This window comes from Caulobacter radicis, from assembly GCF_003094615.1.
Lineage (GTDB): Bacteria > Pseudomonadota > Alphaproteobacteria > Caulobacterales > Caulobacteraceae > Caulobacter > Caulobacter radicis.
In genome coordinates, this window is sequence record NZ_QDKO01000040.1 from 64,971 (window position 1) to 121,157 (window position 56,187).

52 protein-coding genes (1 of these 52 cut by a window edge) are annotated in these 56,187 nt (G+C 68.9%); 25 read left to right on the plus strand and 27 right to left on the minus strand.

All coding sequences use genetic code 11. The features are described 5' to 3' along the window. The first annotated feature begins 231 nt into the window (after positions 1-231). From dnaK to DDF62_RS20910, 5 genes are all read left to right on the plus strand, one after another. Entirely contained in the window at positions 232-2,139 is a 1,908-nt protein-coding gene (gene dnaK / locus DDF62_RS20890) for a molecular chaperone DnaK (protein WP_116490887.1), read from the plus strand. A gap of 158 nt (positions 2,140-2,297) precedes the next feature. Then, the gene (gene dnaJ, locus DDF62_RS20895) at positions 2,298-3,452 is read left to right on the plus strand and encodes a molecular chaperone DnaJ (protein WP_116490888.1); all 1,155 of its coding nucleotides are present in this window, start codon (positions 2,298-2,300) and stop codon (positions 3,450-3,452) included. 125 nt (positions 3,453-3,577) lie between these two features. Then, positions 3,578-4,633 carry a RhuM family protein gene (gene rhuM / locus DDF62_RS20900; protein WP_244286897.1) on the plus strand — a complete coding sequence of 352 codons (1,056 nt, stop codon included), beginning with the start codon at positions 3,578-3,580 and terminating at the stop codon, positions 4,631-4,633. A gap of 33 nt (positions 4,634-4,666) precedes the next feature. Beyond that, positions 4,667-7,369, plus strand: a complete 2,703-nt coding sequence (mutS, locus tag DDF62_RS20905; protein WP_116490890.1) for a DNA mismatch repair protein MutS — start codon at positions 4,667-4,669, stop codon at positions 7,367-7,369. 78 nt (positions 7,370-7,447) lie between these two features. After that, on the plus strand, positions 7,448-10,270 hold the full coding sequence (locus DDF62_RS20910; protein WP_116490891.1) for a [protein-PII] uridylyltransferase: 2,823 nt from the start codon (positions 7,448-7,450) through the stop codon (positions 10,268-10,270). Positions 10,271-10,518: 248 nt separating this feature from the next. On the opposite strand, the gene DDF62_RS20915 is transcribed toward DDF62_RS20910, so the two are convergent. From DDF62_RS20915 to DDF62_RS20940, 6 genes are all read right to left on the minus strand, one after another. Beyond that, positions 10,519-11,421: a ParB/RepB/Spo0J family partition protein gene (locus DDF62_RS20915; RefSeq protein WP_116490892.1), complete on the minus strand. Its 903-nt coding sequence runs from the start codon at positions 11,419-11,421 to the stop codon at positions 10,519-10,521. A gap of 101 nt (positions 11,422-11,522) precedes the next feature. Continuing rightward, positions 11,523-12,329, minus strand: a complete 807-nt coding sequence (locus tag DDF62_RS20920) for a ParA family protein (protein ID WP_116490893.1) — start codon at positions 12,327-12,329, stop codon at positions 11,523-11,525. After that, positions 12,313-12,978, minus strand: a complete 666-nt coding sequence (gene rsmG / locus DDF62_RS20925) for a 16S rRNA (guanine(527)-N(7))-methyltransferase RsmG (RefSeq protein WP_116490894.1) — start codon at positions 12,976-12,978, stop codon at positions 12,313-12,315. Before rsmG ends, DDF62_RS20920 begins: the two co-directional genes overlap by 17 nt. Continuing rightward, entirely contained in the window at positions 12,978-14,846 is a 1,869-nt protein-coding gene (mnmG, locus tag DDF62_RS20930; RefSeq protein ID WP_165832325.1) for a tRNA uridine-5-carboxymethylaminomethyl(34) synthesis enzyme MnmG, read from the minus strand. The genes rsmG and mnmG overlap by 1 nt, the downstream gene beginning before the upstream one ends. Before the next feature lie 172 nt (positions 14,847-15,018). Further along, positions 15,019-16,356 carry a tRNA uridine-5-carboxymethylaminomethyl(34) synthesis GTPase MnmE gene (gene mnmE, locus DDF62_RS20935; RefSeq protein ID WP_116490896.1) on the minus strand — a complete coding sequence of 446 codons (1,338 nt, stop codon included), beginning with the start codon at positions 16,354-16,356 and terminating at the stop codon, positions 15,019-15,021. Between the two features lie 4 nt (positions 16,357-16,360). Beyond that, positions 16,361-16,606 carry a DUF6489 family protein gene (locus DDF62_RS20940; protein ID WP_058347082.1) on the minus strand — a complete coding sequence of 82 codons (246 nt, stop codon included), beginning with the start codon at positions 16,604-16,606 and terminating at the stop codon, positions 16,361-16,363. 115 nt (positions 16,607-16,721) lie between these two features. Between DDF62_RS20940 and DDF62_RS20945 the strand changes: the two genes are divergently transcribed. Continuing rightward, complete coding sequence (locus DDF62_RS20945) at positions 16,722-17,414, plus strand: dienelactone hydrolase family protein (RefSeq protein ID WP_116490897.1); 693 nt, start codon at positions 16,722-16,724, stop codon at positions 17,412-17,414. Then, positions 17,414-18,379 (plus strand): quinone oxidoreductase family protein, encoded by a 966-nt coding sequence (locus DDF62_RS20950; RefSeq protein ID WP_116490898.1) that lies wholly within the window; start codon positions 17,414-17,416, stop codon positions 18,377-18,379. The genes DDF62_RS20945 and DDF62_RS20950 overlap by 1 nt, the downstream gene beginning before the upstream one ends. 213 nt (positions 18,380-18,592) lie before the next feature. Here the strand turns inward: DDF62_RS20950 and rho are convergent, their stop codons facing one another. From rho to hemE, 4 genes are all read right to left on the minus strand, one after another. Next, positions 18,593-20,038 (minus strand): transcription termination factor Rho, encoded by a 1,446-nt coding sequence (gene rho / locus DDF62_RS20955; protein WP_116490899.1) that lies wholly within the window; start codon positions 20,036-20,038, stop codon positions 18,593-18,595. Positions 20,039-20,346: 308 nt separating this feature from the next. Continuing rightward, on the minus strand, positions 20,347-20,859 hold the full coding sequence (locus DDF62_RS20960; RefSeq protein ID WP_279629674.1) for a CopD family protein: 513 nt from the start codon (positions 20,857-20,859) through the stop codon (positions 20,347-20,349). Then, positions 20,808-21,872, minus strand: coding sequence for a ferrochelatase (gene hemH, locus DDF62_RS20965; protein ID WP_425267069.1), 1,065 nt, complete (start codon positions 21,870-21,872; stop codon positions 20,808-20,810). Before hemH ends, DDF62_RS20960 begins: the two co-directional genes overlap by 52 nt. Next, a complete protein-coding gene (gene hemE / locus DDF62_RS20970; protein WP_116490901.1) occupies positions 21,869-22,897 on the minus strand; it encodes a uroporphyrinogen decarboxylase in 1,029 nt (342 codons plus the stop codon). The genes hemH and hemE overlap by 4 nt, the downstream gene beginning before the upstream one ends. Positions 22,898-23,344: 447 nt before the next feature. On the opposite strand from hemE, the gene DDF62_RS20975 reads away from it, so the two are divergent. Genes DDF62_RS20975 through dnaQ form a run of 5 tightly spaced genes read left to right on the plus strand, consistent with a single transcriptional unit; the run spans position 23,345 to position 27,059 of the window. Then, positions 23,345-24,247, plus strand: a complete 903-nt coding sequence (locus tag DDF62_RS20975; RefSeq protein WP_101720414.1) for a pyruvate, water dikinase regulatory protein — start codon at positions 23,345-23,347, stop codon at positions 24,245-24,247. Beyond that, on the plus strand, positions 24,244-24,849 hold the full coding sequence (locus DDF62_RS20980; protein ID WP_116490902.1) for a Maf family protein: 606 nt from the start codon (positions 24,244-24,246) through the stop codon (positions 24,847-24,849). The genes DDF62_RS20975 and DDF62_RS20980 overlap by 4 nt, the downstream gene beginning before the upstream one ends. Next, complete coding sequence (gene aroE, locus DDF62_RS20985; RefSeq protein WP_116490903.1) at positions 24,846-25,709, plus strand: shikimate dehydrogenase; 864 nt, start codon at positions 24,846-24,848, stop codon at positions 25,707-25,709. The genes DDF62_RS20980 and aroE overlap by 4 nt, the downstream gene beginning before the upstream one ends. After that, positions 25,706-26,305: a dephospho-CoA kinase gene (gene coaE / locus DDF62_RS20990; protein ID WP_116490904.1), complete on the plus strand. Its 600-nt coding sequence runs from the start codon at positions 25,706-25,708 to the stop codon at positions 26,303-26,305. The genes aroE and coaE overlap by 4 nt, the downstream gene beginning before the upstream one ends. Positions 26,306-26,336: 31 nt before the next feature. Further along, positions 26,337-27,059 carry a DNA polymerase III subunit epsilon gene (gene dnaQ / locus DDF62_RS20995; RefSeq protein WP_116490905.1) on the plus strand — a complete coding sequence of 241 codons (723 nt, stop codon included), beginning with the start codon at positions 26,337-26,339 and terminating at the stop codon, positions 27,057-27,059. Between the two features lie 183 nt (positions 27,060-27,242). Here dnaQ and DDF62_RS21000 read toward each other — a convergent pair whose 3' ends face one another. The 5 genes from DDF62_RS21000 to ftsY form a co-directional block, all read right to left on the minus strand. Beyond that, positions 27,243-28,049, minus strand: a complete 807-nt coding sequence (locus DDF62_RS21000; RefSeq protein WP_116490906.1) for an exodeoxyribonuclease III — start codon at positions 28,047-28,049, stop codon at positions 27,243-27,245. 251 nt (positions 28,050-28,300) lie between these two features. Continuing rightward, positions 28,301-28,951 carry an outer-membrane lipoprotein carrier protein LolA gene (locus DDF62_RS21005; RefSeq protein ID WP_116490907.1) on the minus strand — a complete coding sequence of 217 codons (651 nt, stop codon included), beginning with the start codon at positions 28,949-28,951 and terminating at the stop codon, positions 28,301-28,303. A 149-nt stretch (positions 28,952-29,100) separates the two neighbouring features. After that, positions 29,101-29,670 (minus strand): MarR family winged helix-turn-helix transcriptional regulator, encoded by a 570-nt coding sequence (locus DDF62_RS21010; RefSeq protein WP_116490908.1) that lies wholly within the window; start codon positions 29,668-29,670, stop codon positions 29,101-29,103. A gap of 139 nt (positions 29,671-29,809) precedes the next feature. After that, positions 29,810-30,418, minus strand: coding sequence for an inner membrane-spanning protein YciB (locus DDF62_RS21015; protein ID WP_165829009.1), 609 nt, complete (start codon positions 30,416-30,418; stop codon positions 29,810-29,812). Between the two features lie 4 nt (positions 30,419-30,422). After that, the gene (gene ftsY, locus DDF62_RS21020) at positions 30,423-31,364 is read right to left on the minus strand and encodes a signal recognition particle-docking protein FtsY (RefSeq protein WP_116490909.1); all 942 of its coding nucleotides are present in this window, start codon (positions 31,362-31,364) and stop codon (positions 30,423-30,425) included. A gap of 114 nt (positions 31,365-31,478) precedes the next feature. On the opposite strand from ftsY, the gene DDF62_RS21025 reads away from it, so the two are divergent. After that, positions 31,479-32,105 (plus strand): trimeric intracellular cation channel family protein, encoded by a 627-nt coding sequence (locus tag DDF62_RS21025; RefSeq protein WP_116490910.1) that lies wholly within the window; start codon positions 31,479-31,481, stop codon positions 32,103-32,105. Positions 32,106-32,139: 34 nt separating this feature from the next. On the opposite strand, the gene DDF62_RS21030 is transcribed toward DDF62_RS21025, so the two are convergent. Continuing rightward, positions 32,140-32,574 carry a GFA family protein gene (locus DDF62_RS21030; protein WP_116490911.1) on the minus strand — a complete coding sequence of 145 codons (435 nt, stop codon included), beginning with the start codon at positions 32,572-32,574 and terminating at the stop codon, positions 32,140-32,142. A 167-nt stretch (positions 32,575-32,741) separates the two neighbouring features. Here DDF62_RS21030 and DDF62_RS21035 point away from each other — a divergent pair, with 167 nt between their 5' ends. Beyond that, positions 32,742-33,152 (plus strand): thermonuclease family protein, encoded by a 411-nt coding sequence (locus DDF62_RS21035; protein ID WP_116490912.1) that lies wholly within the window; start codon positions 32,742-32,744, stop codon positions 33,150-33,152. On the opposite strand, the gene DDF62_RS21040 is transcribed toward DDF62_RS21035, so the two are convergent. The 4 genes from DDF62_RS21040 to dapF are packed head-to-tail and all read right to left on the minus strand — an operon-like array spanning position 33,149 to position 37,123. Next, on the minus strand, positions 33,149-34,120 hold the full coding sequence (locus DDF62_RS21040) for an endonuclease/exonuclease/phosphatase family protein (RefSeq protein WP_244286898.1): 972 nt from the start codon (positions 34,118-34,120) through the stop codon (positions 33,149-33,151). The two genes, DDF62_RS21035 and DDF62_RS21040, sit on opposite strands and share 4 nt — an antisense overlap. Continuing rightward, positions 34,117-35,448: a tRNA (N(6)-L-threonylcarbamoyladenosine(37)-C(2))-methylthiotransferase MtaB gene (gene mtaB / locus DDF62_RS21045; RefSeq protein ID WP_116490913.1), complete on the minus strand. Its 1,332-nt coding sequence runs from the start codon at positions 35,446-35,448 to the stop codon at positions 34,117-34,119. Before mtaB ends, DDF62_RS21040 begins: the two co-directional genes overlap by 4 nt. Then, a complete protein-coding gene (locus DDF62_RS21050) occupies positions 35,445-36,356 on the minus strand; it encodes an SDR family NAD(P)-dependent oxidoreductase (RefSeq protein ID WP_116490914.1) in 912 nt (303 codons plus the stop codon). Before DDF62_RS21050 ends, mtaB begins: the two co-directional genes overlap by 4 nt. Then, positions 36,269-37,123 (minus strand): diaminopimelate epimerase, encoded by an 855-nt coding sequence (gene dapF / locus DDF62_RS21055; protein WP_116490915.1) that lies wholly within the window; start codon positions 37,121-37,123, stop codon positions 36,269-36,271. Before dapF ends, DDF62_RS21050 begins: the two co-directional genes overlap by 88 nt. Before the next feature lie 68 nt (positions 37,124-37,191). Between dapF and DDF62_RS21060 the strand changes: the two genes are divergently transcribed. Both DDF62_RS21060 and DDF62_RS21065 read left to right on the plus strand, forming a co-directional pair. Then, entirely contained in the window at positions 37,192-37,644 is a 453-nt protein-coding gene (locus DDF62_RS21060; RefSeq protein ID WP_116490916.1) for a hypothetical protein, read from the plus strand. After that, complete coding sequence (locus DDF62_RS21065) at positions 37,641-38,417, plus strand: ion channel (RefSeq protein WP_244286899.1); 777 nt, start codon at positions 37,641-37,643, stop codon at positions 38,415-38,417. Before DDF62_RS21060 ends, DDF62_RS21065 begins: the two co-directional genes overlap by 4 nt. Positions 38,418-38,420: 3 nt before the next feature. On the opposite strand, the gene DDF62_RS21070 is transcribed toward DDF62_RS21065, so the two are convergent. Beyond that, entirely contained in the window at positions 38,421-38,798 is a 378-nt protein-coding gene (locus tag DDF62_RS21070) for a lipoprotein (protein ID WP_116490918.1), read from the minus strand. 114 nt (positions 38,799-38,912) lie between these two features. Here DDF62_RS21070 and DDF62_RS21075 point away from each other — a divergent pair, with 114 nt between their 5' ends. From DDF62_RS21075 to DDF62_RS21085, 3 genes are all read left to right on the plus strand, one after another. Then, a complete protein-coding gene (locus tag DDF62_RS21075; protein ID WP_116490919.1) occupies positions 38,913-41,069 on the plus strand; it encodes a prolyl oligopeptidase family serine peptidase in 2,157 nt (718 codons plus the stop codon). Beyond that, positions 41,070-43,214 (plus strand): prolyl oligopeptidase family serine peptidase, encoded by a 2,145-nt coding sequence (locus DDF62_RS21080; protein ID WP_116490920.1) that lies wholly within the window; start codon positions 41,070-41,072, stop codon positions 43,212-43,214. Positions 43,215-43,306: 92 nt separating this feature from the next. After that, positions 43,307-44,392 carry a GNAT family N-acetyltransferase gene (locus DDF62_RS21085; RefSeq protein ID WP_116490921.1) on the plus strand — a complete coding sequence of 362 codons (1,086 nt, stop codon included), beginning with the start codon at positions 43,307-43,309 and terminating at the stop codon, positions 44,390-44,392. 205 nt (positions 44,393-44,597) lie between these two features. On the opposite strand, the gene DDF62_RS21090 is transcribed toward DDF62_RS21085, so the two are convergent. Then, complete coding sequence (locus DDF62_RS21090; protein ID WP_116490922.1) at positions 44,598-45,131, minus strand: SRPBCC family protein; 534 nt, start codon at positions 45,129-45,131, stop codon at positions 44,598-44,600. Positions 45,132-45,262: 131 nt separating this feature from the next. After that, a complete protein-coding gene (locus DDF62_RS21095) occupies positions 45,263-46,114 on the minus strand; it encodes a glutamate racemase (protein ID WP_116490923.1) in 852 nt (283 codons plus the stop codon). A 133-nt stretch (positions 46,115-46,247) separates the two neighbouring features. Here DDF62_RS21095 and DDF62_RS21100 point away from each other — a divergent pair, with 133 nt between their 5' ends. Then, the gene (locus DDF62_RS21100; RefSeq protein WP_116490924.1) at positions 46,248-48,374 is read left to right on the plus strand and encodes a M3 family metallopeptidase; all 2,127 of its coding nucleotides are present in this window, start codon (positions 46,248-46,250) and stop codon (positions 48,372-48,374) included. A gap of 260 nt (positions 48,375-48,634) precedes the next feature. Here the strand turns inward: DDF62_RS21100 and DDF62_RS21105 are convergent, their stop codons facing one another. After that, the gene (locus tag DDF62_RS21105) at positions 48,635-50,434 is read right to left on the minus strand and encodes a methyl-accepting chemotaxis protein (RefSeq protein WP_116490925.1); all 1,800 of its coding nucleotides are present in this window, start codon (positions 50,432-50,434) and stop codon (positions 48,635-48,637) included. 380 nt (positions 50,435-50,814) lie between these two features. Here DDF62_RS21105 and DDF62_RS26350 point away from each other — a divergent pair, with 380 nt between their 5' ends. Next, positions 50,815-50,925, plus strand: a complete 111-nt coding sequence (locus DDF62_RS26350; protein WP_244286901.1) for a hypothetical protein — start codon at positions 50,815-50,817, stop codon at positions 50,923-50,925. 63 nt (positions 50,926-50,988) lie between these two features. Here the strand turns inward: DDF62_RS26350 and dut are convergent, their stop codons facing one another. Both dut and coaBC read right to left on the minus strand, forming a co-directional pair. Further along, positions 50,989-51,450 carry a dUTP diphosphatase gene (gene dut / locus DDF62_RS21110; protein WP_101720388.1) on the minus strand — a complete coding sequence of 154 codons (462 nt, stop codon included), beginning with the start codon at positions 51,448-51,450 and terminating at the stop codon, positions 50,989-50,991. After that, on the minus strand, positions 51,447-52,643 hold the full coding sequence (coaBC, locus tag DDF62_RS21115; RefSeq protein WP_244286907.1) for a bifunctional phosphopantothenoylcysteine decarboxylase/phosphopantothenate--cysteine ligase CoaBC: 1,197 nt from the start codon (positions 52,641-52,643) through the stop codon (positions 51,447-51,449). The genes dut and coaBC overlap by 4 nt, the downstream gene beginning before the upstream one ends. A gap of 175 nt (positions 52,644-52,818) precedes the next feature. On the opposite strand from coaBC, the gene DDF62_RS21120 reads away from it, so the two are divergent. The 4 genes from DDF62_RS21120 (at position 52,819) to DDF62_RS21135 (ending at position 55,382) form a co-directional block, all read left to right on the plus strand. Further along, the gene (locus DDF62_RS21120) at positions 52,819-53,394 is read left to right on the plus strand and encodes a hypothetical protein (protein WP_116491001.1); all 576 of its coding nucleotides are present in this window, start codon (positions 52,819-52,821) and stop codon (positions 53,392-53,394) included. Between the two features lie 29 nt (positions 53,395-53,423). Then, positions 53,424-53,768, plus strand: coding sequence for a DUF5076 domain-containing protein (locus DDF62_RS21125; RefSeq protein ID WP_116490927.1), 345 nt, complete (start codon positions 53,424-53,426; stop codon positions 53,766-53,768). Positions 53,769-53,954: 186 nt separating this feature from the next. Continuing rightward, a complete protein-coding gene (locus DDF62_RS21130; RefSeq protein WP_208866911.1) occupies positions 53,955-55,001 on the plus strand; it encodes a proline iminopeptidase-family hydrolase in 1,047 nt (348 codons plus the stop codon). Between the two features lie 51 nt (positions 55,002-55,052). Then, entirely contained in the window at positions 55,053-55,382 is a 330-nt protein-coding gene (locus tag DDF62_RS21135) for a hypothetical protein (RefSeq protein WP_116490929.1), read from the plus strand. A gap of 299 nt (positions 55,383-55,681) precedes the next feature. On the opposite strand, the gene DDF62_RS21140 is transcribed toward DDF62_RS21135, so the two are convergent. Then, a protein-coding gene (locus DDF62_RS21140) for a hypothetical protein (RefSeq protein ID WP_116490930.1) crosses the window boundary here: on the minus strand, positions 55,682-56,187 show its 3' end. It continues 664 nt past the right edge of the window; the window shows 506 of its 1,170 coding nt (coding positions 665-1,170); its start codon lies beyond the right edge, outside the window; its stop codon occupies positions 55,682-55,684.

Here is a 56,187-nt window from a genome sequence, read left to right on the forward strand (position 1 = left end):
GGGAATGGGGTTGCGACTGTACGCGTATCCCCCATATCGGGCATCGAAGCGGGGTTGACGGGCTCGTCAACTTCGATTGAAGCCTCTCCTTTCGCCTGGTTCGTCCAGGCGGCAGGATTTTGGATCAACCCTAGACGCGACCAGACGGGGACGGACCGAGAAAAACCGGGGCGCTTCTGATAAGGCCCTTGTCACCGCCGTCCGCCATTCGAGGAGCTGCAGGCACACCACATGAGCAAGATTATCGGTATCGACCTTGGCACCACGAACTCGTGCGTGGCCATCATGGACGGCAAGAACCCGAAGGTGATCGAGAACGCCGAAGGCGCTCGCACCACCCCGTCGGTCGTCGCCTTCCTCGAGGACGGCGAGCGCCTGATCGGCCAGCCCGCCAAGCGCCAGGCCGTGACCAACCCGACCAACACCCTGTTCGCCATCAAGCGCCTGATCGGCCGCAACGCGAACGACCCGGTGGTCGAGAAGGACAAGGGCATGGTGCCCTACGAGATCGTCAAGGGCCCGACCGGCGACGCCTGGGTCAAGGCGCACGGCAAGGACTACTCGCCCCAGGAAGTCTCGGCCTTCATCCTGCAGAAGATGAAGGAAGCCGCCGAAGCCCACCTCGGCGAGCCGGTGACCAAGGCGGTCATCACCGTCCCGGCCTACTTCAACGACGCCCAGCGTCAGGCGACCAAGGACGCCGGCAAGATCGCCGGCCTGGAAGTCCTGCGCATCATCAACGAGCCGACCGCGGCGGCCCTGGCCTACGGCCTGGACAAGAACGACGGCAAGAAGATCGCGGTCTACGACCTGGGCGGCGGCACCTTCGACGTCTCGATCCTGGAGATCGGCGACGGCGTGTTCGAGGTGAAGTCGACCAACGGCGACACCTTCCTGGGCGGTGAAGACTTCGACCTGCGGATCGTCGACTACCTGGCCGACGAGTTCAAGAAGGAGCAGGGCGTCGACCTGCGCAAGGACAAGCTGGCCCTCCAGCGCCTGCGCGAAGAGGCGGAAAAGGCCAAGAAGGAGCTGTCGTCGACGGCTCAGTACGAGGTCAACCTGCCGTTCATCAGCATGAACGCCTCGGGCCCGCTGCACCTGAACATCAAGCTGTCGCGCTCGAAGCTCGAAGCCCTGGTCGACGACCTGATCGCCCGCACCATCGGTCCGTGCGAACAGGCCCTCAAGGACGCCGGCCTGAAGAAGAGCGACATCGACGAAGTGATCCTGGTCGGCGGCATGAGCCGCATGCCCAAGGTCCAGCAGGCGGTGCAGGACTTCTTCGGTCGCGAACCCCACAAGGGCGTGAACCCCGATGAAGTCGTGGCGCTGGGCGCGGCCGTTCAGGCCGGCGTGCTGCAAGGCGACGTCAAGGACGTGCTGCTGCTCGACGTGACCCCGCTGACCCTGGGCATCGAGACCCTCGGCGGCGTCTTCACCCCGCTGATCGAGCGCAACACCACGATCCCGACCAAGCGCTCGCAGACCTTCTCGACCGCTGACGACAACCAGTCGGCCGTGACCATTCGCGTGTTCCAGGGCGAACGCCCGATGGCCGTGGACAACAAGATCCTGGGCCAGTTCGACCTGGTGGGCATCCCGCCGGCGCCGCGCGGCGTGCCGCAGATCGAGGTCACCTTCGACATCGACGCCAACGGCATCGTCCAGGTTCACGCCAAGGACAAGGCGACCAACAAGGAGCACTCGATCCGCATCCAGGCCAACGGCGGCCTCTCGGACAGCGACATCGAGCGCATGGTCAAGGAAGCCGAGGCCAACAAGGCCGCGGACGAAGAAAAAAAGAAGCTGGTCGAGGCCAAGAACCAGGGCGAGGCTATCCTGCACTCGACCGAGAAGGCCCTGGCCGAGCACGGCGACAAGGTCGGCGCGGCTGAAAAGACCGCGATCGAGACCGGCGTCACCGAGTTGAAGACCGCCCTGGAAGGCGAGGACGTCGAGGCCATCCAGGCCAAGACCCAAGCCCTGATCCAGGCGTCGATGAAGCTGGGCGAGGCCATGTACGCCGCCCAGCAGGGTGGTGAAGGCGCCGAAGGCGGCGCCGAGGCCGCCACGGACGACGGCGTCGTCGACGCCGAGTTCGAGGAAGTGGACGGCGCCGACAAGCCGGCTTCCTAAGCCATGGACGCGCCGGCGAACGATCCTTCGAGATCCGTTCGCCGGCGCGCTCGTTTTGCGGTGCGCCCGATTGACGCCTTGCGGCGGGGCGCCCCCTCCCCCACCTCTTTCTCGACACTCCCTGTCTTGTTGAGCCTTACGGGCGCCGAACGCTGACGATGCGCGACTATTACGAAATTCTCGGCGTGAACCGGACCTGCGACGACGCGGGCCTGAAATCCGCCTTCCGCAAGCTGGCGATGCAGCACCACCCCGACCGCAACGGCGGTTGCGAGGATGCGAGCGGCCGGTTCAAGGAGATCAACGAGGCCTACAGCGTCCTCTCCGACCCGCAGAAGCGCGCCGCCTACGACCGCTTCGGCCACGCCGGCGTCAACGGCCCGCAAGGCGGCCCCGGCGGCATGGGCGGCGGGTTCGACGCCAGCGACATCTTCGGCGACGTGTTCGGCGATGTCTTCGGCGAGATGTTCGGCGGCGGCCGCCGCCAGTCCAACGGCCCCCAGCGCGGCCAGGACCTGCGCTACGACCTGGAGATCTCGCTGGAGCAGGCCTATGCCGGCGCCGAGGTCGAGATCACCGTTCCGGCGGCCATGACCTGCGAGGTCTGCGACGGCTCGGGCGCCAAGCCCGGCACCAGCCCCACCGTCTGCGGCTCGTGCGGCGGCGCCGGCCGCGTGCGCGCCACCCAAGGCTTCTTCTCGGTCGAGCGCGCCTGCCCCCGCTGCGGCGGCTCGGGCCGCCTGGTGCTCGACCCCTGCACCGGCTGCCATGGCCATGGCCAGGTCCGCAAGGAACGCATCCTGTCGGTCCGCATCCCGGCCGGCGTCGACGACGGCGCCCGGATTCGTCTGGCGGGCGAAGGCGATGCGGGCGTGCGCGGCGGTCCGCGTGGCGACCTCTACCTCTTCCTGTCGGTCAGCCCGCACGAGCTGTTCGAGCGCGACGGTCTCGACCTGCTCTGCACCGTGCCGGTGCCGATGACCGTGGCCGCCCTGGGCGGCGAGATCGAGGCCCCGTGCCTGAAGGGCGGCGAGACCTGCGACGGCACCTGCCGGATCAGCGTCAAGGTTCCCGAAGGCGCCCAGACCGGCAAGACCGTCCGCCTGAAGGGCAAGGGCATGCCGTCGCTGCGCAACCGCCAGCGCGGCGACCTGGTGGTCGAGCTGTTCGTGGAAACCCCGACCCACCTGTCGGCCCGCCAGAAGGAGCTCCTCAAGGAGCTGGCCGGCCTGTGCGACGACAAGCAGAACCCCAAGTCGGCCAACTTCGTCGGCAAGGCCAAGCGCTTCTGGGAAGAAGTGACGGGGAACTGAGCTTCCTGTCCCGATGATCGATGGAAGGCCCGAGGCGAAAGCTTCGGGCCTTTCCTTTTGCGCGCTTCGGCTTGCCAGAACGATCTTTTGTTCTACTATTGTTCCACGCAAGCCAGGGGACGCTCGTGACCGTCGACGTCGATCAGCCCGTCGCTCTCGTCGAGGACGACAACGGCCATCGCTTCCTGATCTATGCCGTCAATAGCGGCGTCCGCGTCGAGCTGCGCCATGACGGCGACGCGCTCTGGATGACCCAGGCGCAGATGGCGCAGCTCTTCGGGCGCGATCCCTCGGTCATCTACCGCCACGTCAGCAACATTCTCGAGGAAGGCGAACTCACCGAGGCGGATAACTTGCAAAAAATGCAAGTAATTGGCGCAGGCCGTCCGGGTACGCTCTACAGCCTCGATATGGTGATCTCGGTCGGCTATCGCGTTAGCTCGGCCCAGGCGACGCTATTCCGGAAATGGGCGACCGGCGTCCTCGTGCGCTTCGCCACCAAGGGCTTCGTCGTCGACGCCGAGCGCCTGAGGACCCCCGAAGAGAACGATCGCGTCCGCGAACTGCGCGAGATCGTCCGGGATATCCGCGCCTCGGAAGCCAACCTCTATGCCGAGCTGCGGCGCATCTGCGCCATGTGCCAGGACTACGTGCCGAGTTCCCAAGCCGCGACGACCTTCTACCGTCGCACCCAGGCCAAGCTGTTCTACGCCGTGACCAACCAGACACCGTCGGAAACGCTGAACGAACGCGCCGACGCCGCGGCGCCGAACATGGGCCTGCAGGCCTGGCCCAAGGACGAGATCCGCCAGGCCGACGCGCTGGTGGCCAAGAACTATCTGGCGCCGGCCGAGATCAGAGAGCTGAACCGCCTGACCGACATCCTGCTCGGGATCTTCGAAGACCAGCTCGACATCGGCCGATTGCTGGTCATGGACGACGCCACCCGCCTGCTCGACCAGCAACTGGCGAACCTGAACCGCGTCGTTCTAGATCATGGCGGGAACGTCCGCCACGACGAGGCCGCGGCCGCCGCGAAGGCGCAATACAAGCTTTTCGACGATCGACGCAGAGCGGCCCGGCGTGCGGAAACCGATCGTGACCTCGCAGCCCTTCGAGAAGCCGACAAGACCCTGCCGAAAGCGCGTCGGGCGGCGAAAAACCCCGGTCGCACCCCTTAACGAAAACCCCGACGCTCTGTAGTTTCCGGTCGGATGAACGCCCCCGTTTCTACGCCCGTCCAGACGTTCGACGCCACCGGCGCCACGCCGGTGATGCAGCAGTTCTTCGACATGAAGACCCGGCAGCCCGACGCCCTGCTGTTCTTCCGGATGGGCGACTTCTACGAGCTGTTCTTCGACGACGCGATCCGCGCGGCGGCCGCCCTGGGCATCTCCCAGACCTTCCGGGGCACCCATGCCGGCCAGCCGATCCCGATGGCCGGCGTGCCGCATCACGCGGCCGAGGCCTATCTGTCGAAGCTGATCCGCATGGGCTTCAAGGTCGCCGTCTGCGAGCAGATGGAAGACCCGGCCGAAGCCAAGAAGCGCGGCTCCAAGTCGGTGGTCCGCCGCGACATCGTCCGCGTGGTGACGCCGGGCACCCTGACCGAGGACGGCCTGCTGGACGCCCGGGGGGCCAATCGCCTGGCGGCAGTGGCCATCCGCGCGGGCCAGGCGGCCGTGGCGGCCGTGGAGCTGTCCACCGGCGAGGTCGAGTGCTTCTCGACCGGCAAGGACGGTGTCGGCCCGCTGCTGGCGGCCCTGTCGCCGTCCGAGACCCTGGTCGCCGACCGCCTGCTGGCCGACGATCACCTGGCCCAGACCCTGAAGATCTGCGGCGGCCTGATCCAGCCGATGCCCTCGGCGCTGTCGGAGCCGCAGGCCTCGGAGACCCGGGTCAAGCGCCTCTACGGCGTCGACACCCTGGACGGCTTCGGCGGCCTGGCCCCGGCCGAGATCGGCGCCCTGGGCCTGATCGCCGCCCACCTCGAAATGACCCAGGCCGGCAAGCTGCCGGCCCTGCGCGCGCCGCGCCGCGCGGCCGAGGCCGACGTAATGTCGATCGACCCGGCCACCCGCTCCAGTCTCGAGATCGACCGCACCCAGAGCGGCGACCGCAACGGCTCGCTGCTGGCGGCCATCGACCGCACCGTCACGCCGGGCGGCGCGCGCCTGCTGGCCTCGCGCCTGGCTCGCCCCCTGCTGGACCCTGCGGCCATCGACCAGCGCCTGGACGCGGTCGAATGGTTCGTCGAGCACCGGTCCCTGCGTGAACGCCTGCGCGAGCAGCTGAAGGGCTCGGGCGACATGGCCCGGGCCCTGGCCCGCCTGGCCCTGGGCCGCGGCGGTCCGCGGGACCTGGCCTGTCTGCGCGACGGCCTGAAGACCGGCGAGAAGCTGGCCGGCATGGTCGGCGGCTCGGGCGACCCGCTGTCGCCGCCGCCGGTCGAACTGGAGGGCGCCCTGGCCGCCCTGACGCCGTCGCTGCACCAGGGCGTCTCGCAGCTCCTGAACACGCTTGAAGCGGGCCTTGGCCCCGACCTGCCGGCCCTGGCCCGCGACGGCGGCTTCGTGGCCCCCGGGATCCGTCCCGAGCTCGACCAGGCCCGCGCCCTGCGCGACGACAGCCGCCGGGTGGTGGCCGCCCTGGAACAGCGCCTGATCCAAGAGGCCGGCATCCCGCTGAAGATCCGCCACAACGGCGTACTCGGCTATTTCGTCGAGGCCACCGCGGGCAAGGCCGATCCGCTGTTCCAGCCGCCGCTGAACGCCACCTTCATCCACCGCCAGACCCTGGCCAACCAGGTGCGCTTCACCACCGTTGAGCTGGCCGACCTCGACGCCCGCATCGCCCAGGCCGCCGAACGGGCCCTGGCCATGGAAGTGGCCGCCTACGAGGACTGGCGGGCCGAGGCCTGCGCCCTGGCCGCGCCGATCCAGGCCGCCGCCGAGGCCCTGGCCCGCCTGGACGTGGCCTCCAGCCTGGCCGAATGGTCCGAGGACGCCGGCGCCGTGCGCCCGGCCGTCGACAAGTCGCTGGCCTTCGAGGCCAAGGCCGCCCGCCACCCGGTGGTCGAGGCCGCCGTGCGCCGCGCCGGCGACCCCTACACCCCCAACGACTGCCGCCTGGACGCCGCCGGCGAGGTCGCTGCGCGCCTTTCCATCGTCACCGGCCCGAACATGGCCGGTAAGTCGACCTTCCTGCGCCAGAACGCCCTGCTGGCCATCCTGGCCCAGGCCGGCTGCTACGTGCCGGCCAAGAGCTTCCGGCTGGGCGTGGTCGACCGCCTGTTCAGCCGCGTCGGCGCCGGCGATGATCTGGCGCGCGGCCGCTCGACCTTCATGATGGAGATGGTCGAGACCGCCGCCATCCTGACCCAGGCCACCCCGCGCAGCCTGGTCATCCTCGACGAGATCGGCCGCGGCACCGCCACCTATGACGGCCTGGCCATCGCCTGGGCCTGCGCGGAGTCGCTGCACGACACCAACCGCTGCCGCGCCCTGTTCGCCACGCACTATCACGAGCTGGCGACGCTGGAGGAGCGCATGGCGCACGTCTCCAACCTCAGCCTGCGGGCCAAGGAGTGGAACGGCGACCTGGTGTTCCTGCACGAGGCCGCCGACGGCCCGGCCGACCGCTCCTACGGCGTGCAGGTGGCCAAGCTGGCCGGCGTGCCGCCGCAGGTGGTCGCCCGCGCCAAGGAGGTGCTCGATCGCCTGGAGAGCAAGACCGAATCACCGGCCAAGCTGGACGACCTGCCGCTGTTCGCCGCCACGGCGCCCATCGCCGCGGCGCCTGCCGTTTCGGCGCCCAGCGCCGTGGATGGGGCGCTGAAGGAGCTGGACGTGGACGGCATGAGCCCCCGCGAGGCTCTCGAAGCGCTTTATCGCCTTAAGGGTCTGCTCAAGACCTAGGATCAATCATAGGAGCATGGCGGCGGCCGGTTCCGGTGGTCGCTTTGGCCGCCCGTCTCGGACACCCATATAACCGCCATGCCTCGCCGCCTTCGCCCCACGCCCCTGGAACATGTCGTCGACGGCCACGCCCTGCGCGCGCGCCTGTCGGCCGCCGCCCTGGACGCCATCGGCGACGAGGCCGCCCAGCGCGCCCGGGCGATCGACATCCTCAAGCAGGCCCTGTTCCGCGGCCGCATGATCGCCAAGGAGCGGCTGGAGAACGGCGCCGGCGGCGTCGAGACCGCGCGCCTGCTCAGCGGCGTCACCGACGAGGTGATCACCGCCCTCTACGACTTCACGACGGTGCACGTCTTCCGCGCCCGCAACCCGACCGAAGGCGAGCGTCTGGCGCTGATGGCCGTGGGCGGCTACGGCCGCGCCACCCTGGCCCCGTTCAGCGACATCGATCTCCTCTTCCTGCGGCCCTACAAGCAGACGCCGCACGTCGAGAGCGTGATCGAATACATGCTCTATGCGCTGTGGGACCTGGGCTTCAAGGTCGGCCACGCCTCGCGCACCATCGAGGAGTGCGTCCGCCTCTCGAAGGAAGACTTCACGATCCGCACCTCGATCCTCGAGGCCCGGCGGCTGACGGGCGACGAACGCCTGGCCGCCGACCTCAAGCGGCGGTTCCGCGACGAGGTCATGAAGGGCACCGGCCAGCAGTTCGTGGCCGCCAAGCTCAAGGAGCGCGACGATCGCCAGGCCCGCGCCGGCGCCAGCCGCTACATGGTCGAGCCCAACGTCAAGGAGGGCAAGGGCGGCCTGCGCGACCTGCACACCCTGGTGTGGATCGCCGAGTACCTGCACCCGGTCGACGCCCCGGAGGACGTCTTCAAGATGGAGGTGTTCTCGGGCCGCGAGACCAAGGCCTTCATCCGCGCCTTCGACTTCCTGCACGCCGTGCGCGCCCATCTGCACTTCACCACGGGCCGTCCCGAAGAGCGCCTGACCTTCGACCTGCAGCCCGAGATCGCCCGCCGCATGGGCTATGGCGACCGCGGCGACGCGCCGGCGGTGGAGCGCTTCATGCGCCGCTACTTCCTGATCGCCAAGGAAGTGGGCGCGCTGACGCGGGCTTTCTCGGCCAAGCTGGAGGCCGAGCACTTCAAGAACGAGCCCAAGGGCATCTCGCGCTTCCTCCCGGGCGCCAAGCCCAAGCGCAAGGCCCTGGACGCGCCCGGCTTCTACGAGGACGGCGGCCGGCTGAACATCGACGGGCCGGCGATCTTCGAGAGCGATCCGGTCAACCTGATCCGCCTGTTCAAGATCGCCGACGAGCGCGACCTTGACCTGCACCCCGACGCCTTCACGGCCGTGACCCGGCACCTGGGGCTGATCACCTCGAAGGTGCGCCGCGATCCGGAGGCGACGCGGTCGTTCCTGGACCTCTTGGCGCGAGGCAAGCGCAGCTATCGCACCCTGACCCTGATGAACGACGCCGGCGTGCTGGGCCGCTTCATCCCGGAGTTCGGCCGCGTCGTCGCCCAGATGCAGTTCAACATGTACCACTCGTACACGGTGGACGAGCACACCCTGCGCGCGGTGGGCCTGATCGGCGACATGGCCGCCGGCCGCCTCTCGGAAGACCATCCGCTGGCCGTGTCGATCATGCCGCTGATCGAGGACCGCGAGGCCCTGTTCCTGGCCATGCTGCTGCACGACACCGGCAAGGGCGGCGTCGGCGGCCAGGAGAAGGCCGGCGCCCGCTCGGCCCGCAGCGCCTGCGAGCGCCTGGGCGTCGAGCGGTCCAAGGTCGAGCTGGTCGCCTGGCTGGTCGAGAATCATCTCGTGATGAGCGACTTCGCCCAGAAGCGCGACGTGTCGGATCCCGGCACCGTCGCCGCCTTCGCGCGCATCGTCGAGAACCCCGAGCGCCTGCGCCTGCTGCTGGTCATCACCGTGGCCGATATCCGGGCCGTGGGGCCCGGCGTGTGGAACGGCTGGAAGGGCCAGCTGCTGCGCGAGCTCTACAACGCCACTGAGGCGGTTTTCAGGGGTGGCCGGGGCAGTGACGCCACCGCCAACGTTCAACGCCACCAGGAGGCCGCCGCGGCCGCCGCACGCGAGGCCCTGATCGCCGCCGACCCCGCCGCCAAGGGCTGGGCCGCGGCCATGGAGGACGCCTATTTCGGCGCCTTCGGTCCGCAGGACCTGCTCGACCATGCCGCCCTGGCCCGCCGGGCCGCCATCCAGGGCGGCGCGGCCGCCGAGGGCAAGGTCAATCCCGGCGCCAACGCCGCCGAGATCGTCATCGCCGCGCGCGACCGTCGCGGCCTGTTCGCGGATCTGGCCCTGGCCATCTCGTCGCTGGGCGGCAACGTCGTCGGCGCCCGGGTCTTCACCTCCCGCCAGGGCCAGGCGCTGGACGTCTTCTATGTGCAGGACGTCACCGGCTCGGCGCTGGGCTGCGAGAACCCCCGCGCCCTGCGTCGCCTGGCAGACGCCCTGGAAGCGGCCGGTCGCGGCGAGGGCGTCAATGTCGAGGCCCGGCGCGGCGCCGAGCTGGCCCGCACGGCCGCCTTCGCCATCGCTCCCACCGTCGTCGTCGACAACGAGGCCTCGCACGAGGCCACGGTGGTGGAAGCCTCGGGCCGCGACCGTCCGGGCCTGTTGCAAGCCCTGGCCCGCACCCTGGCCGACAACGGTCTCTCGATTCAGTCGGCCCACATCGACGGCTATGGCGAGCGGGCGGTCGACGCCTTCTACGTGCAGACGGCCGAGGGTGGGAAGCTGGCCGACGGCCGCAAGGTCTCGGCGCTGAAGGCCGACTTGCTTTCGGCGCTCGAGCAGAACGAGGCGGGCGCCCCGAGCACCCGTCCGGGTCTCAAGCGCGCCCGGGCCAGCGTCGCGCGCTAGGACCGGCGCGCGGATAGCGATTCGAGATTCCGGTCAAATAGTTCGCTGGCAACCGCGTCGCCGGGCTGTGGAAAAATTCCGTCGCCGGAGCTTTCAATTCGGCGGCCGGTTCTGGATTTTTCCCTTATCCGGCAATGGATTACGCGAGAATATCGCCCTCCCCGCCCTCGCCTGTGGCGAATGGCGCGACCCAGTATACGGCCGCGCCTTTCTTCATGCGCCACAGGAGACCCCGAAAACAGGGCCGATCAGACGCCCCGCGTCAGGCGGTTGCAGAGGTCGTCCAGTTGCTCGAGGGTCGCGTAGCGGACGATGAGCGAGCCGGCGCCGCCGCGATGGTCGATCTCGACGTCGAGGCCGAGGACCGACGACAGGTCGGCTTCCAGGGCCTGGGTGTCGGTGTCCTTGGCGCGCGGCGCACGCGGAGGCGCCGAGCCGCCGTTCTTGGCGCGCGGGGTGGCGTCGCCGGTCTGGGCGACGCGGGCCAGGGTCTCGGTCTCGCGCACCGACAGGCCGCCGTCGATGACCTGCTGGGCCAAGGCGCCCGGATCGGCGGCGGTGGCGATGGCGCGAGCGTGACCGGCGGTCAGGGCGCCGGTCACCAGGTGCTGCTGCACCGCTTCCGGCAGGGCCAGCAGGCGCAGGGTGTTGGCCACATGGCTGCGGCTCTTGCCGATGGTCTGGGCGATGGCGTCCTGGGTGCGGCCAAACTTGTCCATCAGCACGCGGTAGCTCAGGGCCTCTTCGAGGATGTTGAGGTCCGAGCGCTGGACGTTCTCGATGATGCCGATCTCGAGCACGGCCAGGTCGTCGAGCTCGCGCACGATGATCGGCACGGTCCGGAGACCGGCGCGCTGGGCGGCCCTCCAGCGACGCTCGCCGGCGACGATCTGGTACTCGCCCGGAGCGCCCGGCGCCGGCCGCACCAGGATCGGCTGGAGCACGCCCTTCTCGGCGATGGAGTTGGAAAGTTCTACCAGGTCTTCCTCGCGGAAGGTCCGGCGGGGCTGGTCGGGATTACGCTTCAGAAGCTCGATCGGGGCTTCCCGCGAACCGCCGGTATTGTCGCCCGGCGCCTGGGCCGGGGCGGCGTCGACCTCGCCCAGCAGCGCCGACAGACCGCGACCCAGACCCCGACGGCCTTCCGACATCCCCGCTTCACCGACCACGACCGTCTCCTCGAAACTTCAACTTCAATAGTGACTTCGACCCGTATCCTCAGGTCGAGGCTCAAATGGGTAGGCCCTGTGGATCAGGCGGCCTGGGCCTGGCGATCCTTCTCGCGGCTGATCACTTCACGAGCCAGCCGCAGGTAGGCTTGGCTGCCAGCGCACTTGAGATCGTAGAGCAGCACCGGCTTGCCGAACGACGGCGCCTCCGACACCCGGACGTTCCGCGGTATGACCGCGTCGTACACCTTGTCGCCGAAATGCTCGCGCACGTCGCGGGCCACCTGTTCGGAGAGGCTGTTGCGGCGATCGTACATGGTCAGCACCACGCCCTGGATCTCCAGGCGCGGGTTCAGGCTGCCACGGACACGCTCGATGGTGCGGATCAGCTGTGTCAGGCCTTCCAGGGCGAAGAACTCGCACTGCAGGGGCACGAACACGGCGTCGGCCGCGGTCATGGCGTTGACCGTCAGCACGTTCAACGACGGCGGACAGTCGATCAGCACATAGGTGTAGGGGCCGCTGGCCCGCAGCGGCTCCAGGGCGTCGCGCAGGCGGTACGAGCGACGGGCCACCTGGCCCAGCTCCAGCTCCACGCCCGACAGGTCGGCGTCGGCCGGGATCACGTCCAGGCCCGGCAGCGAGGTCTGGACGGCGGCCTCGATCACCGGGGCCTCGCCCATCAGCACGTCGTACAGCGTCTTCTTGCGCTGCAGGCGCCCGATGCCCAGGCCCGTGGAGCAGTTGCCCTGCGGGTCGGCGTCGATCAGCAGCACGCGCTCGCCGCATGCGGCCAGGGCGGTGCCCAGGTTGATGGCCGTGGTGGTCTTGCCCACCCCGCCCTTCTGGTTGGCGACCGCCAGGACTCTCAGCTCAGACTTTGCGGACACGGCTCAGCCCCTTGATTTGCACGACATGACCGCGCGGGTCGCTCTTGGAGCCCCGCACGTCCGACTCGAACTTCCAGGTCTTCTCGGCTTCAGCGATCTCGGCGGCGACCTCCTGGCCCTTCAGGAACCAGGCGACCGCGCCGCGCTTGAAATAGGGTTGCGAGTATTCCAGCAGGCGCGGCATCGGCGCGCAGGCCCGGGCCGTGACCACCTGCACCTTGAGGTCCAGGCTTTCGGCGCGGGCGTTGTGGATCTCGACCGGCAGGTCGAGTTCGCGGCAGACGGCGTCGAGGAAGCGGCAGCGCTTGGCCATGCTCTCGACGAGGTGGACCTTGGCCCCGGGAACGCCCTTCAGCAGGATGGCCAGCACCACGCCGGGCAGGCCGGCGCCGGCGCCCAGGTCGGCCCAGACCTTGGCCTGCGGCGCGAAGGTCAGCAGCTGGGCGCTGTCCCAGGCGTGGCGGTTCCAGTAGGCAGCCATCGAGGCCGGACCGACGAGGTTCATCACCTCGTTCCATTCGGCCAGCAGATCCTTGTAGCGCGCCAGGTCGGCGATCTGGGCGTCAGTCGAACCCGTCAACCGCTGGAAGGCGGCGGCGTCGACTGGGTCGAGCGTTTCGATGACGAGATTGGAAGCGGCTTCAGCCATCAGGCGGCCCGGCCCCGTCGCACGTGGGCCAGCAGGGCCGTCAGGGCGCCCGGGGTGACGCCCTCGATGCGGGCCGCCTGGCCCAGCGTCAGGGGCTTCACCCGGATCAGCTTCTCGCGCACCTCGTTGGAGAGGCTGCCGATGTCGCGGTAGTCGAGGTCGGCCGGCAGGCGCAGATCCTCGTCCTTGCGCAGGGATTCGGCGTCGGCGCGCTGGCGGTCAAGATAGCCGGCATAGGCCGCCTCGATCTCGATCTGCTCGCGAGCCATCGGGCTCCAGTCGGCGATCTCGGGCCAGACGCGAACCAGGTCGTCGAGACCCACGTCCGGATAGGCCAGCATGGCCAGGACGTCGCGGCGCTGACCGTCGGCATTGACCTTGAAGCCGGCCTTGACGGCCTCAGCCGGGGTCATGTTCAGGGCGCGGGCGCGAGCACGGACCGCGTCCAGCTCCGCCTTCTTGGCGGCCCAGGCGGCGGCGCGGACGTCGCCCACGACGCCCAGCTGCACGCCACGCTCGGTCAGGCGCTGGTCGGCGTTGTCGGCGCGCAGGGTGAGGCGGAACTCGGCCCGGCTGGTGAACATGCGGTAGGGCTCGGTCACGCCACGGGTGACCAGGTCGTCGATCATCACGCCGATATAGGCTTCGTCGCGCGCGAACACCGCCGGCTCGTGGCCCAGCGCCGACAGCGCGGCGTTCATGCCGGCGACCAGGCCTTGCGCCCCGGCCTCTTCATAGCCCGTGGTGCCGTTGATCTGGCCGGCCAGATAAAGGCCCGGCAGGCGCTTGGTCTCCAGCGTGGCGTAGAGCTCGCGCGGATCGACATAGTCGTATTCGATCGCGTAGCCGTAGCGGATCACCTCCACGGCCTCGAGGCCGGGAATGGTGCGCAGGAACAGGAGCTGGGTCTCGGCCGAGACCGAGGTCGAGACGCCGTTCGGATAGACGGTGTCGTCGTCCAGGCCTTCGGGCTCCAGGAACACCTGGTGGCTGGTCTTGTCGGCGAAGCGGACGACCTTGTCCTCGATCGACGGGCAGTAGCGCGGGCCGATCCCCGTGGCGCGACCGCCATAGACGGCGGACTCGCCCAGGCGATCGGCGATGATCCTGTGGGTTTCCTCGGTGGTGAAGGTGATGCCGCAGCGGATCTGCGGCACCTCGATCTTGTCGTTGAGGAACGAGAACGGCACGGGCTCTTCGTCGGCCGCCTGCATGTCGAGGCGGTCCCAGGCGATGGTCTTGCCGTCCAGGCGGGCGGGCGTGCCGGTCTTCAGGCGGCCCATGTCGAAGCCCAGGCCATAGAGACGGTCCGACAAGCCGATCGACGGCTGGTCGCCGACCCGGCCGGCCGGGATGCGGGTTTCGCCCTGGTGGATGACGCCCTTCAGGAAGGTGCCGGTGGTCAGCACGACTTTAGACGCGCGATAGACCGTACCCTCCCCGTCCACGGCGCCGGCCACGTGGGCGTCCTCGACGATCAGGTCTTCGGCGGCGGCGGCGATGACGTCGAGGTTGGGATAGGCGAACAGCTCGGCCTGCATGGCCTGACGATAGAGCTTGCGATCGATCTGCGAGCGCGGACCGCGGACGGCCGGGCCCTTGGAGCGGTTCAGCATCCGGAACTGGATGCCGGCCTTGTCGGCCATGCGGCCCATCAGGCCGTCCAGGGCGTCGATCTCGCGCACCAGGTGGCCCTTGCCCAGGCCGCCGATGGCCGGGTTGCACGACATCTCGCCGACGGTTTCACGTTTGTGGGTCAGCAGCAGGGTGCGCGCGCCGGTGCGCGCGGCGGCCGCCGCGGCCTCGCAACCGGCGTGACCGCCGCCAATAACGATGACGTCCCAGGACTGGGGCGAAGAGCTGGACAAGGGAGAAACGCGCCTCAATGCGGAACACGCCCGACCCGGCGGGCGCGTGCCTGACTTATAGCTTCAAGCCGCCCTGTGGGCGAGTCGAGTCCGGGGCGTTTCACGTGAAACGCGGTGCGCGTATCTGTGGTCAGGCTGTGGACGGTTCAAGACCCTGTTCCACGTGAAACATTCACTTCCCAATGCAGAAGCTTGAAAAGACACGGTCAAGCACGTCTTCCGGATCGATCCGGCCTGTGATCCGAGACAATGCACGGGAAGCCAGGCGAACATCCTCAGCGGCCAGTTCCACGTCGTCTACCTCGGCCAGGGCGCGTTCCAGGTAGGCTCTGGCCTCCCCCAGACGTTCCGCGTGGCGGATCCGCGTGGCGGCGGGAAACTCCGCGCCGGACAGCGCCTGGACCACGTGATCGGTCAGGGCGGCGCGGATCGGGTCGGCCCCCTGCTCCCGCGCCGACAGCGCCACCACGTGCAACCCGAGTTCGGCGGTCTGTTCGCGTATGGCCGCAACGACAGCCGGCTCTACCAGATCGGTCTTGTTGACCACCAGCCAGTCACCCGCGCGGACGATTGCGTGGTGTTCGGAATGTTTCACGTGAAACTCGCCGGCATCGACGACCCACATCCGCAGGTCGGCTTCCTCGGCCCAGACCCGCGCGCGGCGCACGCCCTCGGCCTCGATATCGTCGGCGGTCTCGCGGATCCCGGCCGTATCGGCCAGCAGCGCCTTGTAGCCGCCCAGCACCAGCGGAACCTCGATGACGTCCCGCGTGGTCCCAGGCGTCGCCGTGACGATCGCCGCGTCGCGCTCGGCCAGCGCATTGAGCAAGGTGCTCTTGCCGGCATTGGGCGCGCCGACCAGGGCGATGCGGAAGCCGTCCCGCACCCGGCGACCACGTGCGACATCCGCCAGGGCGACGTCGATCTCGGCCTTCAAGGTCTCCAGTCCGGGACGGGCCCGGGCCGCCACGTCTTCCGGCAGTTCCTCGTCGGGGAAGTCGACGGCCGCTTCCAGCATGGCCAGGGCCTGGACCAGCAGGTCGCGCCAGGCGTCGTAGCGCCGGCCCAGGGCGCCGCCCAACTGGCCCAGCGCCTGCTTGCGCTGGCCTTCGGTCTCGGCGTCGATCAGGTCGCCCACGGCCTCGGCCTGGGCCAGGTCGAGCTTGCCGTGCTGGAAGGCGCGGCGGGTGAACTCCCCCGGTTCGGCCAGGCGCAGGCCCAGGGCCGACAAGGCGCCGAGCATGGCCTCGACGACCGCCCTGCCCCCATGCACGTGAAACTCGGCGGCGTCCTCGCCGGTGTAGCTGGCCGGCCCCTGGAACCACAGCACCAGCGCGTCGTCGAGCGCGACGCCGTCTTGGCGCAGGGTGCGAAGGACGGCCTGGCGCGGCTTGGGGAGGTTTCCCGTGAGGGCGCGCACGGCCTCGCCGCTGGCCGGACCCGAGACGCGGATCACCGCCACGGCGGCGCGGCCCGCCGCCGTCGCCGGCGCGTAGATCGTATCGACCATCAGATCAGTCGCGCTTGCCGACCGCCGCTCCGGCCGCGGCCGTCATCAGCTTGCGGAAGCTGTCCTGGGCGCCGGCCCCGAACGCCATCCAGTTCTTCAGAAGCTCTTCGGGGGCCAGCATCGCCATGTTGGCGTCCATGCGGGCCTGCATCTCCTTGACGAGATGGTCGTTCAATCCGCTTACGTCGGGCAGGCCCAGGAAGGCCCGCGCCTCGACCGGGGTGCAGTCGATCTCGATCGTCATCTTCATCGAAAAAGTTCCCTGGCGGCAGGCCACGAGATTGTGACGCCGCGCACTGCTCGGGGCAGGTTAGAGCGCTTCGGTCGAAAGTCCCATCGACGGCTTATTGTATGTGGAGAGCCCCATGAGCGAGACCCTCACGATCAACACGCCCGATGGCGACTTCTCGGCCTATGTGGCGCGTCCCGCCACGGGAGACAATCCGCCGGCCGTCGTCGTCATCCAGGAGATCTTCGGCGTCAACCAGGTGATGCGCGACATCTGCGACAAACTGGCCGGCGAGGGCTTCCTGGCCGTGTGCCCCGACCTCTTCTGGCGGATCGAGCCCGGCATCGACATCACCGACAAGTCGGAAGCCGAGTGGAAGAAGGCCTTCGAACTGTTCAACGCGTTCGACGTGGACGCCGGCGTCGCCGACATCGACGCCACCATCGACGCCATCCGCCCGCAGTCGTCGGGCAAGGTGGGCGCGGTCGGCTACTGCCTGGGCGGCCTGCTGGCCTTCCTGACCGCCACCCGCACCGACGCCGACGCCTCGGTCTCCTATTACGGCGTCGGCCTGGAAAAGCATGTCGGCGAGGCCGAGAAGCTGGAAAAGCCGCTGCTGCTGCACGTGGCCGAGGAAGACAAGTTCGTGCCCAAGGAAGCCCAGCAGGTGATCTTCGCCGCGCTGAAGGACCACCCGCAGATCACGCTTCATACCTATGCGGGCCGCGACCACGCCTTCGCCCGCGAGGGCGGCGAGCACTATGACGCCGCCGACGCCGCCCTGGCCAACGGCCGCAGCCTGGCCTTCTTCAAGAAGACCCTCGCCTGATGCTGGCCGTCGAAGCCAAGGCCGCCGGCGGGCCCGAGGTGCTGGAGGTCGTCGAACGCGACCTCCCCTCGCCCGGCCCCGGCCAGATCCTCGTCCGCCATGCGGCCGTCGGTCTGAACTTCATCGACACCTATCACCGCTCGGGCCTTTACCCAGTGAAGTACCCGCAGGTGCTGGGCCTGGAAGCCGCCGGTCACGTGGAGGCCGTCGGCGAGGGCGTCACCCGCTTCGCCGTCGGCGACCGCGTCGCCTACAACGGCACGATGGGCGCCTATGCGCAGGCCTCGGTGGTTCCGGCCGATCGGGCGGTGAAGGTTCCGGAAGGTGTCGACCTGGAGGTCGCCGCCGCCGTCCTGCTCAAGGGCATGACGGCCGAGTTCCTGGTCCGTCGCTGCTTCCCCGTGCAAGCCGGCCAGACCGTGCTGGTCCATGCGGCCGCCGGCGGCGTCGGCCAGATCCTGGTGCAGTGGGCCAAGGCCCTGGGCGCCAGCGTCATCGCCACGGTAGGCTCGGAAGCCAAGGCGCAGATCGTCCGCGACCTCGGCGCCGACCACGTGATCCTCTACGACCACGAGGACGTCGCCGCCCGGGTCGCCGAGATCACCGGCGGGGCCGGCGTGCCGGTCGTCTATGACGGCGTGGGCAAGGACACCTTCCAGGGCAGCCTGAAGAGCCTGGGCCGGCGCGGCGTGCTGGTCACCTATGGCAACGCCTCGGGACCCGTGCCGCCGTTCGCGCCGCTGGAGCTCGGCGCCAAGTCGGCCTTCATCACCCGCCCTCGCCTGTTCGACTACATCGTCACGACGGAGGAGCTCGACGAGAGCGCCGCGGCCCTGTTCGAGGTCCTGGCGTCTGGCGCGGTGAAGATCGAGATCGGGCAGCGGTTTCCGCTGGCGGAGGCCCGAGCGGCGCACGAGGCGCTGGAGGGTCGGAAGACGACAGGGGCGACGGTGCTGGTTCCGTAGCACCAAGATCCTCTCCCTTTGGGAGAGGTGTCGGCGTAGCCGACGGAGAGGGGTGTGGGTGATCAGCTGGCCGATACTGCGGCAGCTGAGAACGTCCCCCCTCCGGCCTTACGGGCCACCTCCCGCAGAGGGGAGGATCTCAACGCCACCGACCAACAAAAAGGCCCCGGATCGCTCCGGGGCCTTTCTCGTGTTTCACGTGAAACACCAAGCTTAAGTATTCATGCTCTGGAAGAAATCGCCGTTCGTCTTCGACTGGCGCAGCTTGTCGAGCAGGAACTCGATGGCGTCCGAAGCGCCCATCGGGTTGAGGATCCGGCGCAGCACGTAGGTCTTCTGCAGCTGGTCGCGCGGGGTGATGAGCTCTTCCTTGCGGGTGCCCGACTTGAGCACGTCGATGGCCGGGAAGATGCGCTTGTCGGCCACCTTGCGGTCCAGGACGATTTCCGAGTTACCGGTGCCCTTGAACTCTTCGAAGATGACTTCGTCCATCCGGCTGCCGGTGTCGATCAGGGCCGTGGCGATGATCGACAGCGAGCCGCCTTCCTCCACGTTGCGCGCGGCGCCGAAGAAGCGCTTGGGGCGCTGCAGGGCGTTGGCGTCGACACCGCCGGTCAGCACCTTGCCCGACGACGGGACGGTGGTGTTGTAGGCCCGGCCCAGACGCGTGACCGAGTCCAGCAGGATGACGACGTCGCGCTTGTGCTCGACCAGGCGCTTGGCCTTCTCGATCACCATCTCGGCGACCTGCACGTGGCGGGTGGCCGGCTCGTCGAAGGTCGAGGCGATGACCTCGCCCTTCACCGTGCGCTGCATGTCGGTGACTTCTTCCGGGCGCTCGTCGATCAGCAGGACGATCAGATAGCACTCGGGGTGGTTGGTCTCGATCGACTTGGCGATGTTCTGCAGCATCACCGTCTTGCCGACGCGCGGCGGGGCGACGATCAGGCAGCGCTGGCCTTTGCCGAGCGGGGCGACGATGTCGATGACGCGGCCCGAGCGATCCTTGATGGTCGGATCGGGCAGTTCCATGTTCAGGCGCTCTTCGGGATAGAGCGGCGTCAGGTTGTCGAAGTGCACCTTGTGGCGCACGTTCTCGGGGCTCTCGAAGTTGATCTTCGAGACGCTGGTCAGGGCGAAGTAACGCTCGCCTTCACGGGGCGAACGGATCGCGCCCTCGACGCTGTCGCCGGTGCGCAGGCCGAACTTGCGGATCTGCGAAGGCGACACGTAGATGTCGTCCGGACCCGGCAGGTAGTTGGCTTCCGGCGAGCGCAGGAAGCCGAAGCCGTCCTGCAGCACTTCCATGGTGCCCGAACCGAAGATCTCCACGCCTTCCTCGGCGAGGGTCTTCAGGATGGCGAACATCATGTCCTGCTTGCGCATCGAGTTGGCGTTCTCGACCTCGAAGGTCTCGGCGAACGCCAGCAGATCGGCCGGGGACTTTTCCTTCAGCTCCTGCAGCGACATGCGCGTCAGGCCCATGGCGGCGATGGCCGCCGTGATCTCGGCGTTGTCGTCTTCGTCGTCGGCGCCCGCCTCGATGGCGGCGTCGGTCTCGGCCACGATCTCGACGGCGGCCTCTTCCGTGGCTTCCCCAAGGGCGTCCACGGGGGCGTCCAGCTCGAGCGGGGCTTGGGGATCGGTTTCTTCAGTCATGCATAGACTCGCGGTCGCCCGGATACGATCCGGGCTTGGATAGAAATTCAGCCGGCTTCAAGCGAAGGCGGCGATGGGGTCGCGCCATGACGACGGCGCGGATCGATCAGGGGAACGGATCATGGGGCGCTCCAGGACGGGCGCGATCCGTGAAAGACGGGAACGCTGCGGTATGACCGCAACGTCTGACCAAGACGGGAACCACAAGGCGGGTTCGCGGTCAAGCGCTACCGATGGAGTCCTGTGGGACTCCATCGCCTGGCGGGGGATAAGGCGGGGAGAAGGCGGGACGCTTCGGCCCCTCCCCGCTAGTTCAGGTACTTGGTCGTCACCGACAGCACGATGACGATCGCCGCCACGAAGGGCAGCTCGTTGGTGGCGCGCCAGAACTTCTCCGAGCGGGTGTTCTGGCCGGCCTCGAACGCCTTTCGGGCCTTCGACAGGAAGCCGTGCCAGCCGAACAGGAAGAACACGCCAGCCAGCTTGGCCAACATCCAGGGCTTCAAGAGGAAGTCCCAGCCGCGGATCACGCCGTCGGCCATGATCAGGCCCAGGCCGAAGACCAGGGCGGCGATCATCGCCGGATTGATGATCCCCCGCAGCAGCCGCCGCTCCATGACCTTGAAGGTCGCGTCCATCTCCGAACCGAGCGTCGCCTGCGTGTGATAGACGTAGAGGCGCGGCAGGTAGAGCATCCCCGCCATCCAGGCGATCACGGCCAGGATGTGCAGGCCGCGGATCAGGTTGAAATGCTCGACCAGGAAGTCGGTCACGCGCGGGCTCCAGAGCGGGTATTGGGGCAGGATCGGTCGCTGCCGCAGACCTGTGGCGCTTCCGAAGAGAGCGCCTCAGTCACGAGAGTCCCCAAACAATCTATGAATGCGGGCCACACGCCAAGCGCCGGCGCGCGGGCGTAGATCGAGCCGCCGTGGGCGTAGAACAGCTCGCGATACTCGACGTCGAGCTCGACCAGGGTCTCGATGTGCTCGGAGACGAAGGCGATCGGCGTGACCACCAGGGCCAAGCCCTCATGCGCCGCCGCCTCGACCTCCTCGTCGGTGGATGGTCCGATCCATTTCAGCGGGCCGACGCGGCTCTGATAGCTGATCTTCCAGTCGACGCCCTCGCCCAGGATGTCGCCGAGCTTATCGACCACGGCGGCGGCCGTAGCCTCGACCTGGCGCTGGTAGGGATCGCCGGCGGTGATCACCTTTTCCGGCAGGCCGTGGGCCGAGAACAGGATCCGCGCCGGCTTGGGCGAGCCGGCCTTGAGGTACTCCGCCCGAACCAGGTCCGCGTGCGCCTGCACGAAACCATCGGCCGCGGGATAGCAGCAGACGGTCGTCATCCGCCCCGGACCCTTGCGGTAGGCCTTGCTCCACGCCTTCAGCGACGAGGCCGTCGTCGTTGTGGAGTATTGCGGATAGAGCGGCAGCAGCACCACTTCGTCGGGCTTCCAGGCCTTGACGGCCCTGGCCGTCTCGCCGGTCAGCGGGTCCCAGTAGCGCATGGCGACGAAGGCCTTGACCGTGTCGCCCGGCAACCGCTGCGCCAGCACCGCCTCCAGCGCCCGCGCCTGTTTCTCGGTTTCCGGCAGCAGCGGCGAGCCGCCGCCCATCAGCGCGTAGTTGGCGCGGGCCGACTTGGCCCGCGTCGTCGAGATCAGCGCCGCCACCGGATAGCGGACGAAGAACGGCGCCTGGATGATCGCCGGATCGCGAAACAGGTTGAACAGGAACGGCCGCACCGCCGCCTGGCCGTCGGGCCCGCCGAGATTGAACAGGACGACGGCGATCCTGCGCCCAGCTTCCGCGCCGCTCTTCACTTCGCTCACAGGCCGGTCACCCGCTTCAGCACCTGCTCGACATGAGCGATCGGCGTGTCGGGCAGGATGCCGTGGCCCAGGTTGAAGATATAGGGGCCTTGCCCCCACTGCTCGAGCATCTGCTCGACGCGTTCGTCCAGCGCCGGCCCGCCGGCCCGCAGCAGCAGCGGATCCAGCGCGCCCTGGATGGTCTTGGTCTTCTGGATGGCCTGGCCGAGCTTCGCCGAGGCCGAGGTGTCGAGCGCCACGCCGTCCACCGGCACGGCCTGCGCGTAGGCTTCGACGAGCGTTCCGGCTCCGCGGGGGAAGCCGATCAGCGGCACGGTCACGCCGCGCGCCCGAAGGCCCTCGACGATGGCGATGTGGGGCTTGGTCACCAGGCGGTCGAAAAGCGGCTCAGAGAGGCCCTCGGCCCAGCTCTCGAACAGCTTCAGCGCCTGGGCGCCGGAAGCGGCCTGCATGGCCAGATAATCGACCGTGGCGTCGACCAGGATCTGGATCAGTCGGTCCAGCTTGTCGGCGTTCTGGTAGGCGAAGGTGCGCGCGCCCGAGCGATCGCTCGATCCGCCCTCGATCATGTAGGTCGCCACCGTCCACGGCGCACCGGCAAAGCCGATCAGGGCCTTCGAAGGATCGATGTCCGCTCGCACGCGCGAAAGCGTCTCGCCGACGGCCTTCAGGGCCTCGCCGGCCTGCTGGGTCTTGTCGGCCATGGCGTCCAGATCGGGCAGCTCGCCGAGCTTGGGGCCTTCGCCGGCCTCGAACCAGACCTTCTGGCCCAGCGCGCCGGGGATCAGCAGGATGTCGGCGAAGACGATGGCCGCGTCATACGGAAAGCGGCGCAGCGGCTGCAGGGTGACTTCGGCGGCCTTCTCAGGGTTCAGGCAGAAGCTGATGAAGTCCGGGGTCGTCGCCCGCACGGCGCGATACTCGGGGAGATACCGTCCCGCCTGGCGCATGAACCAGACCGGGGGACGCTCGGCGGTTTCACCGGCCAGCACGGAGAGAAACTTCGGGATCGGGGAGCTCGTCATACCGGCGGTTAAATCCCGGCGAGCCGTTCCACTCAAGTCCGTGCGATCCCGTACCCTCTTATTCTTCTTAAAAATAAGAATCTTAGAGAGAGAGGAAGAAGGGGGAGGGCAAGTGCAACACGGGGATAAGTCCGCCCCGGTGGACAACTCCAACAGGCCCTACTCGGTATGCCCCAGCTTGGTACACATGGGAGTCATACCTTGTGAACTTCGTGGACAAGCTTCCAAGTCACGAGATTCCTTACGGAACCCAGACGATGGTGAACGGGAAATTAACCACCCGTTAGGACTTTCCACAAGCGCGGGAGAACGCTCGGGCACAGGTCCCGGTGGGCAGGTTCAAGCTGGGGATTGTCCGGCGTCAATGAGGCCGTTTATCACAGGGGCGCGGCGCAGCGTCGCGCTGGGGCGCATTTGGCGCCCGCTTGTCCCCAGAAGGCTCCCAGAGTGGTAAAGCAACCCTTAACGGATGATCCACAGGACAGTGCGTCGCCTGAGGCCGATCGCCACACCGCGCGGTTCGCGACCTACTTCCATATCCACTTGGTTTCGGACTCCACGGGCGAGACCCTGAACGCCATGGCGCGCGCGGTCTGTGCACGGTTCACCGATATCCTGCCGATCGAACACATCTACGCGCTGGTTCGTTCCATAAGGCAGCTGGACCGGGCCCTGGAGGAGATCGCCGGGGCGCCGGGGGTGGTCATGCACACCATCATCGACCCGAACCTGCGCTCGGCGCTGGAGGAAGGCTGCCGCAAGCTCGACATGCCGTGCATCGCCGCGCTGGATCCGGTGGTCAGCGCCATGTCGCGCTATCTGGGCGCCAAGATCTCCACGCGCGTGGGCGCGCAGCACGCGCTGAACAACGACTATTTCGACCGTATCGAGGCCCTGGACTACGCCATCGCCCACGACGACGGCCAGGGTGGCCAGGATCTGACCCAGGCCGACGTGATCCTGGTGGGCGTCTCGCGCACTTCCAAGACGCCGACCTGCATCTATCTGGCCCATCGCGGCGTGCGCGCCGCCAACGTGCCGCTGGTGCCAGGCCGTCCGCCGCCCGAGCAGCTGTTCGAGCTGAAGAACACCCTGATCGTTGGCCTGATGACCACGCCCGAACGGCTGATCCAGATCCGCCGCAACCGCCTGCTGTCGCTCAAGGAGAATAGAGAGAGCGACTATATCGACACCGACAGCGTGCGCGCCGAGATCATCGCCGCCCGCCGCCTGTTCGAAAAGAACGGCTGGCCGATCATCGACGTCACCCGCCGTTCGGTGGAGGAAACCGCCGCGGCGATCATCAACCTGCTGTCGGGCGGCCGCGGCCAGGTCGAGGTGCTGGGATGAGCGCCTCCCCTCCCCCTATCGTGCTGGCCTCCACCAGCTGGACGCGTCAGACGATCCTCAAGAACGCCGGGGTTCCGTTCGAGGCCGTGGCCTCGGGTGTGGACGAAGAGGCCGCCAAGGCCGGCCTGCTGGCCGAAGAGGTGACGCCGCGCGACGTCGCCGACGCCCTGGCCGAGATGAAGGCGGTCAAGGTTTCCCACAGGCGGCCGGGCCTCGTGATCGGCTCGGACCAGACCCTCGAGCTGAAAGGCCGGCTGTTCGACAAGGTCGACACCCTCGAGGCCGCGCGCGCGCGCCTGCTGGAGCTGCGCGGAGAAATCCACAAGCTGCACTCCGGCGTCGTCGTGGCCCGCGACGGCCAGCCGATCTGGCGCATCGTCGAGACCGCCAAGCTGTCGGTGCGTCCGTTCAGCGAGGCCTGGCTCGACGGCTATCTGGAGCGCAACGGCGAGCAGATCCTGTCGTCTGTCGGCTGCTACATGCTGGAAGGCGAAGGCCTGCAGATGTTCGACCGTATAGACGGGGACTACTTCACCATCCTCGGGCTGCCGATGACCGGCCTGCTCGACTTCCTGCGCCTGCACGGAGCCCTTCAGGCATGAGTTTCAAGATTACCGGCCAGGCCCTGGTGGCCGGCGTCTGCGGCCAGCCGATCGTTCACTCGATGAGCCCGCTGCTGCACAACGCCTGGCTGGCGGCCGCCGGGATCGACGGCACCTATGTGCCGATGGGTCCGCGCGAAGATCGGTTCGAGGCCTTCGTGAACGGCTTCCGGGGCGGTGTGATCCGAGGCCTCAACGTCACCATCCCCTTCAAGGAAAGAGCGCTGGCCTGCGCCGACGAGGCCAGCGCCCTGGCGCGCCTGGCCGGCGCGGCCAACCTGCTGCGCTTCCGCGAGGACGGCACGATCTTCGCCGATAACACCGACGGACCGGGTCTCCTCGGCGCGATCGCCGCCCAGGCGCCGGACTTCGACGTCACAGCGGCGCCCGTGGTGATCCTGGGCGCCGGCGGCGCGGCGCGGGGCGCGGCGGCGGCCCTGCTGCTGGCCGGCGCGCCCAAGGTCGGGATCGTCAACCGCACGGTCGCCAAGGCCCAGGCCATCGCCGACGCCCTTGGCGACAAGGTCACGGCGGCCGGCGAGAACGCCCTGCCCGCCCTGCTGGCCGACGCGGGCCTCGTCATCAACGCCACCTCGCTGGGCCTGGGCGGCGGCGATGGTCCGCCGGCCGACCTCACGCTTACTCCCGAAGGCTGCGTGGTGATGGACATGGTCTACAAGCCGCTGCGCACCGAGTTCCTGGCGCGGGCGCAAGCCGCTGGCCGGCCCACGGTGGACGGCCTGGAAATGCTGCTGCTGCAGGCCGTGCCGTCGTTCGAAGCCTTCTTCGGCCAGCCGCCTCCGGCCGATGTCGATGTTCGCGCTGTCGCCCTGGCGCATCTGGGGCAAGGCGCGAAATGATCATCCTTGGCCTCACCGGCTCCATCGGCATGGGCAAGTCGACCACGGCCAAGATGTTCGAGGCCGAGGGCGCGCCGGTCTACGATTCCGACGCGGCCGTGCATGCGCTCTATTCCGTGGGCGGGGCGGCCGTGGCGCCGGTCGAGGCGGCGTTTCCGGGCGTCGTGGTCGACGGCGCGATCGATCGTGCGCGGCTCAGCGCCCAGGTGGTCGGCGATCCCGAGGCGCTGGAGAAGCTGGAGGCCATCGTCCACCCGCTGGTCGGCGCCCATCGCATCGGCTTCTTCGAGAAGGCGGAAAAGGACGGCCACGACATCGTCGTGCTCGACGTGCCCCTGCTGTTCGAGACCGGCGGCCAGAAGAACGTCCACAAGGTGGTGGTGGTCAGCGCGCCGGCCGACGTCCAGCGCGAGCGGGTGCTGGCCCGCCCCGGCATGACGCCTGAGAAGTTCGAGGCGATCCTGGCCCGCCAGCTGCCCGACGCCGAGAAGCGCGCCCGCGCCGACTTCGTGGTCGATACGGGCAAGGGCCTGGCGGCCGCCCACGACCAGGTGCGCGACATCCTGACCCTGTTGAGAACCTCCGCCCAAGCTTGATGCCGGAGTCGAACCGGCCCATTGAAAGGCCATGGCCCGGGAAATCATCCTCGACACCGAAACCACCGGCTTCGATCCGAAGACGGGCGACCGCCTGGTCGAAATCGGCTGCATCGAGGTGGTGGACTACATGCCGACCGGTCGGTCGTTCCACGAGTATTGCGACCCGCTGCGCGACATGCCGGCCGAGGCCGAGAAGGTGCACGGCCTGTCGGCCGCCTTCCTGACCGGCAAGCCGAAGTTCCACGAGATCGCCGACAAGTTCCTGGAGTTCGTCGGTGACAGCGTCGTCGTGGCCCACAACGCCTCGTTCGACCGTAGCTTCGTCAATTTCGAGCTGGAAAAGTGCGGCCGCCCGCCGCTGCCCGAAGAGCGCTGGGTGGACACCCTGGCCATGGCCAAGAAGCGCTTTCCGGGCATGTACAACTCGCTCGACGCGCTCTGTAAGCGTTTCAAGATCAGCCTCGACAGCCGCGACAAGCACGGGGCGCTGATCGACTCCCACCTGCTGGCCGAGGTCTATCTCGAACTGCAGGGCGGCAAGGAACGCGCGCTCGAACTGACCCACGCGGTGGCGGCCACCGCCGTCAGCGCCGCCCGCGCCGGCGGCTACGGCGCCCGCCCGCGCCCCCTGCCCTTCCGCTCGACCGAGGCCGAGCGCGCGGTGCACGCCGACTGGGTGAAGTCGACCCTGAAGGACAAGGCCGTCTGGCTGAAGTTCGATCTGCCGGAGCTGGCGCCGGCGGCGGAATGACCTTGGAAAACCTCTCCCATAGGGAGAGGGAGGGGCCCGCCGCATAGCGGTGGGAGGGTGAGGGGTTTCGCCCTCACCGTATGCCCAAGATCGTGCCGGCACGCCGGCCGACGTCGTAACCCCTCATCCTCCCATGCTGCGCATGGGCCCCTCCTTCTCCCTATGGGAGAAGGTAAAAGGGCTTCAGACCTTCAAGTCCGCCGTGACCGGCGCGTGGTCGCTGGGGCGTTCCCATTCGCGCACCGTGTCGTGCACCTGGGCCGAGACCTTGCCGTCGACGATGGCCGCGTCGCGCAGGCCGGGGCTGGCGAGAATGTGGTCCAGGCGCAGGCCGCGGTTGGACTTGCGGAAGTCGGCGGCGCGGTAGCTCCACCACGAGAACAGCTTTTCCGGCTCGGGCACAGCCAGGCGCGGCAGGTCCAGCAGGTCCATCGACTTGATCATGGCGTCGAAAGCCTCGAGCTCGGCCGGGGTGTGGCTGACCACCTTCAGCATCTGGCGGTGGCTCCAGACGTCGTTCTCGCCCGGCGCGATGTTGAGGTCGCCGGTGACGATCAGCGGCGCCTTGGGATCGCGCGTCTTCAGGGCCGCCGTCAGGGTCTCATAGAAATCCAGCTTGTGGTCGAACTTCGGGTTGGCGACCCGGTCGGGCAGGTCGCCGCCCGCCGGGATGTAGAAGTTCTGGATCTCGACGCCGGCAACCTTCACCGCCACGCAGCGGGCATGGCCCTCGCGGCAGTTCATCAGCGTCGGAACGTCCTCGATCGGCAGGCGCGAGGCGATGGCCACGCCGTGCCAGCCCTTCTGGCCGGCGATCTTGATATGCGGCAGGCCCATGGCCTCGAAGGCCTCGCGCGGGAACTCGCCGTCCTGGCACTTGATCTCCTGCATGCACAGGACATCGGGGGCGGCTTCGTCGACGAAGCGGGCGGCCTGCTCGGCGCGCAGGCGGACGGAATTGACGTTCCAGGTGGCGATACGGAGGCGCATGCCGCTCCCCTACCTGCACCGCTCGTAGACCACAAAGAAAAACGCCCGGACACACGAGGCGTCCGGGCGAAAGTCAGGTCTCTCATGCCGCCGCCGGGAGGGGATAGATCCGGCACGGTTTGCGAAGAGCGGGTCGGGCGCTCATCGCCATGCGTGATAAAAGTGCCACGCCGAAACTTTTAGTCAAGCGAAAAACCGCTTATCTATTGCATGTTGTGAGAATGTCACAAACCGGCTTGCTTGCACGGATGTCAGCCGGTGGCCGGCTTGCCCGTGCGGCGGCGCGGATCGGTCAATACGAACAGCTTCGGATCGATGGCGCCGACCTTGTCCAGGCCCGACAGGCGCACGCGGGTCTGGCCGCCCTTCACGTCGCTGATGGTCCAGCCGATCAGCTCGGGCGCGCTGCTGAAGTTCATCTCCAGCCGACCCAGGGTCTGCCGCTTGGCGTCCTGGGCGACGATCGTGAAGCCGTCGGCCAGCTTGCGCACGCTGGTGATCTTCACGCCGCGGTCCAGGCGCACCTCGCGCGCCAGCAGCAGGGCCAGCGGCGTGCGGCTGAGCGGATAGCTCTCGAAGGTCTTGAGCCGGCTGTCGAAGATGTTGACGTTGTTGCCGTTGCTGACGACCAGCAGGCCGTTGGGGCCGTCATATTCGAACCGCGCCTTGCCCGGGCGTTGCAGCCAAAGGGTGCCCTGGGTGGTCACGCCGCGCGGATCGGTCTGGACGAAGCGGCCCTTGGCGTTGGACAGGCCCTGGATATAGGCCGTGGCCTTGGCGATCAGCGCCTTGTCCTCGTCCGACAGCTCCTGGGCCAGGGCCGGCGCGCCGAAGGCGGCGGCCATCAGGCCCGCGCCGCCGGCGGCGATCAGGGTGCGACGGTTCATGGTGGTCTGCGTCATGCGAACTCCTTCACCTCCACCTTTGCCCTGTACGCGCGTCGCGGGAAAGGCCATGGAGCGGCCGTTTTCCGGCGCTGCGATGAAGGGCCGTTCAGGTTGGGGCTGAAGGAAACGCCGCCGAACGGTGGAGGTTTCGCGGCGAAGCCGGCTCAGGCCGCCTTCTTGGCGTCCTTGTCCTTCTTGGCCTTCTTTTCCTTCTTCGGCTTGTCGGCCTTTTCCGCCTTGGGTTTCTTGGCCTTCGGCTCGGGACGCGGCGCGGTCAGGTCTACCGCGGCCATCTCGGCCAGAAGGTCGAGGAAGCCGTCGCGCTTGCTGGCCTTCAGCAGCGACAGGATGCGGGCGTCGGCGGCGGCCACGCGCGGCAGGCTCTCTTCCAGGATCAGCCGGCCGGCTTCGGTGAGGCGCACGGAGTTGGCGCGGGCGTCCTGTTCCGAACGCTGACGTTCCAGGTGGCCCTTGGCGATCATCCGGGCGACCATGTCGGCCAGGGTCGACCGGTCGATGCCGGTGGCCTTGACCAGGCCCGTCTGGGTGACGCCCTCGTGCTGGGCCACGGCGGCCAGCACGGCGAACTGGCGCTGGGTGATCCCGCCGGCGCCGGTCTCTTCCACATAGATGTCGAGGGCGGTCTGCAGCACCCGATGCAGCAGGTGGCTGGGCGAGCGGTCCAGCACTCCGACCTCGCGCGTCGCGCCCTTGTCACTCTTGTGCTTGGCCATGTCGTCCGCCCCATTTCCGCTGACGGACGTCCAGCTAGCACGTCAACGCGTCGGTTTGACGACAGATGGTCCGTGGTCGGTAGATGCTCCCCTTTGGGGGAGCTGTCGGGAAGCGATGAAAGGGACCGCGCCGGGCGGATCAGAACCCGGCGTCGGGCGGCTCGGGGGTCTTCTGGTCGTCCGGCTTGGCCATGTGCTTCATGATGAAGGGCGTCTGGGTCAGCGAGAAGACGATGGCCAGCGGCAGCAGGGCGATGCGGAACTTCACCCAGGTCGGCGTGTCCTGGGTCAGGCGCACCACCTCGTTGGCGATCGCCGCCAGCGCGAAATAGCCGCCGTAGCGCAGGGTCAGGGTCCGCCAGGCGGCGTCGGACATGTGCAGCGCCTCGCCCATCAGCGCCTTCAGCGGCGCGCGGCCCAGGAACACCCCGCCGATCATGAAGGCCGCCAGCGCGCCGTTGACGACCGTGACCTTGATCTTGACGAACACGTCGCTGTGGAAGACCAGGCCCAGCACCCCGAACACCAGGGCCATCACGCCCGAGAACAGCGGCAGCAGCGCCACGCGCCGTTCGACGGCGTAGCCGACGACGAGCGCCAGGGCCGAGGCGGCGACCAGCACCCAGGTGGCGGTCTGGAAGTTCTTGGTGACGAAATAGGTGACGGCGAAGGCGATCGGCGCGCCGTAGTCGACGGCGGTGCGCACCCAGGCGCTCTTCTTCTTGGCTTCGGACTTGGGGTCGGTCACGCGCTCAGTCCTCCAGGCCGACCAGCGAGCGCGAGAAGGCGCGGGCGTCGAACGGCTGCAGGTCTTCGATCCCCTCGCCGACGCCGATCAGCTTGATCGGGCTGTCCGAGGCGCGGGCGACGGGGATCAGCACGCCGCCGCGGGCGGTGCCGTCCAGCTTGGTCATGACGATGCCGGAAACGCCGACGCTGTTGCCGAACACCTTTTCCTGGGCCAGCGCGTTGCGGCCGACGGTGGCGTCGAGCACCAGCAGGGTCTCGTGCGGGTAGTCGGGATCGACCTTCTTGACCACGCGGATGACCTTGAGCAGCTCGTCCATCAGGCCCTGCTTGTTCTGCAGGCGGCCGGCGGTGTCGATCAGCACCACGTCGTAGGCTTCGGCCTTGGCGCGCTCGACGGCCTCGAAGGCCAGGGCGGCGGCGTCGCTGCCGGTGGGCTTGGACATGAAGTCGGCGCCGGCTCGGTCGGCCCACACCTTCAGCTGCTCGACGGCGGCGGCGCGGAAGGTGTCGCCGGCGGCGATCAGGACGCGGGCGCCCTTCTCGGTCAGGTCGGCGGCGATCTTGCCCAGGGTCGTGGTCTTGCCCGAGCCGTTGACGCCGATGAACAGCACGACATAGGGACGCGGACCGTCCAGCGGATCGAAGCGGCCTTCGCGGTCGGCCAGCTCGGCGGTGATCAGCTCGGCCAGGGCTTCCTTGACCTCGCGGTCGCTCGAGGCCTTGCCGAAGCGGGCCTTGCCGAAGGCGTCGGTTATGCGGGCGGCGATCTGCGGGCCGAGGTCGGCCTCGATCAGCATCTCCTCCAGCGCGTCGAGCTGTTCCTGGTCCAGCGGCTTCTTGGTGAAGGCGCCGGTCACCTGCTCGGTCATCGCCTGGGACGACCGGGTGAGGCCGGCCGTTAGACGCTGGAACCAGCCTTGTTTCTGCGAGGGCTTTTCGCTCATCCGCGCTCCTGTAGCGACCCGGCGGGAAAAGTGAAGAAGAGATTCACGATTCGAGGTTAGCGCGGCGGCGGTGGAACGGTTGCGCTTGGGCTCCGACCATGGCGTTTAGAGAACATGGATCCGTTGGCCGCCGCTCTTTTCTGGCTCGATTACGCCGCCGCCGCCGTGTTCGGCGCGACCGGCGCGCTGGCGGCCGCGCGGCGCAAGCACGACATCATCACCTTCGGTTTCTTCGCGGCGATCACGGGCGTCGGCGGCGGCACGCTGCGCGACCTGTTGATCGGCGCGCCGGTGTTCTGGATCCAGCGGCCCGGCTACATCCTGGCCTGCCTGGCCGCCGCCCTGGTGATCTGGCTGCTGGGCCAGCGCGGCTGGCGGTTCCGGGCCCTGCTGTGGCTGGACGCCCTGGGCATGGCCGCCTACGCCGTGGTCGGCACGGCCAAGGCCCTGAGCCTGGGCGTGCATCCCTTCACCTCGGTGATCATGGGCGTGCTGACGACGGCCTTCGGCGGGGTGGTGCGCGACGTGTTGGCCGAGGAGCCCAACCTGCTGCTGCGCCGCGAGATCTACATCACCGCCGCCCTGCTGGGCGCGGCCGTGTTCGCGATCCTGCAATGGTGGCGCGTGCCGTTCTGGCCGGCGGGGATCGCCGGCTTCGCCGCCGCCTTCGGCCTGCGGGCCTGCGCGATCAAGTTCGGCTGGAGCCTGCCAGGATTCATGGGCGGGGAAGAGAAGTCCTAGCTCCTCCCACGCGAAGCGGGGGAGGTGTTGGTGTTCACGTATCGACGTCCGGATGCTGGCGGCTGACCACCGGGCTCGCCGATCCGCCTATCGGCGGACGCACGGGCATGTCGGCCAGATGCTCCATCCAGGCCGGGCGGGTTGCGATCGCCAACTGGACCACGGGCTCCACGGCCGACGGATCGTCGAAGGCGAAGACGGCCAGGTCGATCTTCTCCTGGCTCCATTCGTAGGTCAGCGGCGTGCCGCAGCCGGCGCAGAAGCCGCGGCGGATCGTATCCGAGCTCTGGAAGGTCGCGCGCTCGCCCCGGGTCCAGGTCAGGTCGGCCAGGTTTACGGTGACCAGGGCCCCGAACGGGCCGCCGAACGCCTTCTGGCACATCCGGCAATGGCAGATGGAGGCCCGGCCGGGCTGGCCTTCCACCCGGAACCGCACCGCGCCGCACTGGCAGCCGCCGCTCAAGCCCATGATCCCCTCCACAAGCAGGGCGGCACCTGAGGTCAGATCCCGCGTGACAGCAAGGCCCGACGCGGTGTCCAACGGACGCAGTAATGCGTTCGAGTTAGTAAAACGTGAGAAAATACAACTGCTTCGATAGGGCGTACCGATTCCTCTCGCGCAAGGCGGAGGGATCGATGAAGGGCTGGGGACTGGTTCTGGCGACGGCGCTCCTGGCGGCGCCGGCCGTGGCGCTGGCCGATCCGTGCGAGGGCGCCCTGCCCGCGCCCGGCGCGCGCTTCGATGGGCCGGTCCGCTATGTCGGCGACGGCGACAGCCTGTGCGTGGGCCGCGGCAGCGACCCGTCGACCTGGATCGAGGTGCGGGTGTCGGACTTCTATGCGCCGGAACTGAACTCACCCGGCGGCCGGGCGGCCAAGACCATGCTCGAGGACGTTGTCTGGCGGCAGTACCTGCAATGCCGGGCGATCAAGCATTCCTACGACCGGGTGGTGGCCCGCTGCACCATCGACGGCGCGTCGGTGGGCGACCTGCTGCGCGCGCGCGGCGGCGTCGAGGGCGGCAACGGCCGGGGCGGCCGCCGCTAGGTCTTCGGCGTCAGCAGGAAGGTCACGCGATAGCCGTCGTGGTCCGACAGGACCGGCTCGTGGGCGCCGTCGAAGGTGGCCTCCACGCGGGTCGGCGTGACGTCGACCTTGTCGCCGTCGAGGAAGCCGATCAGGTCCTGGGTGTCGAGCCAGGGCGCGTCGCCGTCATAGGAGATCTGGGTGTCGCAGGCGCCCGGCAGGTTGTGGCACCAGCGGCTGACCACCTCGAACGGATAGTCGGCCATCACGTAGTCGAACCGGTCGGGCGCGTGCATGACGTTGAAGTCGCCGCCGACGATCAGCGGCGCGCCGGGCGTGCGGTCGGCGGCCATGAAGCGCTTGAACTCGTCGGCCTGCAGGTGGTGGGCCATGCGGTTGCGCGACCGGGGCACGCGCGAGGCGCCTTTGGAATTGAGGTGGGTGTCGGCCACCTCGACCGGCGTGGGCAGGCCCGGAACGTTCAGGCTGACCAGCATCACGCCCTTGTTGGCCAGGCAGTCCAGGCCCGCGCAGTAGTGATAGGCGTGCGACTTGACGTCCTCGATGGGATGGTTGCTCAGCACCCACAGGCCGCTGGAGCCCCACTTGCCCAGGCCCTCGCCCTTCCAGCGATAGGCCACGCGGCGATAGTCGGGCTTCTCGCCCCTGGCCCACAGGCTGGCGTCGCGCTGCTTCCGCTTGGGACCGCGCGCCACGTAGGGGTAGCCTGAGCGGTCGATCAGCTCGCCGATCTCCTTACGGAAGCCCTCCTGGATCAGGACGACGTCGGGCTCGGTTCCCTCAGCGCGCATCCTGGCCAGTTCGTCGCCGATCTTCTTCAGCGCCTCGCCGCGACCCTTCTTCACCGGCCAGGGCAGGCCGGCGACGTTGTAGGTCATGACGCTGAAGGTGACCGGCGCCTCCTGCGCCAGCGCCGTCGCCGGGACGGCGAGCAGGGCGGCGAGGACGGCCGCGAGCAGGCGCCTCAAGCGGCCAGCTCGGCGATCACGCGGGCTCCGTCGTGGCCGGTGACGCGGAAGGCCACGATCTCGCCGGCCGGCGCCTCGCCGGTGAAGGCGATCTCGGTGAAGTCTTCGGCGCGGGCCAGGCCGTCGCGCTCGACCAGGCCCGGCAGCACGCGGCCGACCTGGGCGGCCAGGTGGCGTTCCAGGCCGCGCTGGCCGGCTTCGCGCAGGCGCTTGGCGCGGTCCTTGATCACCGGGCCCTTCACCGGCGGCATCCGCGCGGCCGGCGTGCCGGGGCGGGCGCTGTAGGGGAAGACGTGCAGGAAGGCCAGACCCGCCTCCTCGACGAGGCGGACGGTGTTCTCGAACGCCTCCTCGCTCTCGGTCGGGAAGCCGGCGATCAGGTCGGCGCCGAAGGCCACGTCCGGGCGCACGGCCCGCACGCTGGCCACCAGGTTCAGCGCGTCGGTGCGATTGTGCCGGCGCTTCATGCGCTTGAGGATCAGATCATCGCCGGCCTGCAAGCTCAGGTGCAGGTACGGCATCAGCCGGGGCTCTTCGGCGAACAGCTTCAGCAGGTCGGGGTCGATCTCGGCGGCGTCGATCGACGACAGGCGCAGGCGCGGCAGGTCGGGGACCATGCGCAGGATGCGGCCCACCAGCTGGCCCAGGGTCGGCTCGCCCGGCAGGTCGGCGCCCCAGGAGGTGACGTCGACGCCGGTCAGGACGACCTCGCGATAGCCTTCGGCGGCCAGCTTGCGCACCTGCTCGACGACCTCGCCGGCCGGGGCCGAGCGCGAGTTCCCGCGGCCATAGGGGATGATGCAGAAGGTGCAGCGGTGATCGCAGCCGTTCTGCACCTCGACATAGGCGCGGGCGCGGTCCTTCAGGCCGTCGATCAGGTGACCGGCGGTCTCCTTGACCGACATGATGTCGTTGACCCGCACGCGGGCCGTGGTCTCGACCAGGGCGCCGGGGGCGGCCTTCTCGGCGTTGCCGAGCACCAGGTCGACCTCCGGCATGGCGGCGAAGGCGGCCGGGTCGATCTGGGCGGCGCAGCCGGTGACGATGATCCGCGCGCCGGGACGCTCGCGGCGGGCCTTGCGGATCGCCTGGCGGGCCTGGCGCACGGCCTCGTTGGTCACCGCGCAGGTGTTGAACACCACGGCGTCCGAAAGACCATCCGCGGCGGCGCGGGCGCGCATGGCCTCGCTCTCATAGGCGTTCAGGCGGCAGCCGAAGGTGACGACGTCGACGCCGTTGGCGCCGGGCATGGTCACGGCCGGACCGCCCTCCTCGCCCACTTCGGGCTTGGGCTTCGGCTGGGCCTTGATGACGGTGTAGACGCTCATGACGCGATGAACGCCGCGAAGGCGTCCTTCCAGTCGTCGTGCCAGCGCGACAGGGCCGGGCGGTTCTCGATGACGTCGCCCATGGCCCAGGCCATGCGCTTTTCGTCCAGGGCGCGCGGCACGTCGTTGTCCGGGCACAGGATGTAGAAGTCGCCGGCGGCGATGCGGGCCAGCATGAAGTGGACGACCTGCTCGGATGTCCAGGCCGCGTCGGGCTTGCCGCCCGGGCCGCGCTTGGTCATGCCGGTGAAGGTGTAGCCGGGGATCAGCAGGTGGGCGCTCACCTGGCAGTCGACGATCTCGCGCAGGGTGTGGGCGAGCCCCTCGGTCAAGGCCTTCACCGCCGACTTGGAGACGTTGTAGGCCGTGTCGCCCGGCGGCTGGGTGATGCCCTGCTTGGAGCCGGTGTTGATGATCAGGCCAGGGCGGCCGCTCTCGGCCATCTCCTCGCCGAACACCTGGACGCCGTTGATCACGCCCCACAGGTTGACGTCGAGGATGCGCTTCCAGGCGTCGTCGCCCGAGAAGGCGTCGCCGCCGCCGCCCACGCCGGCGTTGTTCATCAGCACGTCGACGGCGCCGAAGCGCTCGATGGCGACGTCGCGCAGGGCCTCGACGGCGGCGCGGTCGGCCACGTCGGTGGGCACGGCCAGGGCGCCGATCGCCTCGGCCTCTTGCTTCAGCTTGCGGCCGGTGACGTCGGCCATGACCACGTTGAGACCCAGCTCGACGAAGGCCTTGGCGGCGGCCAGGCCGATGCCGTCGGCCGCGCCGGTGACGACGGCGGTCTTGCCGGGCGCGAGGGCGGGGTGAAGCTCGCTCATGCGCTGACGGTCTCGGGCAGCTTGCCGGTGAACTCCAGGGCCACCGGGCCGGTCATGATCACGTGGCCGTCGGCCTCGCGCCATTCGATGACCAGCGGGCCGCTTTCGAACTCGACGGTGGCGACCCGATCGGTCAGGCCCCGGCGCACGGCGGCGACCTGGGCGGCGCAGGCGCCGGTGCCGCAGGCGGCGGTCAGGCCAGCGCCCCGTTCCCAGACCTTCAGCTTGATGTGGTCGCGCGACACGACGTGGGCGAAGCCGACATTGACGCCTTGCGGGAACAGCGGGTGGTGCTCGACCAGGCTGCCGGTCTTTTCGGCGAACTCGTCGCTGACAGGGGCGTCGACGAAGAACACCACGTGCGGATTGCCCATCGAGACGCAGACCGGGGTGTGCACCCACGGGGCGTCGATCGGGCCGACCTGCAGCTCGACCCGGGCGGTGTCCATTTCTTCGGCCAGCGGGATCTGCTCCCACGACAGGCGCGGCTGGCCCATGTCGACGGTGACGCGCTTGTCGCCGGCCATCACGCCCGACAGGCGCCCGGCGCTGGTGTCGAAGGTCACCGCGTCCTTGCCGCCCGACTGCATCAGCAGCCAGGCCACGCAGCGGGTGCCGTTGCCGCAGGCGCCGGCCGGCTCGCCGTCGGCGTTCCAGAAGCGCACATAGGCCGAGGCCCCTTCCGCCTTGGGCGGATCGATGGCCACCACCTGGTCGCAGCCGATCCCGCCCTGGCCGCGTTTGGCGATCGCGCGGATCTCCTCGGCGGAGGGTTCGAACGGCTGGGTGAGGGTCTCGATGACGACGAAGTCGTTGCCGAGCCCGTTCATCTTCAGGAAGGTGCGGCTCATGGCCGGGCTATATAGTCGAAAACTCGGCCCAGCGGCAGGGGATGCGGCGATCGGCCGGAGGGACGGGCTTGAAGTGTAATTTCGAGATCACGCAAGGGGTCGAGTTCACTGGCGCGTTCGGTTGCCTGGACGTCCACAACGCCTATGAACTGACGGCCGCCGAAGCCGAAGGCCAGCGGGTCGTCCTGCGTTTCGCCGCCAACCAGCACCGCTTTCCTGGCCGCCCCCTGGCGTTCGAGGTCGTCTTCGAAGGGGCGAGCCTGTTCGAGACCGACCTGCCGGCCGACCTTTCGGGCCTCTGCATCGAGGAGATCGGCTTTCTGGCTCCGGATGATCGGGACTATGGCCCGATCCTGGATCGCGGCCGGGCGGGCGATGGTGATCACCTGGCTTTCAAGTGGCAGATCGAGGCGCTGGAAGGCGTGGTGCGGATCGCGGCCGAAGCGGTCGAGGTTCGCGTGACGATCGGCGCTCCGGCGGAAGACGTTCGCCCCGCCCATCGCAAGAGGTGGTTGGCTTGACCGAAGACCTTCGTCTCAGGGCCCGACTGCGGTCCCTCTATCACGGCGCCTCGCCCGTGGCGGTGCGGTTCCGCTATGCGGTGATCCTGATCGACCTGATCATCATCGGCTTCTTCGTGGCCGCGCCGCTGATGCAGCACCACGGCGTGACCTTCTACCTGCTCGACTACGGGGTGGCGACATTCCTGGCCGCCGACCTGGTGGCCCGGGCCATCGCCCACGGCGACATGAAGAGCTGGCTGAAGAAGCCGATCATTTGGATCGACCTCTTCGTGCTGGCCACGCTGATGTTCCCCGCCTGGCTCTACAACTTTGGCTTCCTGCGGGTGCTGCGGCTATGGACCCTGGTGCACAGCGAGTTCTTCTGGCGCACGGTGGCCCGGCGCTACGACGACACCCGCATCGAGGACATCACCCGCGCGGCCTCGTCTCTGCTGACCTTCGTCTTCGTGGTGACGGGCTTCGTCTATTCCAGCTTCGCGGGCCGTCATGAGGGCATCGCCGGCTATGTGGACGCCCTCTATTTCACCGTCACCAGCCTGACGACCACGGGCTATGGTGACGTCACCCTGCCGGGCGTATGGGGCAAGCTGCTGTCGATGGCGGTGATGATCGGCGGGGTGTCGCTGTTCATCGGCCTGATCCAGTCGATCCTGCGGCCCCACAAGGTGACCTTCCCCTGCCCGGACTGCGGCCTGCGCAAGCACGATCCCGACGCGGTGCACTGCAAGGCGTGCGGCAAGCTGCTGTGCATCCCCGATGATGGCGTCTAGGCTTCAGCGCGTCCTCGTCTCCAGAAGCAGGACGCCCGCCTGGAGGCCGCCCTGGGCGTCGCGGTCGAACTGGGCGCTGGCGACGCGAACATAGTTCACGCCGTCCTCGAACCGGCCGGCGATCTCGAATTCGCAATCCCAGACCACGTAGTAGGGTCGGCAGGACAGCTTGGAGACCGAGACCAGTGTGGGCCTGCCTTTCGGACGCCCTGCCGATTTCGGAACCCAGGCGTCGTAGTTGCCCTCCCAGTGGGCGGCGACATGGTCTCGCACCTCGGCCTCGGTGGGGCGCGCGGGAAGGGGCGTGGTCCGACCTTCTCCCGAGGACGTGCAGGCCGTGACCAGCAGCGCCAAGCCCGCGGCGACGATCGGCTTTTTCATGCGCGCTATCCCCCGGGCCCATAGGGACACAGGCGGCGTGCGCTGGCAACGCGGTCGTGGCCGAGGTCAAAAATGGCCTAGCCAGCGGCGGGAATGGCATTAACGTCCCCCGCCATGCTGACGCTCCGCTCCGTTTCGCCCGCCGCCCTGGCCCTCGCCCTCCTCGCCGCCGGCCCCGCCCGCGCCCAGGAGACCGCCGACCCCCACCTGGCGCTGGAAGGCGTCGAGACGCCGTCGTCATTGGACTGGGTCAAGGCCGAGAACGCCAAGACCCTGCCCGTGCTGACGGGCGACAAGCGCTACCAGGGCCTGCACGACGCGGCGCTGAAGGTGCTGGCCGCCAAGGACCGCATCGCCGCCCCGACCTTCGTCGGGACCAGCGTGTTCAATTTCTGGCAGGACGCCGACCACGTGCGCGGCGTCTGGCGACGCACCAGCCTGGAAAGCTACCGTTCGGCGGATCCCAAGTGGGAAACGGTGATCGACCTGGACGCCTTGGCCAAGGCGGAAGGCAAGAACTGGATCTGGAAGGGCGCCGACTGCCGTCCCAAGACCCATGACCGGTGCCTGGTGAACCTGTCGAACGGCGGCAAGGACGCCGTCGAGGTGCGTGAGTTCGATCTGGCGACCAAGAGCTTCGTCAAGGACGGCTTCTTCCTGCCCGAGAGCAAGCAGACCATCGACTGGCTGGACGCCGACACCCTGATCCTGACCCGCGACTGGGGCGCGGGCACGACCACCGACAGCGGCTATGGCATGGTGGTCAAGACCCTCAAGCGCGGCCAGTCGCTTAGCGAGGCCGTCGAGGTGTTCCGCGGCGAGAAGGCCGACGTCAGCGCCCGCCCGCACGTGCTGCGCGACGCCAAGGGCAATCGCGTGGTGCTGATCGAGCGCGCCACCGACTTTTTCCACACCAAGACCTTCCTGCTCGACGACGCCGGCAAGGCGACGCAGCTGCCGATCCCTGAGCGCTCGTCGATCCGCGGCATGGTCGGCGGCGATCTGATCCTGACGGTCGAGGAAGCCTGGAACTACGAGCCGATGCCGTCGCTGGGCCGCAACTTCCCGGCCGGCTCTCTGGTCTCGGTCAGCCCCAAGGCCCTGCTGCCCAAGCCGGCGGCAGCCAAGGACGACATCGTCATCAGCAACGACTGCGACCCCTGCACGATCTTCGCGCCCGGCGCGCGCCAGTCGATCGACCAGGTGGCGGTGACCGACAACCGCGTGGTCGCGGTGATCTATGACAACGTCAAAGGCGGCATTCGCAGCTTCAGCGACCACGGCGAGTTCGGCTGGCGCAGCCAGGGCCTGCCGGGCCTGGACAACGCCGCCGTCTCGATCGCCGCCACGGCCGACGAGGGCGACCAGGTGTTCTACACGGTCGAGGGTTTCGTCACCCCGACCCAGCTGAAGCTGGCCGACGCCACCAAGGCCGGCGCCGAGACGGTCAAGACGCTGCCGGCCCGCTTCGACGCCTCCAGGCTGCAGGTCGAGCAGAAGGAAGCGGTCTCCAAGGACGGGACCAAGGTCCCCTACTTCCTGGTCAGCCAGAAGGGCGCCAAGCTCGACGGCTCGGCCCCGACCTTGCTGCACGCCTACGGCGGCTTCCAGCTGTCGAAGCTGCCGGTCTACGACCCGCTGATCGGCAAGCTGTGGCTCGAGCGCGGCGGCTCGTACGCGGTGGCCAACATCCGGGGCGGCGGCGAGTTCGGTCCGGCCTGGCACGAGGCGGCGCTGAAGGCCAACCGCCAGCGGGCCTATGACGACTACTTCGCCGTGGCCGAGAACCTGATCTCGACCAAGGTCACCAGCCCGCGTCACCTGGGCGCGTATGGCCGCTCGAACGGCGGCCTGCTGATGGGCGTCGCCCTGACCCAGCGGCCCGACCTGTGGAACGCCGTGGTGGTGGAAAGCCCGCTGCTGGACATGATCCGCTACACCAAGCTGCCGGCCGGCGCCTCGTGGATCGGCGAGTATGGCGACCCGGACAAGCCGGAAGAGCGCGCCTGGATCTCGACCTACAGCCCGTACCAGAAGCTGAAGGCCGGAGTGAAATACCCGCTGGCCTACATTACCACCTCGACCAAGGACGACCGGGTGCACCCCGGTCACGCCCGCAAGTTCTCGGCCCGCCTGGCCGACCTGGGGCAGCCCTACATGTATTACGAGAACACCGACGGCGGTCACGCCAACGGGGCGGACCCGGCGGCCAACGCCAAGCGCTGGGCGCTGCACTACACCTACCTGTCGCGCCAGCTGATGGATCACTAGATGCGTAACCTGACCCTGGCCCTACTCGCCGCCACGAGCCTCATGACCGTTTCCGCCCACGCCGCTCCCGACACCGCGCCCGCCGCCGTCCGCACACCGCTGGCCGAACTCGGCAAGGATGATCCCTACATCTGGATGGAGGAGATCGAGGGCCAGCGCGCGCTCGACTGGGCCAAGGCCCAGAACGACCGCACCCTGCCCGTGCTGCAGGGCGATGCGCGATACGCCGGCCTGCACGACGCGGCCCTGACCATCGTCAACGCCAAGGACCGTATCCCCGGCGTGTCGTTCGTCGCCGAGGACGACCTGCGGAACTACTGGCAGGACGCCGACCACGTGCGCGGCGTCTGGCGCACCACCACCCTGGCCAGCTACCGCACAGCCGATCCGGCCTGGTCGACGATCCTCGACCTCGACGCCCTGGCCAAGGCCGAGGGCAAGAACTGGGTCTGGAAGGGCGGCGACTGCCTGGCCCCGGAAAGCCGGTATTGCCTGGTCTCGCTGTCGAACGGCGGCAAGGACGCGGTGGTCGTGCGCGAGTACGACATCAAGACCAAGACGTTCGTCGCCGGCGGCTTCGAGCTGCCCGAGGGCAAGCACCGGTTCGACTGGATCGACAAGGACACCCTGATCGTCGCCACCGACTGGACGCCGGGCGAGGTGACGACGTCCGGCTATCCCTACGTGGTCAAGCTGGTCAAACGCGGTCAGCCCCTGTCGGCCGCCAAGGAAGTCTACCGCGGCGCCAAGGACGACGGCGGCTATGGCGTCAGCCCTTACGCCCTGCGCGACCACGACGGCGTGGTGCGGGCGGTGTTCGTGCTGCGCCCGCTCGACACCTTCAACGCCGAGACCCACCTGGTGGTCGGCGAGACGACGGTGAAGCTGCCCTTCCCGCTGAAGTCGTCGATCCAGGCCCTGGTCAAGGGCCAGCTGGTGTTCAGCGTCGAGCAGGACTGGGCGCAGCAGGGCCTGAAGACCGGCGATCTGGCCGCCTTCGACCTGGCGGCGCTGAAGGCTGATCCGGCCAAGGCGAAAGCCAAGCTGATCCTGCGCCCCACGGCCCGGGAGTCGGTGCAGGGCGTCAACGCCACCCGCGATCGCCTGGTCGTGGCCCTGTTCGAGAACGTCAAGGGCGCGGCCTATGCCTATGACGTCAAGGACGGCGCCTGGAGCCGCACCAAGCTGGACCTGCCGGCCAATTCCACGGTCAGCCTGGGTTCGGCGTCCGACAAGGACGACCGCATCTTCGTCAGCGTGACCGGGTACCTCACCCCCACGACCTACTGGCTGGCCGACGCGGCCACCGGCAAGCTCGACCAGGTCAAGGCCGCCCCGGCCAAGTTCGACGCCTCGACCCACGTGGTCGAGCAGTTCGAGGCGACCTCGAAGGACGGGACCAAGATCCCGTACTTCCTGGTCCGCCCGAAGAACACCAAGTACGACGGCTCGACCCCGACCCTGCTCTATGCCTACGGCGGCTTCCAGGCGTCGATGACGCCGGGCTATTCGCCGACCATGGGCAAGCTGTGGCTCGAGCGCGGCGGCGCCTATGTGGTCGCCAACATCCGTGGCGGCGGCGAGTTTGGTCCGAGCTGGCACGAGCAGGGCCTGAAGGCCAACCGCCAGCGGGTCTATGACGACTTCTTCGCGGTGTCCGAGGACCTGATCGCCCGCAAGATCACCTCGCCCCGGCGGCTGGGGATCATGGGCGGGTCGAACGGCGGCCTCTTGATGGGCGTGGCCCTGACCCAGCGTCCGGAGCTCTACAACGCCATCGTCATCCAGGTGCCGCTGTTCGACATGGTCCGCTACAGCCAGATCGGCGCGGGTTCGTCGTGGATGGGCGAGTACGGCGATCCGCAGATCCCGTCCGACCTGGCGGTGATCGAGAAATACTCGCCCTACCAGAACCTCAAGGCCGGCCAGAAGTATCCCGAGGTGTTCATCGAGACCTCGACCAAGGACGACCGCGTCCACCCGGCCCACGCCCGCAAGGCGGCGGCCAGGCTGGAGGCCCTAGGCTACCCGGTGCTCTACTACGAGAACGTCGACGGCGGTCATGCCGCCAGCGCCAACCTCGCCGAGACCGCCCGTCGGGTGTCGCTCGAATATACGTATCTGACCCGCAAACTGATGGACTGATCACGCAAGGTCCGTAAACCGGACTGCAATCTCTGAGCGTCATGATCCGAGCTGGCCTTCTGGAGGCTCGGATCAGCGCTCGGGGGGCGCCCGTGAAGATCGACGTCGTCGAGGCCCTGCAGCTCACGCCGGAGGACAGCGCCCGCTGGACCGCCCTGCAGACGCTGCAGCCACGCCTGGATTCTCCGTTCCTGTCGCCCGAATGGGCCAAGGCGGTCGCCGTCGCCCAGGGCGACAAGGGCGAGCGCGTGAAGGTGGCCGTCATTCGCGACGAGGGTGGTCAGGCCCTGGCCTTCCTGCCCGCGCGCATCAAGGCCGGCGTGGCCATGCCCGCCGGCGCGCCGATGTGCGACTATCAGGCCCTGGTTTCGGCGCCCGACGTCGCCGTCGATCCGCGACAGCTGCTGGCGGCCCTCAAGGCCCAGCGCCTGGATTTCTGCCACATGCTGGCCGACGACGAGACCCTGGCCCGGCACGGTCGCGGCCAGGCGGACTCGTGGATCGTCGACGTCTCGGCCGGCTACGAGGCCTATGCCGCCGACCGCAAGACCGCCGGCGTGGGCGTGCTCAAGGACATCGACAAGAAGCGCCGCAAGGCCGAACGCGAGGTCGGACCCTGCCGCTACACCCCGATGTCGGACAGTCGCGCCGATTTCGATCAGCTGATCGCCTGGAAGCGCGAGCAGCTCCTGGCCACCGGCCAGACCGACCTCTTCAAGACCGACTGGGTCACCAAGTTGGTCACCGACCTCTTCGAGCGCCGCGACGGTGATTTCGGCGGCGGACTCTACACCCTGCACCTGGGCGACGAACTGGCGGCGGTGCACCTGCACCTGCGCGGCAAGCACACGATCCATGGCTGGCTGATCGCCCACAACGCCAAGTTCGACCGCTATTCACCCGGCCTGCTGCTGTTCCAGGACATCCTGAAGGGCATGCATGCGGGGTCCTACCACCGGCTGGACCTGGGCACCGGGGACTACCGCTTCAAGCGCGAGCTTTCCAACGCCCGCCAGACCGTGGTGTTCGGCTTCTACGGCGCGCCTTCGCCGGCCACCTTCGTGCGCTCGGCCGCCTGGGGCGTGCGCCAGGTCGCCGAGGCCCTGCCTCTGGGCCGGATGTCGGCGCTGCCGGGCAAGGCCATGCGCCGCATCGACCTGCTGCGCGGGCTGCACTGAGGACTCCAGAAAGGTTAGCGCCTTTCCCCTATCCCCGTCATTCCCGCCCTTGTGGCGGGAACCTCTCTGTCAGTCGCAGGTGCGGATGGGGCGGCGTGCTGAGCACGCCGCTTGCACTGCCTTTGTCAGCGGAACCAGGGTTTCCCGCCACAAGGGCGGGAATGACGGGAGGATTTATACTCGGAGAATTATGGAGCGCCCGGCCCTACCCGGCCTTGCCGGTCTCCACATAGGCCTTCAGGCGGTCCTGCTGCTGGCCCAGCACCTGGTCGACGATCGGCGCGATCTTGTCGAGGCCGCCGCGCATGTAGCCGCCGGCGTCGTAGCTCCAGGTCACCGTGGTCTTGCCGTCCTTCTCGGTCAGGGCCCAGATCATGTGGCCGGAAGCGCCCGACAGCTGAAGCGGTCCCAGGCCGCCGAACAGGGTCAGTTGCTTGCCGGGCTGGGCGTTGACCGTGGTCATGTGCAGCACAGAGCCGCCGTTCGGCATCTTCTCGCAGAAGCAGGCTCCCGAGGCCGCGCCGAGCGACAGGTTGGCGGCCGAGCCCGACCAGGTGTGCTCGCTGCTCCACCACTTGGCGGGTTGAACCAGCGCGGCCCAGACCTCGGCGGCGGGCTTGGCGACGACAACCGAGCGCTTGGTGGCAAAGCCGTTCGACTGGGCGTCCAGCACCTCGGCGCGGGCGGCGCCGGCGGCCAGGAGGGTCAGGACGGCGAGAGCGGGGGCGGCGAGCTTCATGGCGCGTCTCCGAAAACGATGTTCCGCGATGAAGCGCCAGCTGCGCCGTTCAGGCAAGCCGCCTCTTGCCCGTCATCCCGGAAGCGCGCAGCGCTATCCGGGATGACGGGCTGGGTTCCGCGAGGGAGGCGTCAGGCCTTCTCGAACACCAGCGGGCCGCCCCAGAAGCTCTGGACGAGGCCGTTCTGCGGGCCGGGCTGGCCGGTGGTCAGGAACACGCGGCCGCCGCCCGTTCCCGGGTCGTACTCGGGATGGCGTTCAAGGTAGCGCTCCAGGGAGTCGGCGGTCGAGGCCGGCTGGTGGATCACCGGCGTGCCGGCCGGCAGGGCGGCGCGGAAGATGTCGGCGATGATCTCGTAGTGGGTGCAGCCCAGCACGGCGCGGTCGGGATAGCGGCCGATGCGGGTCTTCAGCGCCTGGACATAGCCCTCGACGGCCTTGGCCAGTTCGACCACGCCGGCGTCGGCCTCGATCATGGGCACCAGGTCCGGGCAGGGTTGCGAGAACACCGCCAGATCCTGTTTTCGCTTGTCGATCTCGATCTCGTAGACGCGGGAATTGGTCGTGCCCTGGGTCGAGAACACGCCCAGCACGTCCAGCTGCTCGACCTTGTCGCCGCGGCGCTCGGCCTCGTGCTCCCAGGGCAGGCCGGTGGCCGCCTCGATGGTCGGCACGATGATGCCCAGGATGTTGATGGGGCGCCCCAGCTGCTTGCGGTAGCCCGGCAGCCAGGTCTGCTGCAGGCGGCGAAGGGCGATGGCCGAGGCGGTGTTGCAGGCCAGGACCACCAGGCTGGCGCCGGCCTCGAACAGGCGCTCGCAGCCGGCCCGCGTCAGGTCGACGATCTCCTCGCCGGGACGGCCGCCATAGGGGGCGTTGGCCTGGTCGGCCAGATAGACGAAGTCCGCCTGGGGCAGACGCTGCACGAGGGCGCGGTGGACGCTCAGCCCCCCCACGCCGGAGTCGAAGACGCCGATGGTCATGCAGCGAGCATTAGACCCGGTCGCGCGCGTCGTCCATGCGCCGGGAGGCCTTCGCGAAAAGGTTACGGTCCTGTCATGTGACGGGGGCGCGACCTTGGCCTAGGGTCCGGCCACACTCAACGGAGAGCCTTCCGTGCAACGTCGCACCTTCCTTCTCACGACCGCCGCGGCCGCCGCCGCGAGCGCCGCCGCGCCCGGCCTTTCCTTCGCCGCGGAGACCAACCCCTTGCTCGCTACGTGGACCGGCCCGTACGGCGGCGTTCCCGCCTTCGACAAGATGAAGATCGCCGACCTGAAGCCGGCCGTCGAAGCGGCCATGGCCAAGAACCAGGCCGAGATCGACGCGATCACCGCCAACAAGGCCGCGCCGACCTTCGCCAACACCATCGCCGCCCTGGAAGACAGCGGCCGCACGCTGAACGACGTGGTCTGCTACTACGGCATCTGGGGCTCGAACCTGAGCTCGCCGGAGTTCCAGGCCATCGAGCCCGAGCTGGACGCCAAGTTCGCCGAGTTCGGTGACAAGATCACCCAGAACGCTGCGCTCTTCGCTCGCATCGAGGCTGTCTACAACAGCCCCGAGAAGGCCAAGCTGACGCCCGAGCAGCAGCGCGTCACCTGGATCTACTACACCAACTTCGTGCGCGCCGGCGCCAAGCTGGACCCCAAGGCCAAGGCCCGGGTCGCGGCCATCAACACCGAGCTGGCCGGCTACTTCACCAAGTTCAGCCAGAACCTGCTGGCCGACGAGGAGACCTATATCGAGCTGACCGACGCCGACCTGGTCGGCCTGCCGGACTCGATCAAGGGCGCGGCCGCTTCCAGCGCCGAGCAGCGCAAGCTTCCGGGCAAGCACATCATCGTCAACACGCGCTCGAGCGTGGACCCCTACCTCACCAACTCGCCGGTGCGCGCCACCCGCGAGAAGGTCTGGAAGGCCTTCGTCAACCGCGGCGACAACGGCGGCGCGACCGACAACAACGCCCTGATCGCCAAGATCCTGAAACTGCGCGTCGAGCGCGCCAAGCTGCTGGGCTACCAGACCCACGCCCACTGGCGCCTCGAGAACGCCATGGCCAAGACGCCCGACAAGGCCATGGCCCTGATGGAAGCCGTCTGGACCCCGGCCATCGAGCAGGTCGCCAAGGACGTGGCTGAGATGCAGGCTATCGTCGACAAGGAAGGCGGCGGTTTCAAGATCGAGCCGTGGGACTACCGCTTCTACGCCGAGAAGGTCCGCAAGGCGAAGTACGACCTCGATATGAACGAGGTGAAGCCGTACATGCAGCTGGAGAAGCTGCGCGAGGGCATGTTCTGGGCCGCCGGCCAGGTCTACGGCTTCGAGTTCAAGAAGGTCGAAGGCGTTCCGGTCTACCACCCGACCATGACCGTCTACGAGGTGCTGCGCGACGGCAAGCACGTGGGCCTGTGGTACTTCGACCCCTATGCCCGCCAGGGCAAGCGGTCGGGCGCGTGGATGAACGCCTACCGCAACCAGGAGCGCTTCAAGAAGCCGATCGCCACGATCGTCTCCAACAACTCCAACTTCATCCAGGGCAAGCCCGGCGAGCCGGTGCTGATCTCGTGGGATGACGCCAACACCCTGTTCCACGAGTTCGGCCACGCCATCCACGGCCTGAACGCCGACACCACCTATCCGACCGTCTCGGGCACCAACGTCGCCCGCGACTATGTCGAGTTCCCCAGCCAGCTGAACGAGCACTGGCTGTCGACGCCGGAAGTGCTGAACAAGTTCTGCGTCCATTATCAGACCGGCAAGCCGATCCCGCAGGCTCTGGTGGACAAGATCAAGAAGGCCTCGACCTTCAACCAGGGCTTCGACACCACCGAGTATCTGGCCAGCGCCCTGATCGACATGAAGCTGCACCTGGCCGGCGACGTGGACATCGATCCGGACGCCTTCGAGCGCGACGAGCTGGCCAAGCTGAAGATGCCCAAGGAGATCGTCATGCGGCACCGCACGCCGCAGTTCGGTCACGTGTTCTCGGGCGACGGCTACTCGGCCGGCTACTACAGCTACCTGTGGGCCGACACCCTGACCGCCGACGTCGCCGAGGCCTTCCAGGAGGCCCCGGGCGGCTTCTACGACAAGCCCACCGGCCAGCGCCTGATCAAGACCATCATGTCGCGCGGCAACTCGGTCGACCCGGCCGAGCAGTTCCGCGCCTTCCGCGGCCGCGACGTGAAGATCGGCGCCCTGATGCGCGACCGCGGCTTCCCGGCGCCCCCGGGCGCCTGATCGCGTCTCTGATCTGAGCTGAAACGACAGCGCCGCGCCCGGGAAACCGGGCGGGGCGTTTTTGTTTTCGAGATCCTCCCCCACCGAAACCCTTCTCCCATAGGGAGAAGGAGGGGCCCGCGCCGCAGGCGTGGGAGGATGAGGGGTTACGCGGCCGGCCGGCGTGCCGGCACGATCGTGGGCAATGTGGCGAGGGTGAAACCCCTCACCCTCCCGCCGCTACGCGCCGGGCCCCTCCCTCTCCCTATGGGAGAGGGACTTCAGGCCGCCCGCCTTGCCGCGCTCGCGCCGCCCGCCCCGACCTTGAACCGGCTGACCAGTCGCGCCAGTTCGGCGGCTTCGTTGGACAGCGAGTGGCTGGCGGCGGTCGACTGCTCGACCATGGCGGCGTTCTGCTGGGTGGCCTGGTCCATCTGGTTCACCGCGACATTGACCTGGGCCAGGCCCGTGGCCTGTTCCTGGGCGCCGGCGGCGATCTCGGCGACGGTGCGGTTGATGTCCTGCACCCCGGCGGTGATGCGGCGCAGGGCCTCGCCGGTCTGGCCGACCAGGGACACGCCCGCGTCGACCTGCTGGCCCGAGGCCCCGATCAGGCTCTTGATCTCCTTGGCGGCCTCGGCCGAACGCTGGGCCAGGGCCCGCACCTCGGAGGCGACGACCGCGAAGCCCTTGCCCGCGTCGCCGGCGCGAGCCGCTTCGACGCCGGCGTTCAGGGCCAGGAGGTTGGTCTGGAAGGCGATCTCGTCGATCACCCCGATGATGTTGCCGATCTCGCGCGAGGAGGCCTCGATCTGGGTCATCGCCGCGACGGCGCGCTCGACCACCTCGCCGCCGGCCTCTGCGTCCTTGCGGGCGGCGTCGACCGACTTGCGGGCGTGGCCGGCGCCCTCGGCGGCGCGACGGACCGTGGCGGTGATCTCGTCGAGGGCGGCGGCGGTCTCTTCCAGGCTGGCGGCCTGCTGCTCGGTGCGGCGCGACAGGTCGTCGGCCGCGTGGCTGATCTCGCCGGAGCCGGCGCGGATGCCGCCGACCGCGCCGTTGATCGTGGTCATTGTCTCCTGAAGTTGAACCATGGCGGCGTTGAAGTCGCTCTGCAGCTTGCGATAGGCGGGCGGGAAGGCCTGGTCGAGGCGGGCGGTCAGGTCGCCGGCCGCCAGATGCTCCAGGGCCTGCCCGACCTGGGCGACGACGGCGGCCTGCTCGCGGGCGCCGGCGGCGCGCTCGGCCTCGTTGGCGCCGCGTTCGGCTTCGGCCAGGCGGCGATGCTCGGCGGCCTCGCCCTCGACGCGCAGCTTCTCGATGGCGGCGTCCTTGAAGGTCGACACGGCCTGGGCCATCGCCCCGATCTCGTCGCGACGGCCCAGGGCCGGCACGGCCACGGCGTTGTCGCCGCCGGCCAGGCGGCGCATGGCGGTGGTCATGGCGTCGACCGGCGTGGCGATGCTGCGCGCCAGCAGCCAGCCCATCAGCACGGCGATGGCCACGGCGGCCGCGCCGCCGAGCGCCAGGGCCAGGGTCGCGGCGGTGAAGGCCTTGTCCTGGGCCTTGATGCGGGCGGCCAGCTCGGCGCTCTCGGCCTCATCGATCGTCTTCAGCGCCTTGCGGACGTTGGTCAGGCGGCCGCTCTTGCCGATGTCGAGGCGGGCGGCGTCCAGCTGGGCCGGATCCTGGGCGGCGGCGATCTGGGCGCGGGTCTCGGCGCGGAACACGCCCACGGCCTGGTCCAGCTGGGCCAGGCGCGCCTTCTGCTCCTCCTGCTCGGCGCCGGCGCTCAGGGTCTGGTGCGCCTCGTCGTACCTGGCCTGGAAGTCCTCGTATTTCTTGATGAACGAGGGATCGAGGCTGGCGACGAAGCCGCGCGCGGCGTTCTGCTGCTCGACCAGTTCGGCAGAGGCCTTCTCGACCGTGGCCCGGTAGGCGTAGCTCTCGGCGTTCAGGGCGGTGACGCGCTGGATCGACGACAGGCCGTTCCAGGCCAGGAGGCCGGCGCCGGCCACGGCCGCCACCAGGATGGCGAAGGCGACCACCAGCTTGTGCGCCACCTTGAGGTTGCTGAGCATCTCGAGAACTTCCCAGGATAGAATTGGGAAGAGTTTCGCTCGATAGAATTAATGGAAGTTATTCATGAGCACGAATGACGTCCGTTGGGCGTCATTCCCGATTGTTTTGGCCTGTGAAATCGCTGTTCTGAAAAGAAGCGACACGATGCTGCGTCATCTCGCCGCAGAGATAGACTCGCTCAGGCGAGTCCAGGGATATTAATCCGTATACTGATTACTTGCGGATGCATTTGGATCGAAATCGCCTTTTCAGGGATGTTTCGATCTATGCGCGCTAAGCGGGAATCGTGAGATAAGGAACGGCGCACGGTCGCAACCGGGGGACGGGATCGCGCGTATTGCAAGCATGGCCGAGCTTTCGGCCGAGCCAGGACGCCCCGATGGAAGCCCCTCGTCCCCTGCCCCTGATCCGTCCCATCCTGTGGCTGGCGGCTGCCGCCTTCACGGCCGGCTTTGGCGGCTACCTGCTGGTGGGTTTGGGAACGCGGTAGAGGGGCGCGGCGGTCTTCCGCCTTTCCCACCGGGTCGGCGAGAAAGGCGAAGAGCCGAAGGCCTCAACGGCCGCCGGTCGAGCCGAAGCCGCCGGCGCCGCGATCGGTGTCGTCCAGGGCGGCCACCAGGCTCCAGGCCGCCTGCACCACCGGGGCGATCACCAGCTGGGCGATGCGGTCGCCGCGGCGGATGACGAAGTCTTCGGCGCCCAGGTTGGCCAGGATCACCTTCACTTCGCCGCGATAGTCGCTGTCGATGGTGCCGGGCGAGTTCAGGCAGGTGATCCCCGCCTTGGCCGCCAACCCCGAGCGCGGCCGCACCTGGGCCTCGAAGCCCTGCGGCACGGCGAAGGCCAGGCCGGTCGGGACCATGAAGCGGGCGCCCGGCTTCAGCGTCAGGGGCGCGTCCTCCTCGACGGCGGCGCGCAGGTCCATGCCGGCGGCGCCGACCGTCTCGTAGGCGGGCAGCGGCAGGCCGTGGGCGTGGGCGAGCTGGACGACGGGGATATGGGGCGTGGTGGTCATAGAGCTTCCGCGATGCGTTGGGCGATGGCCTGGGCGACGGCGTCCTTGGACGCGCGCTCCCAGCGTTCGGTGTGGTCCTTGGCGATCAGCAGGACCGCGTTCTCGGTTCCGCCCATGACGCCCGGCTGGGTGACGTCGTTGGCGATGATCCAGTCGCAGCCCTTGCGCGCCAGCTTGGCGCGGGCATGGGCCTCGACGTCGTCGGTCTCGGCCGCGAAGCCGACGACCAGCTTGGGGCGATCGGGGCCGGAGGCCGCCAGGGTCGCCAGGATGTCGGGGTTCTCGACGAAGGTCAGGGCCGGCGGGCCGCCCTTGTCCTTCTTCAGCTTGGAGCCGAACACCTCGTCGACCCGCCAGTCGGCGACGGCGGCCACGAAGACGCCGACGTCGGCCGGCAGGGCGGCCTCGCAGGCGGCCAGCATCTGGCGGGCGCTCTCGACATCGACGCGGGTCACGCCCGGCGGGGTGGGCAGGGCCACGGGCCCGCTGACCAGGGTGACGCGCGCGCCCAGGCGGGCCAGGGCTTCGGCGATGGCGTAGCCCTGGCGGCCGCTGGAGCGGTTGGTGATGCCGCGCACCGGGTCGATCGCCTCGAACGTCGGGCCGGCGGTGACCAGGGCGTGCTTGCCGGCCAGCGGCCGCGCCGCCGGGCCTTGCAGCATGGCGACGATGGCCTCGAAGATCTCCGGCGGTTCGGCCAGGCGTCCGGGACCGAACTCGCCGCAGGCCATGGCCCCCTCGTCGGGTCCGACGAACGAGACGCCGTCGGCCTTCAGCGTGGCGACGTTGCGCTGCACGGCCGGGTGCAGCCACATGCGCACGTTCATGGCCGGCGCCATCAGCACCGGCTTGTCGGTGGCCAGCAGGGTGGTCGAGGCCAGGTCGCCGGCCAGGCCATTGGCGGCCTTGGCGATCAGGTCGGCGGTGGCGGGGGCGACCACCACCAGGTCGGCCGAGCGCGACAGCTGGATGTGGCCCATCTCGGCCTCGTCGGTCAGCGAGAACAGGTCGTCATAGACCTTGTCTTCGCTCAGCGCCGCCAGCGACAGCGGGGTGACGAACTCGGCGCCGGCCTTGGTCAGGATCGGCCGCACGCCGATCCCGGCCTTGCGCAGCAGGCGGGTCAGCTCCAGGGCCTTGTAGGCCGCCACGCCGCCGCCGACGATCAGGAGCACGCGCTTGCCGCCCGGAATGTCGCTCACCTTGAAGGCCTCTCGTCCGCCGGTTCCCCTCCGCGCATAGAGCGCCTCGCGTCCGCAGGCAATCGCGGCGCGCATCGGAGGGCGGAAAGCTTAACGGTGGGACTCGACTCGCGTTCTTTTTTCGTTCACTAATCGTTAAGGTAGTAAATAACGGGATGTGGCGATCATGACGGGAGCGTGGCGTTTCGGACTTCTGGCCCTGCCGGCCTTGCTGCTGGCGGCCTGCGACGGCGGGGCCTCGGCGGTGAGGGCGCCCAAGGGCGGCCAGGTCGCATCGAGCGAGGGAACCAACAGCGGCGGCGGCGCGCCGGTCTCGGCCGAGGTCGCCGAGGCGTCGGCGAGCGCGCGGCAGGCGGCCGATCCGCGCGATGCGCCGGTGCGGCTGATCGCCGGCCGGCCGATGTGGGCCGCCAATCGCACCCGCAGCGCCGAAGAGAACGCCCAGCGCGGCTTCGAGCGGTTCGGCGAGGCCTTCGGGGCCCGCGACGTCGACGACTATGTGCGCAAGACCCACGCCTTCGTGGCCAAGCCGCCGGCCGGGGTCCAGACCCTGAAGCGGACGAACGGCGACACCCTGATCTACGACCCGGCCGGCAACGTCTTCGCCGTGGTCACCCGGGCCGGGGCGCCGCGCACCATGTTCAAGCCCGACGACGGCGCCGACTACTGGCGTCGCCAGAAGGAGGGGGCGGCCCGCCGCACGGCCGCTTCGGAGCGGCGCGGCCAGGACGGCGCCGGCTGAACAGGAGCAGCTGAAAGGGGGGTGAGAACATGAAGGAACAGCCGATCCCGGATGCGGCGATGCGCGATCCGGCGGCCACCGAACTGGCGCGGATCTGGGTGGCCGAGCACGGCCTGCACTGCGCGCTTCGCATCGGGGCCTACGATGAGACGCCGATCGACGAGGCGCGGGCCTGGGGCATGATGATGGCCGACCTGCTGCGCCATCTCGGGCGCGGCCTGTCGGACTATTATCGCCGCGATCCGGTCGAGGTGGTCGACGTCCTGCTGGAGGCGATGCGCGACGAACTGGCCAGTCCAAGTTCGCCGATCGAGGGCGGCCTGACGGGGCCGCGCGAGGAGGAGCCCAAGGCCGGCCAGGCCAAGGCGCACTGATGAAGCAGGAGGTGGCGTCGCGGGCTCGCGTGCGCCGTGTCACAGTCGCGCGCTGGGCGCGCGGCTAGGGCGAAGGTTCGGCCGCGCCGGCGGCCGAATGGCCGGATGCGGCTGGAGCGGGGCTCCGGCGCGTCCGGACGCCTGGCGCGGCGCCGGCCCGCGAAACATGCACAGGGGGTGATAAGCGTGATCGAGCGACGGAAGCTGTTGGGCCTGCTGGCCGCTGCGGGAACCACGAGCCTGGCGTCCGTTGTCGCGCGCGGGGCCTGGGCGGATGCGGCGCGGCCCGCGCTGGCGACCTTTCCCAAGCCGGACCGCGAGGTGCGCCTGCCGGTCCCCGGCGGTCGGGTCTATGTGCGGATCAACGGTGATCTCGACGCGGCCCTGACCGGCGCGCCGCCGCCGCCGATCGTCATGGTCCACGGCGGGCCGGGCGGCACCCACTCGGGGTTCCTCGACGCCCTGGCGCTGGCGGACGAGCGGGCGGTGATCCTCTACGACCAGCTCGACAGCGGTCTCTCCGACCACCCGATGGATCCGGCCAACTGGACGGTGGGCCGGTTCGTCGACGAACTGGAGGCCGTGCGCGAAGGCTTGAAGATCCCCCGCTGGCATGTGCTGGGCCACAGCTGGGGCGGTACGGTGGCCCTGGAATACGGTGCGCGCCGCTCGCCGGCCCTGGCCAGCCTGGTGCTGGCCAGCCCGCTGGTCTCGACCCGCAGCTGGATCGCCGACGCCAACCTGCTGCGCGGCGACCTGCCGATGGCGGTGCAGGACCAGCTGACCCGCTGCGAAGCGCCTTCGGCCTCGCCGCCGGACAAGGCGTTGTCGGCCGCCTGCGATGCGGCGACGAACGCCTTCTACGCCGCCTTCCTGACCCGCGAGCCGCCCTCGCCGGCGCACCGCGCCTACCGGCCTACCGGCGACCGGGGCTTCAATCCGGTGCTCTACAAGGCCATGTGGGGCGCGACCGAGTTCTCGGCCACCGGCACGCTGAAGGCCTATGACGGCGAGCCCCTGCTCGACCGCCTGGATGGGCCGCGCACCCTGTTCATGGTCGGCCAGTACGACGAGGCCCGGCCGGCCACGACCATCGCCTTTTCCCGCCGGACCAGGGGATCGGAACTGGCCGTCGTGCCGGGCGCCGGCCACGCCACCTTCACCGACCGTCCGGAAGAGACCGTGGCCGTGCTGCGCCAGTGGCTGCGTCGGCGCGACGCAAGGCCGTCCTAGCGCCTGGCGCCTTTGTCGGCCGCGCGGTTGAGCGGTTTGGGAGATCTGTCGATGGAGGAGAAGAACACCCCTGGCCTGCCGGTCTGGCTCGGCGTGCTGCTGGCGGCGGCCGTGCTGCCCGTGGTCCTGCTCACGCGGCTTTGGCCGGGCGCCCGGACGGTCGATCGCTCGCCCGACGAGGTGGCGGGCATCCTGAGGGCGTTCATCGACGGAACGGGCGGTTCCTGGGACTGGGACGATTTCGAAAGCGCGCCCATCACCGATCCGCGCCTGGATGAGCTTCGACGCCGCGCCGTCCAGGCCGGTCCGCCTGACTCCGATGTCGAAGCGCTGGCGGCGCTGCTGTCGGAGGTCGAAGCCATGTGCCCAACCGGGGCGTAGCCCGCGCGGGCCGCCGATAACTAGCCGCGAGTCCGCCTGGGAGCTGGCCGGGAGCGGTCCTCGAACTCGTCCCCTTCGGCAGGGTGGAAGCGGGACGCGGGAGCGATGTTCGGCCCGCGGCTCCCGGATCCCGGGTTCGTCGCGCCCTGGCCCCCCTTCCCAGGCCGAGGCCCTTCGGAGTTGGCGCAATCTGACGCCGGCCTCATGGCGGACCGGCGGTTGCCTGCCCGTGGCTCCCGAAGCCGTCTTCCACCGCCGGCGGTGCTCCTTGACGGCGTCCGCACGGCGGCGCGCGTCGCCTACCGCCGCTTCTTGCGCGCCCCGGTCGCGGCCGTCTTCTTGCGGCTTCCTGGCTTGACCGCCTTGCCCTTGCCGGCCTTGCCCGAGCGGGCGGTCGCCTTGCCTTTCCCGCCGCTCTTCTTCGCGGCGGCGGCGCACTTGGCCTTGGCGGCCTTCAGGGCCTTGCCTTTCTTGCCCTTGGTCGAGCACGACGCGGCGCGGACCGGAGCGGCCGAGGCGGTGCGCGTGGCGGTCGGGGCGGCGCGCGGCGGCCAGATCACCGGTCCGCGTGCGGCCACGGCGTAGCCGGCCGGCAGCACCGGCGCGCCGGTGCGCTCGACGGCGAGGGCGGCAGGCGCCGCGCCATCCTCGGTCAGCCGGCCGTTCCAGGTCCCGTCGGGGCCGACGCTGAGCGCCAGGGTCGAGCCGACGCCAGGCCGGGGCATGAACCGCACGGCCGCGCCGCCGTCATAGGTGCGCTCGATGCTGTCGATCAGGCCGGTGGAGCCCACCGCGCCGGGACGGC

What these genes read in the sequence shown, in the direction of transcription:
- dnaK (WP_116490887.1), top strand. Translation starts at nt 232, where the DNA reads ATGAGCAAGATTATCGGTATCGACCTTGGCACCACGAACTCGTGCGTG.
- dnaJ (WP_116490888.1), top strand. Translation starts at nt 2,298, where the DNA reads ATGCGCGACTATTACGAAATTCTCGGCGTGAACCGGACCTGCGACGAC.
- mutS (WP_116490890.1), top strand. Translation starts at nt 4,667, where the DNA reads ATGAACGCCCCCGTTTCTACGCCCGTCCAGACGTTCGACGCCACCGGC.
- DDF62_RS20910 (WP_116490891.1), top strand. Translation starts at nt 7,448, where the DNA reads ATGCCTCGCCGCCTTCGCCCCACGCCCCTGGAACATGTCGTCGACGGC.
- DDF62_RS20915 (WP_116490892.1), bottom strand. Translation starts at nt 11,421, where the DNA reads ATGTCGGAAGGCCGTCGGGGTCTGGGTCGCGGTCTGTCGGCGCTGCTG.
- rsmG (WP_116490894.1), bottom strand. Translation starts at nt 12,978, where the DNA reads ATGGCTGAAGCCGCTTCCAATCTCGTCATCGAAACGCTCGACCCAGTC.
- mnmE (WP_116490896.1), bottom strand. Translation starts at nt 16,356, where the DNA reads ATGGTCGATACGATCTACGCGCCGGCGACGGCGGCGGGCCGCGCCGCC.
- DDF62_RS20940 (WP_058347082.1), bottom strand. Translation starts at nt 16,606, where the DNA reads ATGAAGATGACGATCGAGATCGACTGCACCCCGGTCGAGGCGCGGGCC.
- DDF62_RS20945 (WP_116490897.1), top strand. Translation starts at nt 16,722, where the DNA reads ATGAGCGAGACCCTCACGATCAACACGCCCGATGGCGACTTCTCGGCC.
- DDF62_RS20950 (WP_116490898.1), top strand. Translation starts at nt 17,414, where the DNA reads ATGCTGGCCGTCGAAGCCAAGGCCGCCGGCGGGCCCGAGGTGCTGGAG.
- rho (WP_116490899.1), bottom strand. Translation starts at nt 20,038, where the DNA reads ATGACTGAAGAAACCGATCCCCAAGCCCCGCTCGAGCTGGACGCCCCC.
- hemE (WP_116490901.1), bottom strand. Translation starts at nt 22,897, where the DNA reads ATGACGAGCTCCCCGATCCCGAAGTTTCTCTCCGTGCTGGCCGGTGAA.
- DDF62_RS20980 (WP_116490902.1), top strand. Translation starts at nt 24,244, where the DNA reads ATGAGCGCCTCCCCTCCCCCTATCGTGCTGGCCTCCACCAGCTGGACG.
- aroE (WP_116490903.1), top strand. Translation starts at nt 24,846, where the DNA reads ATGAGTTTCAAGATTACCGGCCAGGCCCTGGTGGCCGGCGTCTGCGGC.
- coaE (WP_116490904.1), top strand. Translation starts at nt 25,706, where the DNA reads ATGATCATCCTTGGCCTCACCGGCTCCATCGGCATGGGCAAGTCGACC.
- dnaQ (WP_116490905.1), top strand. Translation starts at nt 26,337, where the DNA reads ATGGCCCGGGAAATCATCCTCGACACCGAAACCACCGGCTTCGATCCG.
- DDF62_RS21000 (WP_116490906.1), bottom strand. Translation starts at nt 28,049, where the DNA reads ATGCGCCTCCGTATCGCCACCTGGAACGTCAATTCCGTCCGCCTGCGC.
- DDF62_RS21005 (WP_116490907.1), bottom strand. Translation starts at nt 28,951, where the DNA reads ATGACGCAGACCACCATGAACCGTCGCACCCTGATCGCCGCCGGCGGC.
- DDF62_RS21010 (WP_116490908.1), bottom strand. Translation starts at nt 29,670, where the DNA reads ATGGCCAAGCACAAGAGTGACAAGGGCGCGACGCGCGAGGTCGGAGTG.
- ftsY (WP_116490909.1), bottom strand. Translation starts at nt 31,364, where the DNA reads ATGAGCGAAAAGCCCTCGCAGAAACAAGGCTGGTTCCAGCGTCTAACG.
- DDF62_RS21025 (WP_116490910.1), top strand. Translation starts at nt 31,479, where the DNA reads ATGGATCCGTTGGCCGCCGCTCTTTTCTGGCTCGATTACGCCGCCGCC.
- DDF62_RS21030 (WP_116490911.1), bottom strand. Translation starts at nt 32,574, where the DNA reads ATGGGCTTGAGCGGCGGCTGCCAGTGCGGCGCGGTGCGGTTCCGGGTG.
- DDF62_RS21035 (WP_116490912.1), top strand. Translation starts at nt 32,742, where the DNA reads ATGAAGGGCTGGGGACTGGTTCTGGCGACGGCGCTCCTGGCGGCGCCG.
- mtaB (WP_116490913.1), bottom strand. Translation starts at nt 35,448, where the DNA reads ATGAGCGTCTACACCGTCATCAAGGCCCAGCCGAAGCCCAAGCCCGAA.
- DDF62_RS21050 (WP_116490914.1), bottom strand. Translation starts at nt 36,356, where the DNA reads ATGGCGCGAGGCCGACGGCCACGTGATCATGACCGGCCCGGTGGCCCT.
- dapF (WP_116490915.1), bottom strand. Translation starts at nt 37,123, where the DNA reads ATGAGCCGCACCTTCCTGAAGATGAACGGGCTCGGCAACGACTTCGTC.
- DDF62_RS21070 (WP_116490918.1), bottom strand. Translation starts at nt 38,798, where the DNA reads ATGAAAAAGCCGATCGTCGCCGCGGGCTTGGCGCTGCTGGTCACGGCC.
- DDF62_RS21075 (WP_116490919.1), top strand. Translation starts at nt 38,913, where the DNA reads ATGCTGACGCTCCGCTCCGTTTCGCCCGCCGCCCTGGCCCTCGCCCTC.
- DDF62_RS21080 (WP_116490920.1), top strand. Translation starts at nt 41,070, where the DNA reads ATGCGTAACCTGACCCTGGCCCTACTCGCCGCCACGAGCCTCATGACC.
- DDF62_RS21090 (WP_116490922.1), bottom strand. Translation starts at nt 45,131, where the DNA reads ATGAAGCTCGCCGCCCCCGCTCTCGCCGTCCTGACCCTCCTGGCCGCC.
- DDF62_RS21095 (WP_116490923.1), bottom strand. Translation starts at nt 46,114, where the DNA reads ATGACCATCGGCGTCTTCGACTCCGGCGTGGGGGGGCTGAGCGTCCAC.
- DDF62_RS21105 (WP_116490925.1), bottom strand. Translation starts at nt 50,434, where the DNA reads ATGCTCAGCAACCTCAAGGTGGCGCACAAGCTGGTGGTCGCCTTCGCC.
- DDF62_RS26350 (WP_244286901.1), top strand. Translation starts at nt 50,815, where the DNA reads ATGGAAGCCCCTCGTCCCCTGCCCCTGATCCGTCCCATCCTGTGGCTG.
- dut (WP_101720388.1), bottom strand. Translation starts at nt 51,450, where the DNA reads ATGACCACCACGCCCCATATCCCCGTCGTCCAGCTCGCCCACGCCCAC.
- DDF62_RS21120 (WP_116491001.1), top strand. Translation starts at nt 52,819, where the DNA reads ATGACGGGAGCGTGGCGTTTCGGACTTCTGGCCCTGCCGGCCTTGCTG.
- DDF62_RS21125 (WP_116490927.1), top strand. Translation starts at nt 53,424, where the DNA reads ATGAAGGAACAGCCGATCCCGGATGCGGCGATGCGCGATCCGGCGGCC.
- DDF62_RS21135 (WP_116490929.1), top strand. Translation starts at nt 55,053, where the DNA reads ATGGAGGAGAAGAACACCCCTGGCCTGCCGGTCTGGCTCGGCGTGCTG.